This is a genomic window from Pseudonocardia kongjuensis (genome assembly GCF_039526905.1).
GTDB classification, from domain to species: Bacteria; Actinomycetota; Actinomycetes; order Mycobacteriales; family Pseudonocardiaceae; genus Pseudonocardia; species Pseudonocardia kongjuensis.
Genome location: NZ_BAAAJK010000004.1, coordinates 333,606 through 388,782 on the forward strand (window position 1 = coordinate 333,606; position 55,177 = coordinate 388,782).

At 74.1% G+C, this 55,177-nt stretch carries 60 protein-coding genes (1 of these 60 running past the window's edge); 31 read left to right on the plus strand and 29 right to left on the minus strand.

Going from position 1 to position 55,177, the window contains the following annotated elements:
• The first annotated feature begins 114 nt into the window (after window positions 1-114).
• Genes dxs through ABD160_RS05715 form a run of 3 tightly spaced genes read left to right on the plus strand, consistent with a single transcriptional unit; the run spans window position 115 to window position 3,971 of the window.
• Window positions 115-2,058 carry a 1-deoxy-D-xylulose-5-phosphate synthase gene (gene dxs, locus ABD160_RS05705; protein WP_344019024.1) on the plus strand — a complete coding sequence of 648 codons (1,944 nt, stop codon included), beginning with the start codon at window positions 115-117 and terminating at the stop codon, window positions 2,056-2,058.
• 1 nt (window position 2,059) lies between these two features.
• Window positions 2,060-2,758, plus strand: coding sequence for a response regulator transcription factor (locus ABD160_RS05710; protein ID WP_344019026.1), 699 nt, complete (start codon window positions 2,060-2,062; stop codon window positions 2,756-2,758).
• A 4-nt stretch (window positions 2,759-2,762) separates the two neighbouring features.
• Window positions 2,763-3,971 (plus strand): sensor histidine kinase, encoded by a 1,209-nt coding sequence (locus tag ABD160_RS05715; RefSeq protein ID WP_344019028.1) that lies wholly within the window; start codon window positions 2,763-2,765, stop codon window positions 3,969-3,971.
• Between the two features lie 114 nt (window positions 3,972-4,085).
• Here the strand turns inward: ABD160_RS05715 and ABD160_RS05720 are convergent, their stop codons facing one another.
• The 3 genes from ABD160_RS05720 to ABD160_RS05730 form a co-directional block, all read right to left on the minus strand.
• Entirely contained in the window at window positions 4,086-5,336 is a 1,251-nt protein-coding gene (locus ABD160_RS05720; RefSeq protein ID WP_344019031.1) for an HRDC domain-containing protein, read from the minus strand.
• An 8-nt stretch (window positions 5,337-5,344) separates the two neighbouring features.
• Entirely contained in the window at window positions 5,345-6,013 is a 669-nt protein-coding gene (locus ABD160_RS05725; RefSeq protein ID WP_010233729.1) for a LuxR C-terminal-related transcriptional regulator, read from the minus strand.
• Window positions 6,014-6,323: 310 nt separating this feature from the next.
• Entirely contained in the window at window positions 6,324-6,929 is a 606-nt protein-coding gene (locus ABD160_RS05730) for a DUF3000 domain-containing protein (protein ID WP_344019033.1), read from the minus strand.
• 96 nt (window positions 6,930-7,025) lie between these two features.
• Between ABD160_RS05730 and hemE the strand changes: the two genes are divergently transcribed.
• From hemE to hemQ, 3 genes are read left to right on the plus strand one after another with little or no spacing between them, the layout of a single operon-like run.
• Entirely contained in the window at window positions 7,026-8,111 is a 1,086-nt protein-coding gene (gene hemE, locus ABD160_RS05735) for a uroporphyrinogen decarboxylase (protein ID WP_344019035.1), read from the plus strand.
• A 4-nt stretch (window positions 8,112-8,115) separates the two neighbouring features.
• The gene (gene hemG / locus ABD160_RS05740) at window positions 8,116-9,543 is read left to right on the plus strand and encodes a protoporphyrinogen oxidase (protein ID WP_344019037.1); all 1,428 of its coding nucleotides are present in this window, start codon (window positions 8,116-8,118) and stop codon (window positions 9,541-9,543) included.
• 23 nt (window positions 9,544-9,566) lie between these two features.
• Complete coding sequence (hemQ, locus tag ABD160_RS05745; protein WP_344019039.1) at window positions 9,567-10,262, plus strand: hydrogen peroxide-dependent heme synthase; 696 nt, start codon at window positions 9,567-9,569, stop codon at window positions 10,260-10,262.
• A 7-nt stretch (window positions 10,263-10,269) separates the two neighbouring features.
• Here hemQ and msrB read toward each other — a convergent pair whose 3' ends face one another.
• On the minus strand, window positions 10,270-10,713 hold the full coding sequence (gene msrB, locus ABD160_RS05750) for a peptide-methionine (R)-S-oxide reductase MsrB (RefSeq protein ID WP_344019040.1): 444 nt from the start codon (window positions 10,711-10,713) through the stop codon (window positions 10,270-10,272).
• A 34-nt stretch (window positions 10,714-10,747) separates the two neighbouring features.
• Window positions 10,748-11,029 (minus strand): hypothetical protein, encoded by a 282-nt coding sequence (locus ABD160_RS05755; RefSeq protein ID WP_344019041.1) that lies wholly within the window; start codon window positions 11,027-11,029, stop codon window positions 10,748-10,750.
• 35 nt (window positions 11,030-11,064) lie between these two features.
• Between ABD160_RS05755 and ligD the strand changes: the two genes are divergently transcribed.
• The 10 genes from ligD (at window position 11,065) to ABD160_RS05805 (ending at window position 21,003) form a co-directional block, all read left to right on the plus strand.
• Window positions 11,065-12,096 (plus strand): non-homologous end-joining DNA ligase, encoded by a 1,032-nt coding sequence (ligD, locus tag ABD160_RS05760; RefSeq protein WP_344019042.1) that lies wholly within the window; start codon window positions 11,065-11,067, stop codon window positions 12,094-12,096.
• A 64-nt stretch (window positions 12,097-12,160) separates the two neighbouring features.
• Window positions 12,161-13,054, plus strand: coding sequence for a tyrosine-type recombinase/integrase (locus tag ABD160_RS05765; RefSeq protein WP_344019043.1), 894 nt, complete (start codon window positions 12,161-12,163; stop codon window positions 13,052-13,054).
• A 391-nt stretch (window positions 13,055-13,445) separates the two neighbouring features.
• Entirely contained in the window at window positions 13,446-13,622 is a 177-nt protein-coding gene (locus ABD160_RS05770) for a hypothetical protein (RefSeq protein WP_344019045.1), read from the plus strand.
• Window positions 13,619-13,921 carry a hypothetical protein gene (locus tag ABD160_RS05775; RefSeq protein WP_344019047.1) on the plus strand — a complete coding sequence of 101 codons (303 nt, stop codon included), beginning with the start codon at window positions 13,619-13,621 and terminating at the stop codon, window positions 13,919-13,921. Before ABD160_RS05770 ends, ABD160_RS05775 begins: the two co-directional genes overlap by 4 nt.
• A complete protein-coding gene (locus tag ABD160_RS05780) occupies window positions 13,918-14,202 on the plus strand; it encodes a hypothetical protein (RefSeq protein WP_344019049.1) in 285 nt (94 codons plus the stop codon). Before ABD160_RS05775 ends, ABD160_RS05780 begins: the two co-directional genes overlap by 4 nt.
• Before the next feature lie 112 nt (window positions 14,203-14,314).
• Entirely contained in the window at window positions 14,315-15,505 is a 1,191-nt protein-coding gene (locus ABD160_RS05785) for a hypothetical protein (RefSeq protein WP_344019051.1), read from the plus strand.
• A 454-nt stretch (window positions 15,506-15,959) separates the two neighbouring features.
• Window positions 15,960-19,109: a lytic transglycosylase domain-containing protein gene (locus ABD160_RS05790; protein WP_344019052.1), complete on the plus strand. Its 3,150-nt coding sequence runs from the start codon at window positions 15,960-15,962 to the stop codon at window positions 19,107-19,109.
• The gene (locus ABD160_RS05795) at window positions 19,106-19,384 is read left to right on the plus strand and encodes a hypothetical protein (protein ID WP_344019053.1); all 279 of its coding nucleotides are present in this window, start codon (window positions 19,106-19,108) and stop codon (window positions 19,382-19,384) included. The genes ABD160_RS05790 and ABD160_RS05795 overlap by 4 nt, the downstream gene beginning before the upstream one ends.
• A 154-nt stretch (window positions 19,385-19,538) precedes the next feature.
• On the plus strand, window positions 19,539-20,003 hold the full coding sequence (locus ABD160_RS05800; protein WP_344019055.1) for a hypothetical protein: 465 nt from the start codon (window positions 19,539-19,541) through the stop codon (window positions 20,001-20,003).
• Between the two features lie 133 nt (window positions 20,004-20,136).
• On the plus strand, window positions 20,137-21,003 hold the full coding sequence (locus ABD160_RS05805) for a phage major capsid protein (RefSeq protein ID WP_344019057.1): 867 nt from the start codon (window positions 20,137-20,139) through the stop codon (window positions 21,001-21,003).
• A gap of 101 nt (window positions 21,004-21,104) precedes the next feature.
• Here ABD160_RS05805 and ABD160_RS05810 read toward each other — a convergent pair whose 3' ends face one another.
• The 4 genes from ABD160_RS05810 to ABD160_RS05825 form a co-directional block, all read right to left on the minus strand.
• Complete coding sequence (locus tag ABD160_RS05810; RefSeq protein ID WP_344019059.1) at window positions 21,105-21,299, minus strand: hypothetical protein; 195 nt, start codon at window positions 21,297-21,299, stop codon at window positions 21,105-21,107.
• Window positions 21,300-21,731: 432 nt separating this feature from the next.
• Window positions 21,732-22,274 carry a hypothetical protein gene (locus tag ABD160_RS05815; RefSeq protein ID WP_344019061.1) on the minus strand — a complete coding sequence of 181 codons (543 nt, stop codon included), beginning with the start codon at window positions 22,272-22,274 and terminating at the stop codon, window positions 21,732-21,734.
• Between the two features lie 9 nt (window positions 22,275-22,283).
• Window positions 22,284-22,550, minus strand: a complete 267-nt coding sequence (locus tag ABD160_RS05820; RefSeq protein WP_344019063.1) for a hypothetical protein — start codon at window positions 22,548-22,550, stop codon at window positions 22,284-22,286.
• 248 nt (window positions 22,551-22,798) lie between these two features.
• A complete protein-coding gene (locus ABD160_RS05825) occupies window positions 22,799-22,981 on the minus strand; it encodes a hypothetical protein (protein ID WP_344019066.1) in 183 nt (60 codons plus the stop codon).
• A 523-nt stretch (window positions 22,982-23,504) separates the two neighbouring features.
• On the opposite strand from ABD160_RS05825, the gene ABD160_RS05830 reads away from it, so the two are divergent.
• Window positions 23,505-24,197 (plus strand): YceI family protein, encoded by a 693-nt coding sequence (locus ABD160_RS05830; RefSeq protein ID WP_344019069.1) that lies wholly within the window; start codon window positions 23,505-23,507, stop codon window positions 24,195-24,197.
• A 102-nt stretch (window positions 24,198-24,299) separates the two neighbouring features.
• Here ABD160_RS05830 and ABD160_RS05835 read toward each other — a convergent pair whose 3' ends face one another.
• A complete protein-coding gene (locus tag ABD160_RS05835) occupies window positions 24,300-24,887 on the minus strand; it encodes a hypothetical protein (RefSeq protein ID WP_344019071.1) in 588 nt (195 codons plus the stop codon).
• A gap of 224 nt (window positions 24,888-25,111) precedes the next feature.
• Here ABD160_RS05835 and ABD160_RS05840 point away from each other — a divergent pair, with 224 nt between their 5' ends.
• Window positions 25,112-25,762 (plus strand): hypothetical protein, encoded by a 651-nt coding sequence (locus ABD160_RS05840; RefSeq protein WP_344019074.1) that lies wholly within the window; start codon window positions 25,112-25,114, stop codon window positions 25,760-25,762.
• Window positions 25,763-25,825: 63 nt separating this feature from the next.
• The gene (locus ABD160_RS05845) at window positions 25,826-26,005 is read left to right on the plus strand and encodes a hypothetical protein (protein ID WP_344019076.1); all 180 of its coding nucleotides are present in this window, start codon (window positions 25,826-25,828) and stop codon (window positions 26,003-26,005) included.
• 3 nt (window positions 26,006-26,008) lie between these two features.
• Here ABD160_RS05845 and ABD160_RS05850 read toward each other — a convergent pair whose 3' ends face one another.
• From ABD160_RS05850 to ABD160_RS05925, 16 genes are all read right to left on the minus strand, one after another.
• A complete protein-coding gene (locus ABD160_RS05850) occupies window positions 26,009-26,968 on the minus strand; it encodes a DNA polymerase domain-containing protein (RefSeq protein ID WP_344019079.1) in 960 nt (319 codons plus the stop codon).
• A gap of 14 nt (window positions 26,969-26,982) precedes the next feature.
• On the minus strand, window positions 26,983-27,957 hold the full coding sequence (locus tag ABD160_RS05855; protein WP_344019353.1) for a glycine betaine ABC transporter substrate-binding protein: 975 nt from the start codon (window positions 27,955-27,957) through the stop codon (window positions 26,983-26,985).
• 188 nt (window positions 27,958-28,145) lie between these two features.
• Window positions 28,146-29,078: a glycine betaine ABC transporter substrate-binding protein gene (locus tag ABD160_RS05860; RefSeq protein WP_344019081.1), complete on the minus strand. Its 933-nt coding sequence runs from the start codon at window positions 29,076-29,078 to the stop codon at window positions 28,146-28,148.
• Between the two features lie 106 nt (window positions 29,079-29,184).
• Window positions 29,185-29,979, minus strand: a complete 795-nt coding sequence (locus ABD160_RS05865) for an ABC transporter permease (protein WP_344019083.1) — start codon at window positions 29,977-29,979, stop codon at window positions 29,185-29,187.
• The gene (locus tag ABD160_RS05870; RefSeq protein ID WP_344019085.1) at window positions 29,976-31,028 is read right to left on the minus strand and encodes an ABC transporter ATP-binding protein; all 1,053 of its coding nucleotides are present in this window, start codon (window positions 31,026-31,028) and stop codon (window positions 29,976-29,978) included. The genes ABD160_RS05865 and ABD160_RS05870 overlap by 4 nt, the downstream gene beginning before the upstream one ends.
• 13 nt (window positions 31,029-31,041) lie before the next feature.
• Entirely contained in the window at window positions 31,042-31,725 is a 684-nt protein-coding gene (locus tag ABD160_RS05875) for an ABC transporter permease (protein ID WP_344019086.1), read from the minus strand.
• 400 nt (window positions 31,726-32,125) lie between these two features.
• The gene (locus ABD160_RS05880; protein WP_344019089.1) at window positions 32,126-33,694 is read right to left on the minus strand and encodes an alpha/beta hydrolase; all 1,569 of its coding nucleotides are present in this window, start codon (window positions 33,692-33,694) and stop codon (window positions 32,126-32,128) included.
• A 118-nt stretch (window positions 33,695-33,812) separates the two neighbouring features.
• Window positions 33,813-34,565, minus strand: a complete 753-nt coding sequence (locus tag ABD160_RS05885) for an SDR family NAD(P)-dependent oxidoreductase (RefSeq protein ID WP_344019091.1) — start codon at window positions 34,563-34,565, stop codon at window positions 33,813-33,815.
• A gap of 70 nt (window positions 34,566-34,635) precedes the next feature.
• Complete coding sequence (locus tag ABD160_RS05890; protein ID WP_344019093.1) at window positions 34,636-35,385, minus strand: Asp23/Gls24 family envelope stress response protein; 750 nt, start codon at window positions 35,383-35,385, stop codon at window positions 34,636-34,638.
• Entirely contained in the window at window positions 35,385-35,939 is a 555-nt protein-coding gene (locus tag ABD160_RS05895; protein ID WP_344019095.1) for a DUF6286 domain-containing protein, read from the minus strand. The genes ABD160_RS05890 and ABD160_RS05895 overlap by 1 nt, the downstream gene beginning before the upstream one ends.
• Window positions 35,940-35,976: 37 nt before the next feature.
• The gene (locus ABD160_RS05900) at window positions 35,977-36,351 is read right to left on the minus strand and encodes an Asp23/Gls24 family envelope stress response protein (RefSeq protein WP_344019098.1); all 375 of its coding nucleotides are present in this window, start codon (window positions 36,349-36,351) and stop codon (window positions 35,977-35,979) included.
• A gap of 7 nt (window positions 36,352-36,358) precedes the next feature.
• Window positions 36,359-36,538: a hypothetical protein gene (locus ABD160_RS05905; protein ID WP_344019100.1), complete on the minus strand. Its 180-nt coding sequence runs from the start codon at window positions 36,536-36,538 to the stop codon at window positions 36,359-36,361.
• 55 nt (window positions 36,539-36,593) lie between these two features.
• Window positions 36,594-36,932: a hypothetical protein gene (locus ABD160_RS05910; protein WP_344019102.1), complete on the minus strand. Its 339-nt coding sequence runs from the start codon at window positions 36,930-36,932 to the stop codon at window positions 36,594-36,596.
• A 20-nt stretch (window positions 36,933-36,952) separates the two neighbouring features.
• On the minus strand, window positions 36,953-37,372 hold the full coding sequence (locus ABD160_RS05915; RefSeq protein ID WP_344019104.1) for a hypothetical protein: 420 nt from the start codon (window positions 37,370-37,372) through the stop codon (window positions 36,953-36,955).
• Window positions 37,373-37,377: 5 nt separating this feature from the next.
• Entirely contained in the window at window positions 37,378-37,857 is a 480-nt protein-coding gene (locus ABD160_RS05920; protein ID WP_344019106.1) for an Asp23/Gls24 family envelope stress response protein, read from the minus strand.
• A gap of 101 nt (window positions 37,858-37,958) precedes the next feature.
• Window positions 37,959-38,645 carry a dihydrofolate reductase family protein gene (locus ABD160_RS05925; protein WP_344019109.1) on the minus strand — a complete coding sequence of 229 codons (687 nt, stop codon included), beginning with the start codon at window positions 38,643-38,645 and terminating at the stop codon, window positions 37,959-37,961.
• Between the two features lie 201 nt (window positions 38,646-38,846).
• On the opposite strand from ABD160_RS05925, the gene ABD160_RS05930 reads away from it, so the two are divergent.
• The 5 genes from ABD160_RS05930 (at window position 38,847) to ABD160_RS05950 (ending at window position 44,534) form a co-directional block, all read left to right on the plus strand.
• A complete protein-coding gene (locus ABD160_RS05930) occupies window positions 38,847-39,842 on the plus strand; it encodes a FecCD family ABC transporter permease (RefSeq protein ID WP_344019111.1) in 996 nt (331 codons plus the stop codon).
• Complete coding sequence (locus tag ABD160_RS05935; protein ID WP_344019113.1) at window positions 39,839-40,936, plus strand: FecCD family ABC transporter permease; 1,098 nt, start codon at window positions 39,839-39,841, stop codon at window positions 40,934-40,936. The genes ABD160_RS05930 and ABD160_RS05935 overlap by 4 nt, the downstream gene beginning before the upstream one ends.
• On the plus strand, window positions 40,933-41,805 hold the full coding sequence (locus tag ABD160_RS05940) for an ABC transporter ATP-binding protein (protein WP_344019115.1): 873 nt from the start codon (window positions 40,933-40,935) through the stop codon (window positions 41,803-41,805). Before ABD160_RS05935 ends, ABD160_RS05940 begins: the two co-directional genes overlap by 4 nt.
• A 76-nt stretch (window positions 41,806-41,881) precedes the next feature.
• Entirely contained in the window at window positions 41,882-43,276 is a 1,395-nt protein-coding gene (locus ABD160_RS05945) for a GntP family permease (protein WP_344019118.1), read from the plus strand.
• Window positions 43,277-43,301: 25 nt separating this feature from the next.
• Complete coding sequence (locus ABD160_RS05950) at window positions 43,302-44,534, plus strand: trans-sulfuration enzyme family protein (RefSeq protein WP_344019120.1); 1,233 nt, start codon at window positions 43,302-43,304, stop codon at window positions 44,532-44,534.
• On the opposite strand, the gene ABD160_RS05955 is transcribed toward ABD160_RS05950, so the two are convergent.
• Window positions 44,524-45,669: an acyl-CoA dehydrogenase family protein gene (locus ABD160_RS05955; protein ID WP_344019355.1), complete on the minus strand. Its 1,146-nt coding sequence runs from the start codon at window positions 45,667-45,669 to the stop codon at window positions 44,524-44,526. The two genes, ABD160_RS05950 and ABD160_RS05955, sit on opposite strands and share 11 nt — an antisense overlap.
• An 83-nt stretch (window positions 45,670-45,752) precedes the next feature.
• On the opposite strand from ABD160_RS05955, the gene ABD160_RS05960 reads away from it, so the two are divergent.
• The 6 genes from ABD160_RS05960 (at window position 45,753) to ABD160_RS05985 (ending at window position 52,508) form a co-directional block, all read left to right on the plus strand.
• A complete protein-coding gene (locus tag ABD160_RS05960; RefSeq protein ID WP_344019122.1) occupies window positions 45,753-46,856 on the plus strand; it encodes an alpha/beta hydrolase in 1,104 nt (367 codons plus the stop codon).
• 71 nt (window positions 46,857-46,927) lie between these two features.
• The gene (locus ABD160_RS05965) at window positions 46,928-47,590 is read left to right on the plus strand and encodes a FadR/GntR family transcriptional regulator (RefSeq protein WP_344019124.1); all 663 of its coding nucleotides are present in this window, start codon (window positions 46,928-46,930) and stop codon (window positions 47,588-47,590) included.
• Between the two features lie 142 nt (window positions 47,591-47,732).
• Window positions 47,733-48,686 carry a CE1 family esterase gene (locus ABD160_RS05970; RefSeq protein ID WP_344019126.1) on the plus strand — a complete coding sequence of 318 codons (954 nt, stop codon included), beginning with the start codon at window positions 47,733-47,735 and terminating at the stop codon, window positions 48,684-48,686.
• A 71-nt stretch (window positions 48,687-48,757) separates the two neighbouring features.
• Entirely contained in the window at window positions 48,758-49,765 is a 1,008-nt protein-coding gene (locus ABD160_RS05975) for an aldo/keto reductase (RefSeq protein ID WP_344019128.1), read from the plus strand.
• Window positions 49,766-49,822: 57 nt separating this feature from the next.
• Window positions 49,823-51,190, plus strand: coding sequence for an FAD-binding oxidoreductase (locus ABD160_RS05980; RefSeq protein ID WP_344019131.1), 1,368 nt, complete (start codon window positions 49,823-49,825; stop codon window positions 51,188-51,190).
• A 40-nt stretch (window positions 51,191-51,230) separates the two neighbouring features.
• Complete coding sequence (locus ABD160_RS05985; RefSeq protein ID WP_344019133.1) at window positions 51,231-52,508, plus strand: class I SAM-dependent methyltransferase; 1,278 nt, start codon at window positions 51,231-51,233, stop codon at window positions 52,506-52,508.
• A 163-nt stretch (window positions 52,509-52,671) separates the two neighbouring features.
• Here the strand turns inward: ABD160_RS05985 and ABD160_RS05990 are convergent, their stop codons facing one another.
• Window positions 52,672-53,532, minus strand: coding sequence for a fructosamine kinase family protein (locus tag ABD160_RS05990; RefSeq protein ID WP_344019135.1), 861 nt, complete (start codon window positions 53,530-53,532; stop codon window positions 52,672-52,674).
• On the minus strand, window positions 53,529-53,930 hold the full coding sequence (locus tag ABD160_RS05995) for a low molecular weight protein-tyrosine-phosphatase (RefSeq protein ID WP_344019357.1): 402 nt from the start codon (window positions 53,928-53,930) through the stop codon (window positions 53,529-53,531). The genes ABD160_RS05990 and ABD160_RS05995 overlap by 4 nt, the downstream gene beginning before the upstream one ends.
• 211 nt (window positions 53,931-54,141) lie before the next feature.
• On the opposite strand from ABD160_RS05995, the gene cobC reads away from it, so the two are divergent.
• Window positions 54,142-55,177 carry the 5' portion of an Rv2231c family histidinol phosphate aminotransferase CobC gene (cobC, locus tag ABD160_RS06000; RefSeq protein WP_344019139.1) on the plus strand. 62 nt of this gene lie beyond the right edge of the window, so 1,036 of the gene's 1,098 nt are visible here — the first part of the coding sequence; it begins with the start codon at window positions 54,142-54,144; its stop codon lies beyond the right edge, outside the window.

Consider the following 55,177-nt stretch of genomic DNA (forward strand, 5'->3'; position numbering starts at 1 on the left):
GCGCCCGCGGGCCCGTTCGACGACCGCTCCGTAGAGTGTGGGCGTGAGTCGATGCCGGGGCGTCGAGGGCGGTTCCCCGCCTGCGGGAGGTCCCCGGCGGCGAGGAGGCAGCACGTGACGACGAACCGGGGGCTCACCGCGATCCGGCGCCCGGCCGACCTGCGCGGGCTCGGTGCGGACGAGCTCGCCTCGCTGGCGGCCGAGATCCGCGGGTTCCTGATCAAGGCGGTCTCACGGACCGGCGGTCACCTGGGCCCGAACCTGGGTGTGGTCGAGCTGACGATCGCCCTGCACCGGGTCTTCGACTCGCCACGCGACACGGTGATCTGGGACACCGGGCACCAGGCGTACGTGCACAAGCTGCTGACCGGCCGGCACGACGGCTGGGACCGGCTGAAGAAGACCGGCGGACTGTCCGGGTACCCGAGCCGCGCCGAGTCCGAGCACGACCACGTGGAGTCCAGCCACGCGTCGTCGTCGCTGTCCTGGGCCGACGGCATAGCCAGGGCGAACGAGCTCGCCGGGCGCGACCGGCACGTGGTCGCCGTCATCGGGGACGGCGCGCTCACCGGCGGGATGGCCTGGGAGGCGCTCAACAACATCGCGGCCGGCGACGACCGCAACGTCGTGATCGTCGTCAACGACAACGGCCGGTCCTACTCGCCGACGATCGGCGGGCTGGCCGACCGGCTCGCCTCGCTGCGGCTGCAGCCCGGCTACGAGCGGATGCTCGAGGCCGGGAAGCGGACGGTGCGCGGCACCCCCGTCGTCGGACCGGCGCTCTACGCCGGCCTGCACGCGATCAAGGCGGGCGTCAAGGACGCGGTCAGCCCGCAGGAGCTGTTCGGTGATCTCGGGCTGAAGTACTTCGGCCCGGTCGACGGGCACGACATCGCGCAGGTCGAGTCGGCCATGCGCCGGGCGAAGCGGTTCGGCGGGCCGGTCATCGTGCACGCGGTGACCCGCAAGGGCAACGGCTACCCCCCGGCCGAGAACGACGACGCCGAGCAGATGCACAGCCCGGCCGCCTTCGATCCGGCGACCGGCGAACCCACCGGCACGCCGTGCACCGGCTGGACCGACATCTTCGCCGAGGAGGTCGTCGAGCTGGGCGGCCGCCGCAGCGACGTCGTCGCGATCACCGCCGCGATGCTCGGCCCGACCGGGCTGGCCCCGTTCGCCGCGGCCTACCCGGACCGGCTGATCGACGTCGGCATCGCCGAGCAGCACGCGCTGACCACCGCCGCCGGCCTGTCCCGGGCCGGGATGCACCCGGTCGTCGCGCTGTACTCGACGTTCCTCAACCGCGGGTTCGACCAGCTGCTGATGGACGTCGGCCTGCACGCCGAGCGGCTCACCCTGGTGCTCGACCGGTCCGGCGTCACCGGCAGCGACGGACCGTCGCACAACGGCATGTGGGACCTGTCGCTGCTCGGGATCGTGCCCGGCATGCGGGTCGCCGCCCCGCGCGACGAGGACACCCTGCGCGAGGAGTTCCGGGAGGCGGTCGCCGTCACCGACGGGCCGACCGCGCTGCGCTACCCGAAGGGCGCCGTCGTGTCGTCGGTGCCCGCCGTCCGCCGGCTCGACGGCCCGGCCGGCGTCGACGTGCTGCACGAGCCGTCCGACCGGCGCGCCCAGGTGCTCATGGTCTGCGTCGGTGCGTTCGGCGCGCTGGGCGTGGCGGCCGCCGAGCGGCTCGCCGACCAGGGCGTCGACGTGACCGTGGTGGACCCGCGCTGGGTGCTCCCGGTCCCGCGCGAGGTCCTCACCCTCGCCGCGGACCATCAGCTCGTCGTCACGGTGTCCGACTGCGGGACGCACGGCGGCTTCGGCTCGGCGCTGTCCGACGCGCTGCGCGCCGCCGACATCGACGTCCGGCAGCGCGACCTGGCGCTGCCCCAGGAGTACCTGGAGCACGGCAGCCGGGACGACGTGCTGGCCCGGACCGGCCTGACCGTCCAGGACGTCGCGCGGCGGGTCACCGAGTGGGCCGCCGCCTCCGCCCCGGCGGTGCCGGAGCTGGGCGCGCCCGGCCGGGCGGTCCGGGGGGCCTGAGATGCGTGTGATCGTGGTCGAGGACGAGCCCGCCATGGCCGACGCCGTCGCCCGCGGGCTGCGCCGGGACGGGATCGCGGTCGACGTCGCCTACGACGGCGACGAGGGCTCGGAGAAGCTGTCGGTGACCCGGTACGACGTCGCCGTGCTCGACCGGGACCTGCCCGGCCGCAGCGGCGACGAGCTGTGCGACGAGCTGGTCGCCGCCGGGGGCACCACCCGGGTGCTGATGCTCACCGCATCCGGCACCCTGGCGGACAAGGTCGCGGGTCTGTCCCGCGGCGCCGACGACTACCTGGCCAAGCCGTTCGACTTCCCCGAGCTGGTCGCGCGGGTCCGCGCACTGGGCCGCCGGGCCACCCCGGCGCTGCCGCCGACCCTCGCCGCGGGCGATCTCGTGCTGGACCCGGCCCGGCGGACCGTCGTCCGGTCCGGGCGCCCGGTCGAGCTGACCCGCAAGGAGTTCGGGGTGCTGGAGGTGCTGCTCGCCGCGGGCGGCGCCGTGGTGTCGTCGGAGGAGCTGCTGGAACGGGTCTGGGACGAGAACGCCGACCCGTTCACCACCACCGTGCGGGTCACCGTGATGACGCTGCGCAAGAAGATCGGCGAGCCGGCCCTGATCGAGACGGTGGTCGGCGCCGGGTACCGGGTGCCGGACGCCGCGTACACCGGCATCCCGCCCGGGTCGGCCGCGGGCTGAGCCGGTGCACCGCCTGCGGCCGCGGCTGACCGCGCTGGCCACCGTGCTGGTGGCGGTGGTCGCAGCCCTGCTGCTGTGGCTGGGCTGGATGCTGGTCGGGGCGGCCGTCGCGGGGACCCCGGCGCTGCCGGGGACGGTCGTCGTCGACGGCGTGCCGGTGCCCGCCGAGACGGCCCGGGACGCGATCGCCGCGTCCGCCAGGGACGAGGTGCTGCGGGCCGGGCTGATCGCGTTCCCGCTGGTCGTGCTGGCCGGGGCGGTGACGGCGTGGGTGCTCGTCGGCCGGCTGCTCGATCCGCTGCGCCGGGTCGTCGACACCGCGTCGCGATTGTCGGCGAACTCGCTGGACGAGCGGGTGGCGCTCGGTCCGGCGCGCGGCGAGGTGGCGGAGCTGGCGATGGCGTTCGACGCGATGCTGGACCGGCTGCAGGCGGCCTTCGACGCGCAGCGCCGGTTCGTCGCGAACGCCGGGCACGAGCTGCGCACGCCGCTCGCGGTGCTGCGCACCGAGGTCGACGTGACCCTGCAGGACCCGGACGCCGACGCGGCCGAGCTGCGCCGGATGGCCGAGGTCGTGCGGGACGCCGGCCGCCGCTGCGACGAGCTCGTGACCGGGCTGCTGCTGCTGGCCCGCACCGAGGCGACCGGCCCGCTGACCGGCGCCGACCGGGCCCCGGTCGATCTGGCCGGGGTGCTGACCGCGGAGCTGTCGATGATCGCCCCGGACGTGACCGCGAGGGCGCTGACCGTGCGCACCGATCCGCGGCCCGCCGTCGTCGCGGGGAACGAGGCGCTGCTGCGGCGGCTGGTGGCGAACCTGCTGGAGAACGCGGTCCGGCACAACCGGGACGGCGGCTGGATCGACGCCGGTTGCGAGACCGGGGGGCCGGTGCTGCTGCGGGTCGTGTCCTCCGGCCCGGAGCTGGCGCCGGACCAGGTGTCGGAGCTGTTCGAGCCGTTCCGCCGGGGGCCGGTCGCGCGGACCGCGCACACCCGGGGATCGGGCCTGGGGCTGTCGATCGTCCGGGCGGTGGCGGAGGCGCACGACGGCACGGTGACCGCCGAGGCGGTCCCGGGCGGTGGGCTGGAGGTCCGGGTGACGCTGCCGGGCGTCGACGACCGGGACACCGCCGCGGCCGTCGACGACGACGGGCCGACGGGTACCGGTCGCCGGGCCCCGGACCGGCGGCTGCCGGCCTTCCGCGACCGCTGAACCTGGCCATGATCCCGGATCCGGCACCGGACCGTTCGCCGAGCGACCGTCCCGGTTCCGGATCCGTGATCACCGGGCAGCGAGGACGACCCGGCGGAGGGGTCGAGCCCGGGCTCAGCGGGGGGCGAGGACCGGTTCGAGCAGCGGGGCCAGCAGATCGACCTGCCACGGGCGGGCCCCGCCCGCGGCCAGCGCGCCGCGGACGTCGCCGTCGACGGGCGGAGTCCAGCACAGCCGGCGCAGCAGATCGGGTTGCAGCAGGTTCTCCACCGGCACGCCGTGCTCCTCGGAGACGGCGGCCAGCGCGGCGCGCGCGGCGGTGAGCCGGGCGGCGGCATCCGGATCGCGGTCGGCCCACCGGGACACCGGCGGCGGCCCGTCCGAGGGCGCCGATCCGCGGGGCAGCTCCGACTCGGGGAGCTCGGCGGCGCGGCGCAGCGCGTCGAACCAGTAGCGGGCCAGCCGGCGCTGCGAGCGGCCGCGGAACACCGGCAGCTCGGCGAGCGCCTGCGGCGACTCCGGGTTCCGGACGGCCGCGTCGACGATCGCGGCGTCCGGCAGCACCCGGCCGGGGGCGATGTCCCGCTCGGCGGCCAGGGAGTCCCTGGCGTGCCACAGCTCGCGGGCCGCGGCCAGCGGGCGCGGCCGGCGCACCTTGTGGATCCCGGAGGTCCGCCGCCAGGGCTCGGCGCGCGGACCCGGCGGCGGCGCGGTGCGCACCGCCTCGAACTCCTGCCGCGCCCACTCGGTCTTGCCCTGCTCCTCGAGGAGCCCGGCGAGCACGTCGCGCAGCTCGATCAGCACCTCGACGTCGAGCGCGGCGTAGACCAGCCAGTCCTCCGGGAGCGGACGGCGCGACCAGTCGGCCGCGCCGTGCCCCTTCTCCAGGGACAGCCCGAGCAGGTTCTCGACCATCGGGCCGAGACCCACCCGGGGGAGCCCGGCCAGCCGTCCGGCCAGCTCGGTGTCGAACAGGGACGCGGGGAGCAGGTCGATCTCGGCGAGACAGGGGAGGTCCTGGGACGCCGCGTGCAGCACCCATTCCGGACCGTCGAGCGCGGCGGCGAGGGGAGCGAGTGCGCCGCGCAGCGGGATGGGATCGACGAGTGCGGTCCCGGCGCCCGCCCGCCGCAGCTGCACCAGGTAGGCGCGCTGCGAGTAGCGGAAACCGGACGCGCGCTCGGCGTCCACCGCGATCGGGCCGGTGCCCCCGGCGAACCGGTCGGCCACCTCGGCGAGAGCGTCCGGGGACGCCGTCACCTCGGGCAGGCCGTCGGCCGGCCGGAGCAGGGGAACCGGATCGGGTGAACCATCCGGGGACGGACGACCGGGCGACCGGACATCCGCACCGCCTGTCGTCCGCATCCCCTGGTTCAGCGAATGACCCCCGCACGCATCGCCAGCGCCACCATCTGAGCGCGGTCACCGGTGCCGAGCTTGCGCCCGATCCGGGACAGGTGGCTCTTCACGGTGAGCGCGGAGAGGTTGAGCGCCTCGCCGATCTCCTTGTTGGACTGCCCGTCCGCGACGAGCTGGAGCACCTCCACCTCGCGGGCCGACAGCTCCCGCGGGGTGTTGTCGGTGCCCGGCACCCGGGAACCGGTCGCCAGCAGCGGGGCGACCGTCGGGTCGGCGTAGACGCCGCCGTCGAGCACCCGCTTCACGCCGTCGGTCACGACCGACGGCGATGCGGACTTCAGCAGGTACGCCTGCGCGCCGGCCTGGAACGCCGAGCGGACCGCGTACGGGTCGTCCGAGGACGCCAGCACCACGAGCCGGTTCCAGCCGAGCGACCGCAGCTCGCTCACCAGGTCCAGACCGCTGCCGTCCGGCAGGGTCAGGTCCAGGATCGCGAGATCGCACGGCCCTGCCGCGTGGGCGCGGGCCCGTGCCTCGGTGACCGAGGCGGCCTCGTGCACGGTGCCGGCCCCCATCGAGCGGAGCCTGCCGGCGATCGCCTCCCGCAGCAGCGGGTGGTCGTCCACGACGAGAACCGTGAACAGCTCCTCCCGTGGCTGCGGGACGATCCCCGGCGAGAGCACAGCTCCACCGATCGGAGCGCCACCTGCGGTGGTGCTGCCGGAGCTCTGCGCCGGCACTTGCTGGCCAAGTACAGCCACGTCGTCAACCTTCCTGGAGTCGGTCGTCAGCCCCCGACCAACACCGGAACCCGAGGGACGGAGAGTGGCGCTCGGCCGCCCGGGTGGGTGCCATGCGGGAGATGGTATCCCTCCATGCGGCCTAACGTCGCGTGTGCATTCGAACTTCTGCCCCGGAAAGTTACATGGATGTGGGTGCGCTCCCACTCCGACGGGTGACATTTCTCGTCAACACGCCGCTGACCTGCATCTATCAGCCGGGTGACCGACTCAACGGTACGGCGCCCACCGGCGGCAGTCCGGCCGCGGTGGCCACCAGGGAACCGAACGCGACGGCGTGTCGGGACAGGTCGGCGTCGCTCTCCGTAGGCGTCCAGGAGGCCCGCAGCTCGACGTCGTCCTCCCGCGGGGGGTCGTCGCCGGCCCCCTGGAGCCCCCCGAAACGGACCGACGAGGTCTGCGTGACGGTGCCGCCGAGTGCGGTGAACTCCGCGCCGGAGTGCTCGAGCGCGTCGGTCAGCCAGGACCAGCCGATGCTCGGCAGCATGTCGTCGCCGAGCTGCCCGATCTCCAGCCGGGCCTGGACGAAGCAGACCAGCCGGAAGGTGCCCTGCCAGCGGTCCTGGCCGTCCGGGTCGTGCAGCAGGATCAGCCGGCCGGAGGTGTCCGGCTCGTCGAGGTCGTCGGTGCCGTCGCCGCGGTGGCCGATGTCGGCCTCGACGCTCGTCGCCCAGCTGAACGGGGCCAGCCGGGGCGGCGCCTCGAGCGCGCGCACCACGAGCTCCGGGCGCGGCGCCACCGAGGCGAGTGAGGTGACCGCGTGGTGGAACAGCGGTGGTGGGGAGATCGCGTCCGGCACGGCGGGAGACTCTAGGGCGAACCGCCCGTCGTCGCAGGCAGGCGCGCCGGGGTGGGCGGCAGGTCGGTGCCGGGGACGTGGGAGGATGGCGGGGTCATGACAGCAGGTACCGCAGGCACCGTTCCCGCCCCCTCGACCGCCGCCGCCCGGCGGGACCTGGCCGGGTCCCCGTTCCTGGACGCCGTGCGCGGCCGCAGGCCGTCCCGGCTGCCCGTCTGGTTCATGCGCCAGGCCGGGCGCTCGCTGCCCGAGTACCGGGCGCTGCGGGCCGGCAACGGGATGCTCGAGGCCTGCCTGACCCCGGATCTGACCTGCGAGATCACCCTGCAGCCGGTGCGCAGGCACGGCGTCGACGCGGCGATCCTGTTCTCCGACATCGTGGTGCCGCTCTACCTGGCCGGGATCGGGGTCGACATCGTCCCGGGTACCGGCCCGGTGGTCGACTCCCCGGTGCGCACCGCCGCCGACGTCGAGGCCCTGCCGGAGCTGGCCCCCGAGCAGGTGGCCCGGGTGGCCGAGGCCATCGCGCTGCTGCTCCCCGAGCTGGGGGAGACGCCGCTGATCGGTTTCGCCGGCGCCCCGTTCACCCTCGCGTCCTATCTCATCGAGGGCGGTCCCAGCCGCAACCACGAGCGGACCAAGGCGCTGATGCGCTCGCAGCCGCAGGTGTGGCACGCGCTGATGGCCAAGCTGTCCCGGTCGACCGGCACCTTCCTGCAGCAGCAGGCCGCGGCCGGGGTCGACGCCCTGCAGCTGTTCGACTCGTGGGCGGGCGCGCTGTCCGAGCGGGACTACCGCGAGTTCGTCCTGCCGCACTCGGCGGCGGTGCTCGGCGCGCTCGCCGGGACCGGCCTGCCGCGGATCCACTTCGGGGTCGGCACCGCCGAGCTGTACGGCGCGATGACCGAGGCCGGCGCGGACGTGATCGGGGTCGACTGGCGCACCCCGCTGGACGTCGCCGCCCGCCGGGCCGGTGGCGCCGTGCCGGTGCAGGGCAATCTCGACCCGGCGGTGCTGTTCGCGGGGCAGGATGCGATCGACGCCGACGTCGCCCGGATCGCCGCGGAGGGTGCCCGCTGCCCGGGCCACGTGTTCAACCTCGGGCACGGCGTCCTCCCGCAGACCGATCCGGACGTCATCACCCGCACGATCGAGACCGTCCACGCCCAGCCGACCGGGTGAGCCGGTGACCCGGGTCGCCGTCGTCGGCGGCGGGATCTCCGGGCTGGCCGCGGCGCACCGGCTGCGGACGCTGCTCGGCCCGGACGCCGCGATCACCGTGCTCGAACAGCGGGACCGGCTCGGCGGGGTGCTGCGCACGGTCGACCTGGCCGGTGCACCGTTCGACGTCGGCGCCGAGGCGTTCCTGGTGCGCCGCCCGGAGATGCTCGACCTGCTCGGCGAGCTCGGCCTGTCCGGCTCGCTCACCCACCCCACACCGGCGACGGCCACGATCCGGGCCGGCGGGCGGACCGTGCGGCTGCCGCGCGGGACCCTGATGGGCGTCCCCGGCCGCGCCGCCGAGCTCTCCGGGGTGCTGTCGGCGGCCGGACTGGCCGCGGTGGCCGCCGAACCGTCGATGCCGCTGCACTGGGCGCCCGGGGACGACGTCGCGCTCGGCGGGCTGCTGCGGGAGCGGTTCGGGCCCGAGGTGGTCGAGCGGATCGCCGATCCGCTGCTCGGCGGGGTGTACGCGGGGCGGGTGGACACGCTCGGGCTGCGGGCGACCGTCCCGGCGCTGGCCGCGGCGCTGGACGCGGGCGCGTCGTCGGTGACCGACGCCGCCACCGCCGGCATGACCTCCGGCGGGCAGCAGCCGGGCGGGACGCTCGCCACCGGACCCGGCCCGGCGCCGGCCGGACCGGTCTTCGGTGCGGTGCGCGGCGGCTACCGGGAGGTGGTCGCCGCGCTGGTCGCGGCGTCCGCGGCGACCGTCCGCACGGCGACCACGGTGCGCGCCCTGGAACGCCGCCCCGCGGGCTGGCGGCTGGTGCTCGGCCCGGTCCCGGCGCCCGAGGTGCTGGACGTCGACGCGGTCGTCCTCGCCGTCCCGGCGCCCGCCCTGCGCAGGCTCCTCGAGCCGGTCCTGCCGGCCGCGGCCGCCGCGGCCGCCCGGATCGGCCTGGCGTCGTCGGCCGTGGTCGCGCTCGCCTACCGGCGGTCCGACCTGCACCCGCCCGCGACCAGCGGCTGCCTGGTCGCCGCCGACGAGCCGCTGTCGATCAAGGGGGTGACCCACGCGTCGACGAAGTGGGCGCATCTCGGCGACGACGGCCTGGTCCGGCTGCGGGCCTCGCTCGGCCGGTTCGGCGAGGAGGCCACCCTGCAGGTCGACGACGCCGAGCTGGTCGCCCGGGTCCGCGCCGACCTGCGCGAGCTCGACGGGATCGACGCCGACCCGGTGGCGGTGCACGTGCAGCGCTGGGGCGGCGGGCTGCCGCAGTACGGCGTCGGGCACGGCGGCACGGTCGCCGCGCTGGAGTCGGCGGTCGCCGCCGAGCCCGGGCTGGCCGTCGCCGGGGCGATGCTGCACGGGGTCGGCGTGCCCGCCTGCGTCGGCACCGCGCGGGCCGCCGCCGGGCGGATCGCCGACCGGGTGGTGAGGGCGCCCTGACCTCCCGGCGTAGCATGCGCTGCATGGCCCGCGTCGACGTCAAAGCGATCAACGACACCATCCGGTACACCATGTGGTCGGTGTTCCGGGTCGAGCCCGGCCGGCTCGGCGACGAGCGGTCCGAGGCGGCGCGGCAGGCGACCGAGTACCTCGACTCGCTGGCGAACAAGGACGTCGCGGTGCGCGGCGTGTACGACCTCGCGGGTGTCCGGCACGACGCCGACTACATGATCTGGTGGCACGCCGCCGAGATCGAGTCGCTGCAGGCCGCCTACGCCGACCTGCGCCGCACCACCGCGCTCGGCCGCGCCTCGGTCCCGGTCTGGAGCCAGACCGCGCTGCACCGCCCGGCGGAGTTCAACAAGAGCCACGTCCCGGCGTTCATGGCCGGCGAGGACCCGAAGCGCTACGTCTGCGTCTACCCGTTCGTCCGCTCCTACGAGTGGTACCTGCTGCCCGACGCCGAGCGCCGCACGATGCTCGCCGACCACGGCAAGGAGGCCCGCGGCTACGCCGACGTCCGGGCGAACACGGTGCCGGCGTTCGCGCTGGGCGACTACGAGTGGATCCTCGCCTTCGAGGCCGACGAGCTGTACCGGATCGTCGACCTCATGCGGCACCTGCGCGGCACCGAGGCCCGCCGGCACGTCCGGGAGGAGATCCCGTTCTACACCGGCCCGCGGGTCGAGGTCGGCGACCTGGTCGCGTCGCTGCCCTGATCCGGGGCTACTCGCCCGGCTCCAGGGTCAGCGACACCGAGTTGATGCAGTACCGCAGGTCGGTCGGGGTGCCGTAGCCCTCGCCGGCGAACACGTGCCCGAGGTGGCTGTGGCAGTTCGCGCACAGCACCTCGGTGCGCGTCATGCCCATGCTGGAGTCGGTGCGCTCGATGACGGCCTCACCGGCCAGCGGGGTGAAGAACGACGGCCACCCGCAGTGCGACTCGAACTTCGTCTCGCTGCGGAACAGCTCCGCCCCGCACGCCCGGCAGCGGTACACGCCGGTGCGCTTCTCGTCGGTGTACTCGCCGGTGAACGGCCGCTCGGTCCCGGCCTCGCGGAGCACGTGGTACTCGGCCGGGCTCAGCTGGGCCCGCCACTCCTCGTCGGACTTGACGACCTTCGGTGCGGGCTCCGTCCCGGAGCCGGTGTTGCTGCTGAACAGACCCATGCACCCACGCTAACCCTTCTCCGGGCGCGCTGCCTCAGAGCCAGGTGGAGACCACGAAGACCACCGCGTTCGCGATCACCCAGGCCGCGAACAGCAGCAGCACCGTGGTGACCGCGACGGCCGCGGTGCGGTGCGGTCCGCGTACCCGGTTCGCCGCGTCGGCGAAGTCCCCGACCCCGCGGATATAGCCCTCCACCGAGCAGGACGGCACCCGCTGCATCCGGTCCAGGTGGGCGGCGAACGCGCGCGCCTCCGGATCGTCCGGATCGAGGTCGGCGAGGTCGTCGTCGAACCGGGGGGACCGGTCGTCGTTCATGGCACCACGATAGTCGCCGCGGTAGGTTCCCCCGCGTGGCGAGCCGAGACGTGGTGATCCTGCAGGTCGACGGGCCGGACGGGACCCGGGACGTCCGGCTGACCAGCCCGGGCAAGGTCACCTTCCCCAAGCTCGGGATCACCAAGCGGGAGGTGGTCGAGTACTACCTGGCCGTCGGCGGGCCGATGACCCGTGCGCTGCGCGACCGTCCGACCAACCTCAAGCGCTTCAACGACGGCGTCGACGGCGATCCGTTCTTCGTCAAGCGGGTGCCGAAGGGCGCCCCGGACTGGGTGCGGACCTGCACCGTGACGTTCCCGAGCGGCCGGACCGCCGAGTCGGTCGCGATCACCGAACCGGCGACGATCGCGTGGGCGGCGAACCTCAACACCCTCGACTTCCATCCCTGGCCGGTCCGCTGCCGGGACACCGACCGGCCCGACGAGCTGCGGATCGACCTCGATCCGCAGCCGGGGACCGGTTTCGCCGACGCCGTCGCCGTCGCCGGGGTGCTGCGCGAGGTGCTCGACGAGGCGGGCCTCACCGGGTGGCCGAAGACGTCCGGCGGGCGCGGCCTGCACGTGTTCGCCCCGATCCGGCCGGAGTGGGACTTCATCGAGGTGCGCCGCGCGGTGATCGCGATCGCCCGCCGGGTCTGCCGGCGCATCCCGGAGCGGGCCACCGTCGACTGGTGGAAGGAGGAACGCGGCGAGCGGGTGTTCCTCGACTTCAACCAGGCCGCGCGGGACCGGACGATCGCCTCGGCCTGGTCGGTGCGCGGGCTGCCGGACGCGACCGTCTCCATGCCGCTGACCTGGGACGCGCTCGCCGACGTCGATCCGGCCGAGTTCACCCTGCGCACCGTCCCCGGGATCCTGGAACGGCACGGCGACCCGCACGCGGCGATGGACGATCATCGCGGGGACTGCGGGACCGCGCTCGGCTGGTACGCCGAGGACGAGAGCGAGCGCGGGCTGGGGGAGATGCCCTACCCGCCGGAGTACCCGAAGATGCCCGGCGAGCCGATGCGGGTGCAGCCGTCCCGCGCGAAGCGGTCTACCAGGTAAAACGCCACCGACTAGCGCGGTGACCGGCCTAGCATAGCGTGGACTCTCCGGATATCCTAGGCCGATGGCTGAGCGGTTGGATGATCTCTGCGCGTCGTTCAAGCGCGACCTGCGCGCCGAGGGCAAGGCTCCGCGGACCGGGGATCTCTACGCGATGAGCGTCCGGCTGTTCGGCGCGTGGCTGACCGAGCAGGGCCGTCCCGCCACGCTCGACGAGCTGTCCCGCTCCGCGATCCGGGAGTGGCTCGCCGCCCTGGCCGAGGACCGAGAGCAGTCGACCGTGCGGACCCGCTTCAAGGGGCTGCACCGGTTCTGCGGGTGGCTGGTCGCCGAAGGGGAACTCGACGCCCACCCGATGGCCGGCATGTCGCCCCCGGCCCCGGCTGCGAAGCCGGTCCCGGTGCTGTCCGACGCCGAGCTCACCGCGCTGATCAAGGCGTGCGGCGGCCGGGACTTCGTCTCCCGCCGCGACGCCGCGATGATCCGCGTCCTGCTCGAAACCGGCGTTCGGGTGTCCGAGCTCTGCGGGCTCACCGTGCAGAGCGTCGACCTCGACCGGGAGATGGCCCTGGTGACCGGGAAGGGATCGAAGGTCCGCCCGGTCTACTTCGGTTCGCGCACGGTGAGCGCGCTCGACCGCTACCTACGCGAGCGGCGCCGGCACCGGTGGGCGCACCTCGACGCGATGTGGCTGACGCAGCGCGGCGCGCTGTCCCCGGACGGCGCGCGGGAGCGGATCAAGATCCGCGGTCGCGAAGCCGGGATCGACGGGCTGCACCCGCACATGTTCCGCCACGTGTTCGCTCACGACTACCTGATGGCCGGGGGACAGGAGCGCGACCTCAAGAGGCTGGCCGGCTGGACCTCGGACACCATGCTCGAGCGCTACGGCGCGTCGGCGGCCGATGCTCGAGCAGCAGCGGCGGCCCGGCGGATGGCGCGCGGGGACCGCGTCTGACCTGCGCGATGTCCCGAGGTAGGACCCCGGTGAGAAGATATAGACGCGCTGAGCGGATAGCGCAGAAGTAGCCCGGCCCGGTGTTGGCGCACCGGAACCGGGCGGCGCACCGACTCGTCACCCTTCACCGAGGAGTCCGAACGATGCCGTCCAACGGTAGCACCGAAGCGAGCATGCTCGCTCACCTGTCATGGGCCAAGACGCGGGATCGTGCTGCGCGCACTGCTCCGGCCCGCCGAGGGCTGGAGGCGCGGTTCGAGCGGGAGGTAGATCCCGAGCTGACCATGTCCCCGGACGACCGCGCGAAGGCGGTGGAGTCCTACCGGAAGGCGTACTTCCGCAGGCTCGCTCTCGCCTCCGCCGAGGCTCGCCGCGCGAAGCAGGACGCGGCATGATCGCCCCGCCGAAGCGTCTCGTGGACGCCGTCGACCGCGCGGCCGAGATGACGGCCGCGATCGACCACGCCGTCAAGATCTCCGGGGTGACCGACCCGCTCGACGTCCTCGACGTCCGGCTCGCCGTCCTCCTGATCTTCCTGTCCGACCCGGCCGAGGAGTCGTCCCGATGAGCGCCACCCGCGCCGAGTACGCCGAGCAGTGGCGCGCGTACCTCCACGACCGTGCCGCACAGATGGGCCGCACCGTCGTCGACACCGAGTCCGGCATCGGTGACGACGGTCGGCTCTGGTGCCAGGTCACCGATGCCGCCACCGGCGCCGACCTCGCGGAGTTCACCGGTGACACCCCTGCGGAGATCACCAGACAGTTCGGGTTCGCCGGCCACGGCGAGTGGCTCACCGTGGCGCAGATCGAGTCGGCGCTCGACGAGATGCTCGCCGAGATCTGGCCCGAGGACGGTGCGGCATGACCGCGCCGGAGGAGGCCACGATGGTGCACGACGTCGTCGAGATGCTCGACAGGCTCCGCCGGCGTCGTGTCCACGTGCTCACTGCCGCGGAGGTCCACGTCGGCCGGGCGGTCGCCGCAGGCGCGGACCCCCGGAACCACGAAGTGCTGGTCGCCGCCTGGGCGCGAGCAGACCTCGATGTCCCGCGGCCCGTGCTGGAGCTGCCCGGCATGGATCCGCGCCTGTCCGCGCTGGTCGGCGGGGCGGTTCAGTTCTTCGTCGATCACGAGTGCGAGAGCTGATCACCACCACCTAAGCCACCGTCGCCTGGCCCGCGGCGGTCTGCCGGCCCGCCCCGTCCCCGTTCTCCGGCGGGGGCGCGGGCGGGTCGGCCATCACCTACCGGAGAAACCCATGACCGTGTACCACGGCATCCCGCTGCTGAAGGCGTGGATGCACAACGTCCTGCGCTGCCGGCGCGAGGCGCAGAAGATCAACAGGACCACCGGGACCGCACTGACCGACAGGCAGGGTCGGCCGCGGAACGACTGCATGGACCATGCGGCCGAGGCCGTCGCGCTCGCCTACCGCGAGCACGCGGACGCCCGGACGCTCACCGCCTTCATCGGGCGGGACAAGTTGGAGTGGTTCACCGGGATCGGCGACCGGAACGCGCGGGAGTACCGCGCCGTCCTGGTGCGGTTCGGGTGGCTCGCCGACACCGGCGAGCGGCGCGGCAACGGCCGGAAGCGATCGGTCGTCTACCGGTTGGAGATCCCGCAGTGCGACTGCGGTCGCCACGACTCCTGGGTGATGGCCGGGGGGTCCGCGAGCGAGCGCATACAGCGCGCGGCGGCGGTCGTGCAGGGTCACGCACCCGGGGACGGAACCCGGCCCGCACCCGACGATGACATCGTCAGCGTGGGTAACGACTACCCACGCGGGAACGTGGATGACGACCACCGCAGCGTGGGTAACCACCACGCGAGCGTGGGTAGTGACCACCGGAACGTGGGTAGTGACTACGCCGCAAACAGTCGAGTCGTACAGACGAGTCCTACAGACGAGTCTGTACAGACGAACGACGTCGATCGACGCGCGCGCGAGCGCGACTCCGCTCCGGCTGTGAGGCCGGGCTACGTCGCTCCGCTCGCCGGGCCTAGGACGAATGATGATCACAACGACGACCCGATCGGGGCGGCCGTCATCGGCTGGGGGGCCGCTGACGCCACCCAGCACGACGACACGACGGAGGCGGAGCCGATGGAGTGGTGCGGCGAGTGCGGCGCGCTGAGCGACGCACCGGTGTGCGTCGACTGCGACCTTCCACCCGAGGAGTATCCCGCCGGGATGGGACTCCCGGCGGAGCACGGCGGCACGCCGGGCGGACACGACCCGGCACTCCCCGCGCCCGCCGCGGCCCTACTGGCCGCGCTGCGCGCATACTCGCCGCTCCCGCTGACCAAGGCGCGAGACACGCTGGAACGCGCGGGTGCGAGCCTCTCCAACGGCCTGGTGCCGCTGATGGATCACCGGCTCGCACACACCCGCGGGACGATGGTGCACCTGGGCCCGGAGGTCCCGGACGACGAGATGGCTGCCTGATCTTCGCAACGCCTCGCTGTCGAACCCCTGTGAGATAATAGAAGCCATCGGGGAGCGATTCTGACGCGCTCTGCACCCCGCCTGCCTCCTCCTACGGGCCGGTGTCCGGGTGGGCGTCAGCGCCTCCGACGACGCGCGGCCCGGGGCCTGGACACCCCCGCACCCGCGTGCCCTGCCGCCCTGCTCGTGCGGCCACGCACACTCCCCGTCGGTGGTGCCTCGGGTTGAGCGGGCGTCCGCCCTGTGGGGCGGCAGGGACCTTCCTCGTGCTCCCCCCTCGGAGGCTTCTCATGCGCGGTCCCACCGGCATCCCGATCCGACACAAGGACTGTGTCGACTGTGGTCAGCTGTACCTGCCCCGTTCCGGGGCTCAGAAGCGGTGCATGGGCTGCCGGGCGCGGCTGGCCGTGAACCGCGCGCTCACCCCGCGCCGTAGCGCCCGGGGGGTGCGCTGATGGCAGACCGGGTGGTGACCGTCCGCCTGCACGCCCGAGTGCAGGGGTACGTAGATGACATCGCCAAGGCCGCTGCAGCGACGAAGTACCTGCGGCTGGAGGCGGAGCGGGTTGACGGGTCGCGCTACCGCGCCCACCTCGACCTGGACACGAAGTCCGCCGAGGCCGGCATGAAGCGCATGCAGGGGCAGATGGGCGGGCTGAAGTCCCGCCAGATCAGCATCGGGACCGGCAACCTGAATCGCCAGACTCGCGAGATCCGTGTTCTCGGCTCTGCGATCGCCGCCCTGGGGCCGGCCGGCGTCGCCGCCGGTGCCGTCGCCGGTGCCGGGCTGCTCGGGCTGGCCGGCACGGTCGGTGTGGTCGCTGCCGCCGCGGGTACAGGCATCGCGGCGTTCCAGGGCGTTGGTGACGCCCTGGAGGCGTTGCGCGCGTACGAGCTGGACCCGACCGCCGCGAACCTGGAGAAGCTGCGCGAGGCACAGCGGAACCTGACCGTCGAGGGTCAGCGGTTCACCCGGTACTTGCACAGCCTCCGCGGCCCGCTGCGGGAGCTGCGGAACACCGCACAGGCCGGCCTGCTGCCGGGAGCCGAGTCCGGACTGAAGTCGATCATGACGCTGCTCCCGCAGGTGGAACAGCTTGTCGGGACGACGGCCCGCACGATGGGCGACCTCGCGGCCGAGCAGGGGCGGACCTTCGACTCCGCGGGTGCCCGCGAGTACGTCCAGTACCTCGACGGCCGCGCCCGGCCGGTCCTGGATGCGCTGGTCCGGTCCACGATGGACGTCGGCCGCGGCGTTCTCGGGATGGCGCGCGGGTTCGACGTCGCGTTCGGTGACGACGTCCTCGCGGGTGCGCGGGGGCTGTCCCGCGAGTTCGCGCAGTGGGGCCAGGGCCTGCGATTCTCGTCTGACGTGCAGTCGTTCGGCGACTACGTCCGCGAGGTCGGCCCGCAGGTGGGCGCCACCCTGGGCGCGATCTCCCGCGCCATCCTCGCCGTCGCTGAGGCCGCGGCACCGATGTCCGGCCCGGTCCTCGGTGCCATCCGCGGCATCGCGACCGCTGTCGAGATGGTTGCCGACTCCGGTGCTGGCCCCGTGATCTTCGGCGTGGCAGCCGCGCTGGGCGCGCTGAACCTCAGCCTCAAGGCGATGTCCGCGATGAAGCCGACCGCCGTCATCGGCCTGCTCGACGGGCTCGCCAGCAAGGGCGGGGCCGCCTCCGGCGCCGCCGGCAGGCTCGCCGGGATGCTCCGCGGCCTCGGCCCGGCCGTCGTGGTCGGCGCTGCAGCACTCGCCGGGATCATGTGGTCGTACGACCAGGTCAGATCCAAGGCCATGGAGTCGGCCGAGGCCGTCGTCCGCGGCACGATGACGACGACGGCGGCGTTCGACAGCGAGCTCCGCCGGCTGCGCGACCGCAAGGCAGTCATGCAGGGGATGACCGAGGGCGCCGCGATGGGGCAGGCCATCGGGGAGCTGACCGGCAAGATCGACGCCAACGCGCAGGCGCTCGCCGAGGAGACCGAGGCGTGGCGGCTGGTAGAGGAGGGCCGTCGCGAGTACCTCGCCGGGCTGTCCGCCGCCGAAGCGGCCGTCGCACGTCAGGTGTTCGCGCAGGACGACCTGAACCGCGCTGTCCGCGAGTTCGGCGCGAACAGCCCGCAGGCCATCGCCGCGCAGCGCGACCTGAACACCGCGGCACGCGACGCCGACGTACAGCAGCGCGCCGCTGCGCTGGGAGTGGACACCCACACCGCCAGCGTGTCCCGCCAGCGGGACCTGTTCCTCGGCGCGATCGACACGCAGTTGAGCTGGCACCGGGCGCTGCAGACTGCCACGCAGTCGATCAAGGACAACGGCGCCAACGTCGACATCAACACCGCGGCCGGTCTCCGGAACCGGGAGGCGCTGCAGGGCATGGCCCGTGCCGCGCTCGACGACGTGCGGGCGAAGGGCGAGCACGGCGCGAGCACCCGAGAGATCACCGACCTCACGAACCGCCACCGCGACCAGCTCTACCGCACGGCGCTGCAGATGGGCATGTCCAAGGATGAGGCGAACAAGTACATCCGCGAGTTGGGCCTCACCCCAGAGCAGGTGACGACCGAGTTCAAGACCCCGGGGCTCGCCGACGCGGTGTCCAAGTCGGCGGAGCTGAAGCGCAACATCGAGCAGCTGGTCAACGTCCGGACGCCGTCGGCGAACATGGCCGAGAATTGGGCCGGCCGCGCCTCGGGCGGCCCGATCGTCGGGCCCGGGACCGGGACGTCGGACTCCGTGCCGATCATGGGCTCGAACGGCGAGTGGGTGATCCGCGAGCGGGTCAGCCGCGAGCAGGGCTCCGGCGCGATGGCCGCGCTCAACGCCGGGTACGCCGACATCGTGCCGCGCTACGCGACCGGCGGCCAGATCGGCGGGACGCGCCATCACGTGATCGAGAAGGACTTCCAGCCGACCGCGAAGGGCCTTCAGTCGGCGCTCGACCGGCTGTTCCCGCCGATGCCGGCCGGCATGGTCGGTGCCGCCGCCGGCGGCTGGGGCGGCGGTGTGCAGCGCTGGGCCCCGCTGGCGCTGCAGGCGCTCGCCATGATGGGTCAGCCCGCGAGCTACCTCGGGATCACGCTGCGCCGTATGAACCAGGAATCGGGTGGCAACCCGACGATCGTCAACACCTGGGACTCGAACGCTCGTCGCGGCACGCCGTCCGTCGGACTGATGCAGACCATCGGCCCGACCTACCGCGCGTACGCCGACCCGCGGCGCAACCTGGGGATGACCGACCCGCTGTCCAACATCCTCGCCAGCATGCGCTACGCGCTGGCCCGGTACGGCAGCCTGCCGGCCGCGTACAACAAGGCCGGCGGCTACGACCGGGGCGGCATCGCATCCGGGATCGGGTACATGCCGAAGTACACCATCGCACCGGAGCGTGTGCTCAGCCCGCGCCAGACCGAGTCGTTCGACCGGCTGGTGTCGGTGCTGGACCGGCCGACGCCGATCACCAGCATCGCCGGAGCGGTGCGCGGCGGGGACGGCGCCTCGTCGAGCGTGACGATCAACAACGAGAACCACTTCCGCGAGACCGTCGACATCGACCTGTTCGAGCAGCGCATGGACTTCGCCGTGCGCAGGGCACGGCTGTGACCGCCGACGAGATCGGCACCGCGTACGGCCTCCCGGCCGGCGACGTGCGCCGGTGGATCCGGGAGGCGGTGATCCCGTCGGGGCTCACCGGGGACCGGCTCGAACACGCCGTCGTCTCCGCGTACCTCACGCGGCCCTCGACGATCGCACGGCTCGACGGAGACCCCGCCGAGCTGCACGACACCTGGTCCGCGGCGGTCCGGGAGTCACTCGACCGAGCGGAGTCCGTGTGCCCGACGACGACCGACGACCGCTCTGCCGCGAGTGCCGCATGAAGCGGACCGTCCGGGGCCGCTGCTTCGCATGCTCGCTGGGCCGCCCGGCCCCGCCGCGCCGTCCACGGCGCACCTGATCAACGACCGGTCGGCGTCGGGCGTCGCCGGCCGGTCGTTCCCACGCCCACCACGCCCACCGCAGGAGATGATCACCATGTCCGACGAGTCCACCGAGACCGCGGTCGTCGAGCAGGACCCGGCCGCCACCGAGACCGAGGCCACCGAGACCGAGCAGCACGACGACACCGGCGGCGACGACGCCGCCCGTGCACGCCGTGAGGCCAAGAGCCTGCGCGACCGCCTCCGCGCCACCGAGGCCGAGCGGGACGGCCTCACGGGCCGGCTGGAGGCGATGCAGCGCGCCGAGATCGGCCGTCTCGCCGGCGAGAAGCTCGCCCGGGGCGCCGACCTCTTGGAGATCGGCCAGACCCCGCTCGCCGACCTGATCGGCGAGGACGGCACGGTCAACGCCGACGCCGTCACCGCCGCGGCGACGACGCTCACGGCCGACCGCGGCTACCTGCGCCGCCGCCGGTTCGAGGGCGGCGCCGATGGTGGCGCCGGACTCGGCACGACCGCCACGGACGGCCCGTCCTGGGCCGACGTACTGAAGCGCTGACCGCTTCCCCCTCGCACGATCCCCCGCTCGACCGCCTGGTGCGTGTCGGGCGGGGGCCCTGCCCCTGGTGGGCATCACCGCCACGACCCGGTGTCGCGGCATCCCCGATCCAGCACCTCCACCAGGAGTAACCATGACCCTGTACCGCAACGCCGGCCCCGGGATGGGCGGCGGCATCCTGCCCGACGAGTTCGGCGCGCTCGTGGAGCGCCCGGTCGCCGAGCAGTCGCTCGCCTACCTCACCAGCACGGTCGTCCAGACCAGCCGGTCGCGCTACCACATCCCGATCGTCACCGAGGACGCGCAGGCCGCGTGGACCGCGGAGGGCGCGGACATCGCACAGGACGAGCCGTCGCTCGCCGAGATCATCGTGACCCCGATGAAGCTGGCCGCGCTGACCGCCGTCACCAACGAGATGCGCGACGACTCCGACCCGGCGTCGCTCGACCTGGTCGGCCGGGGCCTCGCCCGCGACCTGGTCAAGAAGGTCGACGCGGCGTTCTTCGGCAACACCGTGACCAACGGCCCGTCGGGCCTGCAGTCCGTCGCCGGCGTCGGCGTCGTCAACGACGGCGAGAGCAGCCCCGGCCCGGTCACCGTGGCCAACTCCGACCCGTTCGCGCAGGCCATCGCGCAGGCCGAGCAGGTCGGCGCCGTGGTCTCCGCGTGGGCGGCGCACCCGGACGACGCGCTCGCACTGGCGCAGCTGAAGGAGGCCACCGGCTCGAACCGGGGCCTCTTGCAGCCCGACCCGACGCAGTCCGGCCGCCGGCTGATCGAGGGCGTCGGGCTGTACGTGTCCCCGGCCGTGGCCAAGGGGACGATCTGGGGCATCCCGCAGGCGTTCGTGCACGTCGTCCAGCGGGACGGCGCGACGCTGGAGACCGACACGTCGTTCTACTTCGGGTCGGACCGGACCGCGCTGCGCGCGATCATGCGCATCGGGTTCGGCTTCCCGCACCCGGCCGCGATCCAGAAGCTCTCCGTCGAGTTCGCCTGATCCACCCCGCACGTCGAGCCCCCGTCCCGCACACCGCGGGGCGGGGGCGTTCGTGTGTCTGCACCCGTTCCCGCGGTCACAGCAGGCCGTAGGCGGGAGTTCTACCCGTCCGAAGGTGAGGAGCCGAGCGCGGCATGCACGGCGTTCGTAGCCCGCGTCAGCGTGGGCACGTCGTCGTCGGTGAACGCGTGCCCGATCCCGATGTGCACGCTCCGGTCCTCCTGGACGTAGAAGCTGAACAGCGTGCCGCACGCCTCGGTGCACTGGTGCTCGTCGTTCGTGGTGGTGCCGGCCATGCCTGCTCCCTCGGTGGTGGTGTGCCTGCGCCACCGTGTCGCATCCAGTGGATGCAGCGTTACTCCGTACGCACGCCTGCGTGCACCACGCACAGCATGCGTGCACTACCACGCACCATCACGGTACGTAGCCGCCACCAGGCGTGGGCTGGTGTGGACGGACCCGCCGCAGTGATCACCACCGCGTCGCGGGCGGCTCGCACGTGCCCTGACCTGCGACGATGCATGTCGAAGCATGATCATCCAGTGATCGACACCGCGCCCCGTCGCGAGCACGCGCCAGCGTGCGAGTCCCTGACCTGCGGAAACGCAAGGGTGGGGTCTGCGAAGGGGGTGGGGGAGGGGCTCTCCGAGGCCCTTCCCGGAGACCGGTGGAGAGGCCTCTTCGATGTGCGCCAGGTTCAAAAACTTTGCTTAGCACAAGAAACTAACTCAGAGTGATGAATGCGCGCGCTGGAAGAGGGCTCTGACGCGGAGTCTCGCCCTCTCGATGCGTGTTGCGTCCCGGGTCAGCCAGACGGTCCGCGGTGCACCCGAGTCGTTCCATCTGATCCACGTCCGCCCGGCCGCATCGGTGAAGACGACGCCGAGGAGCTGCTTCTCGGCGCCGTCCGGTGGGTGGTAGGCCATATCCTCGCCGGGTAGTAGAGCGTCGGCCCAGGGCCCGACACCCCGCGCGACCCCTATCCCGTGCGGTCCCGCGGCGCCGAGAGAGTCAGGATCGTCGAGGTTCACACGTCGAGCGAACGCGACCGTGTAGATCGACTGGTCGCTCCCGTTCATCACCCTGATGCCGAGGCCGCGCTCGCCCTCGTTCGCGACGCCGCGGGTGAGAACACGTGCGGCCTGAGCCTGCCGTCTGTCGCGAACCTGCCCCCGGTAGGTGAAGGCGGCGATCAGGAGGGCGCCCATCGTGCCGAGGGCGCCGACGGACTGCGCGATGGCGTTGACGATGTCCCACCACTCCGCGTCCACGCGGCGAGGCTAGTCCTGCGGCGGTGTCGCGAGGCGCGGCATCGGCCGCGGCCGGACGTTCGGGATCATCCGCTGTTCGGTCCGCGACCACCGGTGCGTGCGCCACGGCGCGAACACGTGCCGGTCCGGCTCGCCGTCCCGCATCTGACTGTTCATCCGGGCCTCGGACTCCGCGAGCGCCTGCGTCGCCGCCGTGCCGCGGCGCGACTTCCCGGCGCGGTCGACGACCGACCACCGCCACGTGCGGGCCTCGGAGTCCCACCACGTCATCCGCATCGCTCTACGATCGCACGAGACAGCCCCGGCAGGTAGATGCTGCCGGGGCTGTTCTGCGCTGTCCTGGGGCTACTCAGACGGCCGGTTACGGCTCTGTGGCGCGTCCCGCAGGTCGAGTGCGTGCACGCGGGCGTGCTGCTCGACTGCCTCGGCGGCGACCAACGCCCCGCACAACGGGCAGGCGACCACGGGCACCACCCCGTGACTCCACGTCGCGAGCCGGATCTCCGTGCCGGGTTCCGGCCCGTTCACGCCGCGGCTCCGGCCGGCAGGACGGCCGCGTGCTCCGCCACGACGGCCTCGACGGCGCGGGCGACCGCGACGAGCAGGTCGCAGTGCCGACCGTCGAACGCGTGCCCGGGAGTGAGGTGGAGATCACCGTCGGCGCGGACGGTGAGATCGAGCAGGGTTCCGGTGCTGTACTCGTGCATGTGGTGCTCCCTCGGTGTCGGACGGAGCACGGGTGATCCACATCTCGCCGGATAACCCGCGCGACACCGCTCCATGTCGATGAGCGTTCGACCTGGTCAGGTGCTTGACACGAACAGCGCACTCGTGGTGGGCACCCCGAAGATGCCCGGCGAGCCGATGCGGGTGCAGCCGTCCCGGGCGAGGCGTCCGGCCGGCGACGACACCCCGGCGTGAGGTCCCCGGAGGCGTGAGCTCCTGACCGGTCCGGCACCGGCCGCCGGATGACCGGTGCGGGGCCGTGCCGCCGGATGTCCGGTGCGCGGCCGGGCCTCGCCGCGCTGCGAGCCGGGCGGTGTCCCGCCGCGCCGGGCGGGCGCTCGTTTCCGGTGCCCGGAAGAAGCGCCGCCCCGTCCGGTCCGGCCGGAAACAGCGGCCCGCGGACGTCCGTTCCCCCGCCGGATCGTCCCGGGACGGCCGGGGCCGTGCGCCCCCGCCCGGCCGCGGGTCGATCCGTCCGACCGGACCGACGGAAAGGAACGACACATGCTGAGCCACATCCGGCGGCACTGGATCCGGTGGAGCATCGGCGGGGTCCTGCTCGCCGTCCTCGCGGTGACCGCCGTCCCATACGTCTACACCACCTACGTCGCCGAGGCCGCCCCGGCCGGGCTGGCCACCGAGCGCCTGCAGCCGGCCACCGACGGGCCCGAGGCCCCGCTCGACGGCAGCTGGCGCGCCGCGGACGGATCCGAGGCCGAGTACCGGATCGACGAGATCCTGTTCGGCCAGGAGGTCACCGCGGTCGGCCGGACCGGCGAGGTCGACGGGGAGATCGAGATCTCCGGCACCGCGGTGCGGACCGGCCGGGTCGAGGTGGACATGGCCTCGGTCGCCACCGACAACCCGCGCCGGGACCGCCAGTTCCGGGACAACCTGATGGACGTGGCGGACAACCCGACGGCCACGTTCGCGCTGACCGGGCCGGTGGAGCTGCCCGGCAGCCCCGCCGTCGGGTCCGAGATCACCGTCCCGGCGCGCGGCGAGCTGACCCTGCGCGGGGTGACCAGGCCGGTCACCGTCGATCTGACCGTCGGCCGGGGGGCCTCCGAGCTCACCGTCTCCGGGGAGGTCCCGGTCGCGCTGGCCGACCACGGGATCCCCCGCCCGTCGGTCGGCGGGATCTCGGTCGCCGACCGGGCCACCGTGGGGTTCGCGCTGCGGTTCGAACCCGCCTGAACGGCACAGGACCGTCGAGATGCGGCTCAGCGCGCGGTGGAGATCGACAATGCGCGCTGAGACGCATCTCGACGAGTGGCTGTCCGGGCCGTCCGTGCCGGGTCAGCGGAGTGTCAGGAGGTCGGCGTCGACCGCTGAGTCGGATCCGCCGAGCGTCGTGTCGTAGGCGAGCAGCCCGTTGATCTCGATCTCGGCGTGCACCGTGTCCCCCTCCGACAGGGCGAGGACGTCCCCGCGCAGCGCGAGCGTGGTCGGATGGTCGAACGACGCGGCAGGCACCGGTCCGGCGGAGAGCAGTACGAGTTCGGTGCCGGTGTTCGCATCGGCCTGACGCACGGTCCCGTGGACGACGATCCGTTCCCCGGCGTGTGAGTCGGGATCGCGGACGATCGCGTTCCACTCCGCGACGGTGACCTCTCGTGGCGCCTCCGGTGCGACGACGAGTGCGCCCTTCCCGCCGGGAGCGACCGACCAGTCGGACGAGCCGACGATCATCGCCAGGAAGGCGACGCCGCTCAGCACCAGCGCCACGACGGCGGTGCCCCGTCCGGCGCTCCGACCGGACTGCGCCCGGCGCAGCGCCACCGCGGCGAGGACGGTCGCGATCAACCACACCGACACCGTGAACGGCCCGAACCCCAGCACCGGGCCGATCAGGACCGCGCAGCCGGAGAGCCCCAGCGCCCACATCGCGAGCCTCGTCCTGCGTCGCGGTACCGCAGGTTCGTACGGCGACCGTCCACGGGGTAACGGCGGCGGGTACGACGGCGACGGTGGACTCTGACGGCGGGGCACGTCCGGTTGTCGGAGATGTCCGCGGGCATGTTGCGCCAGGTGGCCGATCGTCATCAGTTCTGACTATCCGCAGGTCGGAGCCCGGCGAGCAGGTAACGACTCCGGGTCGCCCACCGGACATGCCCGGCGTGAACATCACCCCGCCCCCGCCGGAAGGCGACGAGTACGTACCGCAGGCGAACCGGCCGGCCGGAGCACGGCGGGAGCGCCCGCTGTGGCAGTGGATGGCGGCGAGCAGCGCCGTCACCGCTGTCCTCGTCGCCGCGCTCGTGGTCGCCGTGATGTCGTCGGTCGGGAGCGGTGGGACGGCAACCGCATCGGCCGACACCCGGACGTCTCCCACGTCGGCGCCGGTACGGACGACGACCCGCACGACACCCCCGCCGACCACGACCGTCGCTCCGCCGCCGCCCGCGCCGGCCCGCGAGATCTCGTCCCGGGACTGGCAGAAGATCGCCCGGGACCCGGGCTCCCATTTTGGCGAGAGCATCGTCGTGCACGGACACATCACCCAGTTCGACTCCGGCACGGGGCTGGACACCTTCCGCGCCAACGTCGACGGGGTCCGGCAGGGTCAGTGGTACGACTATCAGACCAACACGCTGCTCACCGGAGAACGGGGCGCGGTCGCGGATCTGGTCCAGGGCGACCTGTTCCGTGCCGAGGTGGTCGTCGGGCAGGCGTACACCTACACCAACACGATGGGCGGCTCGACGACCGTGCCGACCCTCGTGATCACCAGCGTGACCCGGACGGGCTCCGCGGACTGACACCCGACGGGTACCGCGGCGGCGAGCCGGACGTGTGCGCGCGCGGTGGCAGAATCACCGCTCGTGTACGCGTTCCTGGACGACGGCCCCTACGCCGGTGAGCTCGTGCGCATCGACCCGGAGCCCTCGGGCCGCCCGCCCCGGACGATCGAGCTGACCGACCCGGGCGGCGAGCCGGCCGACTACGACCTGATCGGCCCGCACCACGACCCGGACCGGTGGATCTACCGGCGGGCGCGCTGAGCGTCAGCCCTGTTCCCTGGCCCGCTTGCGGCGCTTCCCCTCGTGCATGGCCTGCACCCGGGGCACCGGGATGGCCCGGCCCTCGTCGAGCAGGACCTCGGGCAGCGGCGCGGGCGCCGGGCGCAGTGTCCGCCAGGGATCGGTGTCGCCGAGCAGCCCGGCGGCGGTGCGCACGGTGACGTCGGCGGGGGAGAGGTCGTCCAGGGCGTCCCAGGGCACCGGGAAGGAGACCGGGAGCCCGGGCCGGGCGCGCGGGCTGTGGACGGCGACCAGGGTCGCCCAGCCGGCCCGGGTCGGGTCCAGGAACACCCGGCCGCCGCGGTCGTCCCGGATGAACGCGGTCGTCGCGACGTCCGGCCCGCGGGCCTCCGCCCGGGCGCACAGCGCGCGGGTCGCGGCGAACGCGTCGTCGACGCCGAGCGGAGCCGACAGCGGCACGACCAGGTGCAGCCCCTTCGCCCCGCTGGTCTTGACGACGGCGTCGAGCCCGAGCTCGTGCAGTGCCGCCCGGACCAGCCGGGCGGCGGCGACGACCGCGGCGAACGCGCCGTCCGGCGGCGGATCGAGGTCGATCACGAGCTCGTCGGCGCCGGTCGCGCCGGTGCGCAGCAGGGTCGGGTGGAACTCGATCGCCCGCTGGTTGCCGAACCACAGCAGGGTCCGGCGGTCGGCGCACACCGGGTAGTGCACGGTGCGCTGCGAGCTCTCCGCCCACACCGGCAGCGTCGGGATCCAGTCCGGCGCCCCGCGCGGGAGGTTCTTCTGCATGAACGGCCGCTGCCCGGGCCGGGCCCGGACCACCGACAGCGGGCGGTCGGCGAGCGCGGGCAGCATCCGTTCCGCGACCGCGTCGAGATGGTCGAGCAGCTCCCGCTTGGTGACGCCGGCGCCGTCGAACACCGGATCGTCCAGGCTGGTCAGCTCGACCCCGTCGCGGACCTCCTGCACCTGCCGGCGGGCCATCGCGGGATCCTCCCTCAGCCGATGAAGCCGCGCTCGGCGAGCCAGTCCCTGGCGACCTCGCGGGCGTCCCGCCCGTCGGCCGAGACCTGGCCGTTGAGCTCCTGGACGGTGCGCTGGTCCAGCGCCGCGGCGATCGGCGCGAACACCTCGGCCACCTGGGGCGCGCGGTCGAACACGTCCTGGCGGATCGTGGGGACCGCGCTGTAGGTGATGTGGTAGCCGCGGTCGTCCTCCAGCACGGTGAGACCGAGGCCGGGGATGCGGCCGTCGGTGGCGGCGACCTCGCCGAACAGGCACACCCCGTCGGCGGTCGACTGGAAGATCAGGCCCTGCTCCAGGACGGAGATCCGCTCCCGGGGGACCTCGACGTCGTAAGCCTGCTGCAGGCCGCGCAGCCCGTCGGCCCGGGAGTGGTACTCGGTCTCCACGCAGACCGTGCCGGGCTGGCCGGACCGGACGTAGGCCGCCATGTCGCTGATCGTGCGCAGGCCGAGCCGGGTGGCCTCGGCGCCGTCGACGACGAACGCGTAGGTGTTGTCGAAACCGGCCCGGTCCAGCCAGACCACGCCGTTCTCCGCCAGGTCGCGGGTGCGCAGCTCGCGCAGCACCTCGTCGTCGGGCAGCTTGCGGGTCTCCTGCAGGAACGACGCCCACGCGGTGCCGGTGTACTCCCAGTACAGCGAGATGTCGCCGGAGAGCAGCGCCTGCCGGGTCACGTCGGAACCGCCGACGTTGCAGCGGTCGGTCACGGTCGCGCCGACCGACTCCAGCGCGGCGACGGAGATCTGGCAGAGCACGATCTGCTCGTCGAAGTTCTTCGAGCCGACGACGTAGGTCTGCCCGGTCAGGTCGACGGCCTCGGCGAGCGAGCCGGACGCCGCCCGCGGACCGCTGCCGGCCAGTCCCGCGCATCCGCCCGCCACGAGGGCGACGACGGACAGCATCGCGCCGAGCATCGCGGCCCGCCGGGGGGATCGGTCCGGATGCATCCTCACGCGGCGTCGTCCCAGGTCGCAGGTATGTTGCGGGTCAGCCGATCACGGAACGCCCCGCCGTGCAACACCGCCGCGCCACCGGTTCCGGCACCGGCCGGACGCAAACCCGGCGAACAGGACGCGGCCCCGCACACCACCCGCGGACGGGGTTGTGCGGGGCCGCGTTCGGGCCGGTGGACCGGTCAGCCGGTGAAGCCCTCCTCGGTCAGCCAGGTGCGTGCCACCTCGCGGGCGTCACGACCCTCGGACGAGACCTCGCCGTTGAGCCGCAGCATGGTCTCGTAGTCCAGCGCGGTCGAGATCGGCGCCATCACCTGACGGATCGCCTCGTTCTGGGTGTAGGTCTCCTCGCGGACGATCGGCGCCGCGTTGTAGGTGACGTGGTACCGCTCGTTGTCCTCGAGCACGGTCAGGCCGAGGCCCGGGATCCGGCCGTCGGTGGTGAACACCAGGCCGAAGGTGCAGTCGCCGTTCTGGGTGGCCTGGTAGATGGCACCGGTGGCGAGCACCTGCAGCCGGTCGGCGGGCACCTGGAAGTCGTAGGCCTGCTGCAGCCCGCGCAGACCGTCGTCACGCGAGTTGTACTCGGTCTCGACGCACACCGTGCCGGGCTTGCCCTCCCGGATGTAGGCGGCCATGTCGGAGAGCGTGACCAGGTTCTCCTCGCGGGCCCGGTCGCCGTTGACGGCGAAGGCGTAGGTGTTGTTGAAGTCCGCCTTGTCCAGCCAGACGAGCTGGTTCTCCTGCAGGTCGCGCTCGGCGACCAGGCGGTAGAGCTCGTTGTCGTCCGGGATGCGCTCGGTCTCCTGGAAGAACGACGCCCACGCGGTGCCGGTGTAGTCCCAGTAGATGTTGATGTCACCGGAGAGCAGCGCCTGCCGCGCGACGTCGGTGCCGCCGAGGTTGCAGCGCGGGGTGACGTTGCCGCCGACCGACTCCAGGGCGGCGACCGTGATCTCGCAGAGCACCAGCTGCTCGTCGAAGTTCTTGCCGCCGACGATGTAGTCGACGCCCTCGAGGTTGCCGGCGTCGGCGAGCGAGCCGCCGGAGGCCGAGGGGCCGCTGGCGTCGAGGCCGCCACAGCCGGCGAGCGCCACCGCGGTGACGGCCGCCATGGCCGTCCACGCGATGCGCCGGGATCGTCGTCCGAATCTCAAGGTGTCCTCCAGGAAGTGCGGTACTGCGAACGGCACGGAACGTCGGGGGAGATCAGGGGGGGGCTCAGCCGGCGGAGCGGCCGACCAGGTACTCGGCCAGTCCGGCCAGCCAGTCGACGATCAGGGCGAGCGCGGCCACGATCGCGGCCGCGATCAGGGTCCCGGTGGGCCGGCCGAGCTCGAGCATGCCCTTGATCGGCTCGCCGAGGCCGCCGGCGCCGATGAAGGTGGCCAGCGCCGCGGTGCCGACGTTGAGCACCAGCGCGACCCGGACACCGGCCACCATCACCGGCGTGGCCAGCGGCAGCTCGACCCGGAGCAGGGTCTGCCGGGCGGACATCCCGATCCCGCGGGCCGCCTCGATCAGCGCCCGGTCGACCTGCTGCAGCCCGACGACGGTGTTGGTCAGCACCGGCAGCAGCGCCGCCAGTGCGAGCGCGACGACGGCGGTGGTCAGCCCGAGCCCGAGCGGGGAGAACGCGAGCAGCACGATCACACCGAAGGCGGGCAGCGCCTGCATGAAGCCGGTGAAGGCGAGCACCGGCCGCTGGATCCGGCGGGCGGCCGGGCGGCTGATCGCGATCCCGGCCGGGATCGCGATCACGATCACGACCAGGGTGGACAGCCCGGTGAGGACCAGGTGCTCCCAGAGCCGGGTGCCCAGCGCCTGCGGGTTGATCACCGAGCGCTCGACCTCGTCGAGGCCGGTCGCCGCCGCGTAGCCGAAGACCAGGGCCAGGCCGAACACCGCGATCAGCGGGTTGACGATCAGCGTCTTGTCGAGCCTGCGGCGTTCCCGGCGGGGGACGTCCTCCGCCTCGACGGAGCCGGTGGCGACCTCGGGGGCCGGGGCGCTCACGACGCCGCCTTCGTCTTGAGGCCCTCGACGAGGTCGCGCCACCAGAGCGCGCCCTGCAGCTTCTGCTGGTCGTCGACGACGGCGACCAGCTCGGTCTGCGAGTCCAGCATCACGTCGACGGCGTCGTAGACGGTGCCCGAGTGCGGCACCGTGACCAGCTGCGGGAGCACCTCGGTGCCGGGGAGGTAGGCCCAGCGGACCGGGCGGCCCTCGGCGTCGGCCTCGTAGGTGGGCGAGCCGTTGCGCTCGGCGGTCCCGTCGAGCCCGACGGTCTGCAGCTCCAGCCGGGACAGCTCGAGCAGCGACAGCCGGCGCACGGCGGCGCCCGATCCGACGAACTCGGCGACGAACTCGTTGGCCGGGTGGGTGAGGATCATGTCCGGGGTGTCGTACTGCTGGAGCGTCCCGCCGGGGCCGAAGACGGCGATCCGGTCGCCCAGCTTGACCGCCTCGGTGAGGTCGTGGGTGACGAAGCAGATCGTCTTGGCGATCTGCTGCTGCAGCTCGAGGAACTCGTCCTGGATGCGCTCGCGGGTGATCGGGTCGATCGCGCCGAAGGGCTCGTCCATCAGCATCACCGACGGATCGGCGGCGAGGCCGCGGGCGACCCCGACCCGCTGCTGCTGGCCGCCGGAGAGCTGGCGCGGGTACCGATCCCGGTAGTCCTTGGGCTCCATGCCGACCAGGTGCAGCAGCTCGTCCACCCGGGCCGAGATCCGGTTCTTGTCCCAGCCGAGGATCCGCGGCACGACGGCGATGTTGTCGCCGATGGTGAAGTGCGGGAACAGGCCGACCTGCTGGATGACGTAGCCGATCCGGCGGCGCAGCTCGTCGGCGTTGACCTTGGTGACGTCGTCGCCGTCGAGCATGATCCGGCCGGTGGAGGGCTCGATCAGCCGGTTCATCATCTTGAGCGTGGTCGTCTTGCCGCAGCCGGACGGGCCGATGAACATCGAGATGGTGCCCTCGGGCACCTCCAGGTTGAGCTCCTGGACCGCGGGTGCGGTGGCCTTCGGGTAGGTCTTGCTGATGCCTTCGAGGGCGATCATGGTTTTGCCGGAATCAGACACGGATCCCCCTCGGGGTGGTGAAGCGCTGCACGAACCAGAACACGAGCTCGTAGACGGCAGCCACGACGAGGCAGCCGAGCGTGGCCGCCAGAACCTGGTTGAACGAGTTGACCGATCCGAGCCGCTGCAGGCCCAGCAGGAGCGACGAGCCGAAGCCCGGGCCGTTGATGGCCCCCGCGACGACGGCGATGCCGATGATGATGAGCACGGCCACCCGGATCCCGGACAGGATCACCGGCCAGGCCAGCGGGAGCTGGATGGTCAGCATCCGGCGGGCCGGGCCCATCCCCATCCCGCGGGCGGACTCGAGCACCGCGTCGTCGACCGAGGAGAGGCCGGCGACCACGTTGCGCAGGATCGGGTAGGTCGCGTAGATCGTCAGCGCGACCAGCGACGGCGTCGCGCCCAGGCCCAGGATCGGCTGCAGCATGCCGAACAGGGCCAGCGACGGAATGGTGAGTGCCGCCGAGCTGGCGATCAGCAATCCCTCCCGGGTGCCCATCCGCACCGGCTTGCTCCACGAGTCCGGGGTGAGCCGGTTCGTGTGCAGCAGGGTCCCGGCCGCGAGCGAGATGAGGGCGGCGATTCCGACTGCAATGCCGACCAGCAGAAAGTGCTGCTGGCCGTAGAACACCAACTGGTTCAGCTGTGTCGCGACATAGGTGAAGAAATCCACCGTGCTCCTTCCGCCCGGATCCCGTGCCCGCCGAGCGGCTCAGGCTGATCGGTCCTTCTGCGCCACTCGGCGACTGGTGCCACCGGCGTTACACCCTCCCGAACGACGTGCCGGCCTTCGGCCGCGCGCCCCCCGGCGATCCGGTACGACCTGCGGTGACCCTGTCGCCGAACGGAGCCTAGCGGGACGGGCACGGCCGGGGTAAGTCGAACGGTCCGTTCCGTGACGGCGTGGTGGCGGTTTGGAAAAACGATTCCCCGAACGGTTTCTGCAGGTCGCGCCGCGCGCGGAGGCGGCTCGCGCAACCGGCGCGGAAACAGCCGGATACGGAATCGTGACCTTCGGTGTCGGTTCGGTCGCACCCGGTGGTGACTCCGTGTACACCGTCGGCCGCAAGCGGTTACGGCGGACAGACGACGGGCTCGGCCGGTGCCCGCCCGTCGACGAGCGCCCGATCGACCACGGCGGTCACGCACGGGGTGCGCCCGTAGGCGCCGGTCCCGGCACCCTGCCAACGGACCACCCGGCCGTCGCCGAGCTGCTCGGCGGTGCGTTCGGCGCCGCTCTGCGCGGTCCGCGGATCGTGCGCGGTCCCGAGCACCAGCACCGGCGGCGGCGCGCCGCCCTGCGGCGCGGACGGCGGCACCGGGCCGCCGGAGGGCCACGGCCCGCAGGACACCAGCTGCTGCGCCGCGGCGCTGCCGAACAGCGGGAAGCGCTCCGACCAGTCCCCGGCCAGGTCGGCCGCCTCGCCGGGGGTGATCCGGACCCGGCTGTCGTTGCACCGGGTCGCCAGCGCCGCGTCGAACCGGCCCTGCGGCCCGCCCAGCGGCGCCAGCAGCCGGACCAGCCCGGCCGCGTCGCCGCCGTCCGCGGCGGCCAGTGCGGCCTGCAGCTCCGGCCAGCGCGCCGGCTGGGCCAGCACCGACCGGACGGCCCGGACGGTGGCCCCGGCGGTGACCGCGTCGCCGTCGCCGACCGGGAGCGCGGTGCGCCCCAGCCGGTCCAGCAGCCCGGTCACGGTGGCCCGCGGGTCCGGCCCGAGCGGGCAGTCCGGGCCCGCCGCGCAGGCGGTGGCGAAGGCGTCGAACGCGGCCTCGGCGGCGGCGGTGGCCGCCTCGGTGCGCGCCGGGTCGTCGAGGGTGGGATCGCCGGGGCCGTCCAGCACGACCCGGCCGACCGCGCCGGGATGCCGGGCGACCCAGCCGGCGGCCGCGTCCGCGCCGTCGCCGATGCCGAGCAGGTTCAGCCGGGCCGGGCCGAGCGCGCTGCGCAGCGACTCCAGGTCGTCGGCGGTGGAGGTGGCCCGGTAGCTGGTCAGCGTGCCGGACAGCAGCAGGTAGCAGTCCTGCACGATCGACCGGGACCGGTCGAGCAACGCCGACATCGCCGGCTCGTCCCAGCGGTCCGGTGCGGCGTCGAGCAGCGCGGCACGGGCGTCGATCGGCGCGCAGTCCAGCAGGTCCTCGCCCGCGCCGCGGCGGTCCATGCCGACCACCTGGTATGCCGCCAGCACCTCGGCGGGCATCCGGGCGGCGACCGCCGCGGCGGCCCGCGCCGAGCCGTCGGTCCCGGTGTCGCCGAGCACCACGAGTGCGGGCAGGTCGGCCGGCGCGTCCGGCGTGGTGACCCTGGTCAGGCCGAGCCGGGCCGGGCCCAGATCGGGCCGGCTCCGGTCGGCGGGCACGGTGAGCCGGCCGCAGCCGACCGCCAGCTCCCGGTCCGGCGGCACCGGCGTCCCGGCGGCGGCGAGGCCGGCCAGCACGTCGGCGGTGCAGTCGGTGAACGCCGGTCCGCCGCGGACCTCCTCGATCTCGGGCAGCGCGTCCGGATCGGCCGCGGGCCCGGCGGCGGTGGGCGGGGGAGCGGCGGGCAGCAGCTCGCCGCGCACCGCGACCGGCGGCCGCTGCGACGGCCCGACCGCGCAGCCGGCGAGCAGCGCCCCGCACAGCGTCAGGACCAGCAGCACCACCGGCACCCCGACGGGGGTGCCTCCGCACCGCTGCCGCACCGTGATCCCCCGCTCGTCGTCCCGCCGGTGCACCAGTGTGCCCGCGGCCCGGTGAGGACCGGGTGAGACCGGCGGATCAGCGCGCGGTCCAGCCGCCGTCCTGGGTGAGCGAGCCACCGGTGATCGACGCCGAGGCCGGGCCCCACAGCACGGCGGCCAGCTCGGCGGTCTCGGCGGGCTCGATCAGCCGCTTCACCGCGACCGGGGTGAGCATGATCTTCTCGATCACCTCGTCCTCGGAGATGCCGTGGGTGCGGGCCTGGTCGGTGATCTGCGCCTCGACCAGCGGGGTCCGCACGTAGGCCGGGTTGATGCAGTTGCTGGTGACGCCGTGCTCGGCGCCCTCCAGCGCGGTCACCTTGGACAGCCCCTCCAGGCCGTGCTTGGCCGACACGTAGGCCGACTTGTACGGCGAGGCGCGCAGCCCGTGCGCGCTGGAGATGTTCACGACCCGGCCCCAGCCCCGGGCATACATGTGCGGCAGCGACCGGCGGATCAGCCGGAACGGCGACTCGAGCATCAGCCGCAGGATCGCCGAGAAGATCTCCGGATCGAACTCCTCGAGCCGGGAGACGTGCTGGCGGCCGGCGTTGTTGACCAGCACGTCGACGTCGGCCGGGAGCTCCTCGACCGCGTCGAGATCGGACAGGTCGCAGGTCAGCGGCGTGATCAGGGGGGTGTCGGCGGCCAGCGCGGCGATCCGGTCCGGATCGCGGTCCACCGCGTACACCGACGCGCCGTCGGCCACCAGCCTGCGGGCCACGGCGGCCCCGATCCCGCTCCCGGCGCCGGTGACGAGAGCCTTCTTGCCGTCCAGCAGAGCACCCATGCCGCCGACCGTACGGCGCCCGGCGCACCGGTCCGCCATGAGGCGGATCACACCGGCGCGACGGGGTGTCTCAAGCGACCCGCGGGCCCCGGTCCCGGGGGCCGGAGTCGAGCTCCAGGCGGACCGCCACCGGCAGGTCCGGGAAGCCGAGCGAGTCGCGCACCTGCGGGAGCACCTCGCTGTCGAGCCGGCGGCAGATCTCGGCGACGCCGGTGTCGGCGACGTCCTCCTCCACCCACACGGTGGCCCGCACCGCGGGCGCCGACGCCCGGCCGACCATCCGGGCGCGGGCCCGGGTGACGCCGGGCAGCGCGGCGGCGCCCTCGGCGAGCGCGTCCGCGGCGGCGGCCGAGTCGATCCGGATCTCGGAGCCGGATCCGGCGTCCAGCACCAGGTCGGGCCGCGGCTCCGGGCGCAGCCCGCGGGCCGCCCAGAGCAGGCCGAGCACGAACAGCACGATCCCGGCGACGATCGCGGTCACCCGGGCCGCCGTGCCGTGCGCGACGAGGAACTCGCTGATCAGCGGGTCGAGCAGCGGGCGCTGCGGGCGGTTCTGCCCGAACACGCCGGTCACCAGCAGCACGGTGAGCACGCCGGCGGCCAGCAGCACGACGCCGAGCAGGGTCAGCCCCCAGCGGGCGCCGCCGGCCGAGCGGTACTGCGCCCGCCGGGCCGCCCTGGCCGCCCGGCGCGGGTCGGCGGGGGCGACGGTGCGGCCGCCGTCCGAGGGCTGCGGGCCACCGGAGTCGGGGCGACCGGCGTCGGTGCGGCCGTCGTCGGTGCCGCCGGCCGGGGCGGCCGGGGTGGTGTCGGTCGTCATCAGTGCACTCCCGAGCGGGTCGAGCCCGGCGTCTCGGCGGTGGCGCGCACCGTGAGCCGGGGACGGCGGGTGAGCGGCAGCGCGTCGAGCACGCCGGAGGCGGCGGTGCGGGCCTCGTCGCGCAGCGCACCGGTCTCGCCGCGCCCGCGGGCCCGGACGACGACCGAGCGGGCCGACGCGGTGACCGAGGCGGCGGTGACCGGGTCCAGTGCGCGGACCCGGCTGCCGACCAGGCGGGCCAGCACCCGCGGCGCGGTCGCGACGGTCAGGCCCGGCGACGGCGAGTCGAGCGCGACGTCGTGCCGGCGGGCCAGCAATCCGATGACCAGCAGCAGCACGCCGGCGACGATCGCGGCGACCGCGATCCACAGCACCGGCTGCGCGGTCCAGAGGGTGTTCTCGGCGGTGCCGCGCCAGTCCCGCCACGGGACGAGCAGGCCGGAGCCGGTCCCGGGGCTCACCCAGGCCGCCACGACCTCGGTGACGACCAGCGCGCCGAGCCCGGCGAGCGCCAGGCTGACCAGGGGCGCGAGCACGCGGAGCAGGACACGCACGGTGTGCCACCTGCCTTTCTGGGTCGGGGAGGGCGGGTCAGCGGACCCGGGTGGTCTCGGGCCCGGTGGCCCGGTCGGCCTGCAGCGCGTCCACCTCGACGGTGAACCCGCGCAGCCGGCGTCCGGTCATCCGGCGCAGGTCGGCGGCGACCCGCTCGCGCACCTCGGCGACGGCCGCCCGGACCGGGCCGGGGTAGACCAGCGTCAGCCGCAGCCGGACGTCGATCTCCTCGGCGGAGCGGGTGGTGATCCGGGCGCTCGGCCCGGACTCGCCCATCCCCAGCCCGGCCACGGTGCGGGCGCGGTGCCGGGTCGCCGGTGCGGTGTCGGCGGCGTACTCGACGATCTTCTTCAGGACCGCCGGGTCGATGTCGAGTGAGCCGCGGTCGTCCGGCTCGGGCAGCTCGGTCACGGTGCGGTCACCGGTCGCGGCCGCGGCCGAACACGCCGCTGATGTCGAGCTCGCCGTCGAGCACGCGCCCGGCCAGCAGGCCGATGACGCCGAGCACGAGGGTGATGACGAAGGCCAGGAATCCGGCGGTGGAGCCGGCGACGCCGAGCAGGAGACCTGCCAGCAGGCCGGTCTGGGTGGCGTTCATGTCGTTTCCTCCGAGACGGGCACCCGTGCCGTGTGACCGGCGCCGGTGCCGGGGTTCAGGGCTCGCTTCGGTCGGTCCGGCCGGGCCGGTCGACCCGGGGATGTGTGCGGCGGCGCACGGTGCGGATCAGCGCGACCAGCACCCGGGTCGGCAGCGGCAGGTCGGGGACGATCTCGATCGGCGCGTCGTAGCGCCGGTCGTCGTACCGGTCGTGGGACCGGCTCCCGGCGCCCGCGTCCGGATCGTGCCCGGCGGCCAGCGCCCGGTACCGGGCCAGGCCGGCCCGGAACACCTCGGGATCGCCGCCGCGGTCGGGATGGTGGGTGCGGACGAACGACCGGTACGCCGCGCGCTGCTCGGGCGTGAGCCCGGCCCGGCCGTCCCGAGCGTCCATCCGTACCTCCGTGCCGCGGGTCATCGGGCGCCTGCCGGGTCCCCGGCACCGCCGGCACCGGGGCCGACCGGGCCCAGCGGGACGACGTCGGACACCGTGACGTCGACCGGCGTCGCACCGACCAGCGGCGTGACGGTCCGGCGCAGTGCTGCGACGGTATCCGGGATCGGCCGGTCGAGGTGCAGCACCACGCCGATCTCCACCGGCTCGCCCGGTCCGCCGACGTGCACCCCGACCAGTCGCCGGCCCGGCAGCCAGGTCGCGACGGCGCCGAAGATCCCGCCGTCCAGCCGGACGACCGAGGGATGCGCGGCGACCGCCTCGGCGACCAGCTCGGCCAGCGCGGCCGGTTCCGGGTCGGCAGCGAGCCCGGCCGCACCGGCGGCCGGGGCCGGACGGCCGGTGACCACGGCCGCGGGGGAGGCGGGGGACTCGGGCACCGTCGTCACTCCACGACGCGGCCGGTCGGCGCGGGCGCGCGGTCGGCGGGGGCGTCGGCGTCGTCGTCACCGGCCAGGTGGATGTCGTTCACCGAGATGTTGACCTCGATGACCTCCAGCCCGGTCATCCGCTCGACGGCGCCGATCACGTTGCGGCGCACCGCCTTCGACAGCTCGGAGATGGCGACGCCGTACTCCACGACGAGATCGAGGTCGACCGCCGCCTGCTTCTCGCCGACCTCGACGGCGACCCCGGCGACGTTCGACGCGCCGGTGGCGCTGCCGCCCGGGATGCGCTCGCGCAGCGCGCCGAACGCGCGGGACGCGCCGCTGCCCATCGAGTGCACGCCGGCGACCTCGCGGGCGGCGATCCCGGCGATCTTCTGCACGACCGACGCGGCGATCGAGGTCTTGCCCTGGGTGGTGTCGTCGCCGATCTTCGCCGGGCTCGCGCCGGAGGTGGTGGCGGGGCTGCTGGAGGTCATCGTGGTGCTCCTCTCGCGGCGGCCCCGGGCGTGGCCCGGGCCGCCGGCTCGTCCTGCGGTCCCTCGTGTGATGCCCAACGCGCGGCGGGCCTCACGGGACTTCACTCGTTCGGCGGACGTGTGGCCCTCCGGTAGTGCAGCAGCAGGGTCCCGTCGGGCGCGGCGAGCTGCCCGACCAGCTCCATCCGGCGCAGCGGGACGGCGTCCGGGCCGCCGGCGATCCGGCCGGCCGGGCCGCCGGCGAGCACCGGCACCAGGGTGAGCCGCAGCTCGTCGATCGCGTCCGCGGCGACCAGCGCGCCGAGCAGCGTGGGGCCGCCCTCGCACAGCACCTCGCGCAGGCCGCGCCTGCCCAGCTCGGCCAGCAGCGTGCCGGGCGCGAGATCGGCCAGCGCGACCACCTCGGCTCCGGCCGCGGCCAGGGCGGCCCGCCGGGCCGCGGGCGCGGCGGCGGTGGTGAGCACGATCGGCGCCGTGGTGGTGTCGGTGAACAGCGGCGCCGCCGGATCGAGCGCGGCCGACCCGGTGACCACCGCGACCGGCGGGGGCGGCCCGGGATCGGCACCGTCCGGGCCGGGCCGGCGCGGACGCACGCCCCGGTAGTTCTCGTCCCGCGCGGTGCCCGCGCCGACCAGCACGACGTCGGCGGCCCGGCGCACCGAGCGGAACAGCTCGCGATCGGCCGGGGTGCTCAGCCCCTGCGAACCGCGCCCGCCCGCGGCGACCGCGCCGTCCAGCGAGGTGACCATGATCGCGGTGACCCGTCGGCCGTTCCGGTGTCGCTGCACGTCGTGAGCATGCCGGGTGCCCGTGGCGTGATCAGGACGTGGCCCACGGGGTGTTCTGTCGTAGGTCAGGCTCACTTATGGTGAGCGGAGCCGCGCCAGACGGGTGCGCACCGCAACCACGCGCAGGGAGACCGCAGCCAGGTGAACGCGATCCGCGTCCGATCCCGTCCGACGGGGCCTCCGGCGCCACCGAAGCGCTCGTTGCGGCGCAGACGGCTGATCGGCCTCGCCGGCCTGACGGCGGCGGTGCTGGCCGCCGTGCTGGCCAGCATCGCGATCGGCACCAAGGTCATCCCGCTGAACGAGGTGGTCTCGGCGCTGGTCGCCCCCACCGGCAGCGAGAACGACGTGGTGGTGCGCGCGCTGCGGATCCCGCGGACCGCGCTCGGGGTGCTGGTCGGGATGGCACTCGGCCTGGCCGGTGCGCTGGTGCAGGGCTTCACCCGCAACCCGCTCGGCGATCCCGGCCTGCTCGGGGTGAACGCCGGTGCCGCGTTCTTCGTGGTGGTCGGCATCTACGTCTTCGGCGTCACCTCGCTGTTCGGTTACGTCTGGTTCGCCTTCGCCGGGGCGCTGGTCGCCAGCGTGGTGGTGTTCGTGATCGGCACCCGGGCGCCCGGCGGGGCCACCCCGGTCACCCTCGCCCTCTCCGGGGCCGCGGTGACCTTCCTGCTCAGCGCGCTGACGTCGTCGATCGTGCTGCTCGACGAGACCAGCCTGGACGCCTACCGGTTCTGGAGCGTCGGTTCGCTGGCCGGGCGGGACGCGGCCGTCGGCGGCCAGGTGGTGTGGTTCATCGTCGCCGGCGCGATCCTGGCGCTGGCCAGCGCGCCCGCGCTGAACGCGCTCTCGCTGGGCGACGACGTGGCCACCTCGCTGGGGCACTCGGTGCGCCGGACCCGGATCGTCGGCGTCGTCGCGATCACCCTGCTCGCCGGCGCCGCCACCGCGGCCTGCGGGCCGATCGTGTTCCTCGGCCTGATCGTGCCGCACGTGGTGCGCGCCTTCACCGGCCCCGACCACCGCTGGCTGCTGCCCGCGTCCGCGCTGGCCGGTGCGGTGCTGCTGCTGCTCGCCGACGTCGTCGGCCGGGTCGTCGCCCGGCCCGGTGAGCTGCAGGTCGGCATCGTGGTCGCGCTGATCGGCGGGCCGTTCTTCATCGCGCTGGTGCGCCGCCGGAAGCTGGGGGCGGTGTGAGCGCGACGACCGGGTCCCGCCCGGCCCCGCCCGCGGTGCCCGGCCGGCGCCCGATCCGCTACGGCCGGTTCTCCGGCGTGCTGCGGGTCCGCCCGCTCGTCGTGCTGCTGGTGTGCGCGGTGGTGCTGCTGCTCGCGGCCGCGGCGAACATGGGCCGCGGCGACTACCCGATCGCGATCACCGACGTGCTGGCCACCCTGTTCGGCGGCGGCGACGCCGGCCAGCAGCTGGTGGTGCTGGAGCTGCGGCTGCCGCGCACCCTGGTCGGTGCGCTGGTCGGCGGCGCGCTCGCGGTGTCCGGCGCGATCCTGCAGTCGATCGCCCGCAACCCGCTGGCCAGCCCGGACATCATCGGCGTGCAGTGGGGGGCCAGCGCGGCCGCGGTGTTCGTGATCGTGCTGGGCGGTGGCGCGGTCGGCGTCGGCGGGATGTTCGCCTCGCTCGGCATCCCGCTGGCCGCGCTGGCCGGCGGGCTGACCAGCTCGCTGGTCGTCTACGTGCTGGCCTGGCGGCGCGGCATCCAGGGCTTCCGGCTGGTGCTGATCGGGATCGGCATCCAGGCCGTGCTGGTCGCCGCGGTGCAGTGGCTGCTCACCGTCGCCCAGATCTACCAGGCCGCGCAGGCCCAGGTCTGGCTCAACGGCAGCCTGAACGCCCGCAGCTGGAACGAGGTGGTGCCGCTCTCGATCGCGATGGCGGTGCTCGTCCCGGCCGCGCTGATCCTGGCGCACCTGCTCGGCGGCCTGCGGTTCGACGACGACACCGCCCGCGGCCTGGGCATCCGGGTCAACGGCGCGCGCACCGGGCTGCTGCTCGTCTCGGTCGGGCTCGCGTCGGTGGCGACCGCGGCCGCCGGGCCGATCGCCTTCGTCGCGCTGGTCTGCCCGCAGATCGCCCGGCGGATCTGCCGGGTCGGGAGCCCGCCGATCGCGGTGTCGATGATGCTCGGCGCGGCGCTCACCGTGCTCGCCGACCTGATCGCGCGCACCGCGCTCGGCTCGATCGAGCTCCCGGTCGGCATCGTGACCGCGGTGCTCGGCGCGCCCTACCTGCTGTACCTGCTCGCCCGCTCCCGTCAGGAGGCCCGCGCATGACCGCGCATCTCGAGGCTCGGACCACCACCGGGGGCGACCCGGTCGATCCCGACGTCGTGCGGCTGCGGGCCGAGGGCGTGGAGCTCGGCTACGGCGACCGCACGATCGTCGAGAACCTCGATCTCGACGTGCTGCCCGGCCGGGTCACGACCGTGATCGGCCCGAACGGCTGCGGCAAGTCCACCGTGCTGCGCGCGCTGGGCCGGCTGCTGCCGACCCGGTCCGGCCAGGTGCTGCTGGACGGCAGGCGGATCGACCGGACGCCCACCAAGGAGGTCGCCCGGGTGCTCGGCGTGCTGCCGCAGTCGCCGCTGGCACCGGAGGGGCTGACCGTCGGCGACCTGGTGGCGCGCGGGCGGCACCCGCACCAGGCGTGGTACCGCCAGTGGTCCGGCGACGACGAGCGCGCCGTCGCGGACTCGCTGGCCTGGACCGGACTGTCCGATCTCGCCGACCGGCCGGTGGACGAGCTCTCCGGCGGGCAGCGGCAGCGGGCCTGGATCTCGATGGCGCTGGCCCAGGAGACCGACCTGCTGCTGCTCGACGAGCCGACCACCTTCCTCGACCTGGCGCACCAGGTCGACGTGCTGGAGCTGGTCCGCAGGCTGCAGTCGGAGGCCGGCCGCACGGTCGTCATGGTGCTGCACGACCTGAACCTGGCCGCCCGCTACGCCGACCGGCTGATCGCGATGAAGGACGGCCGGATCGTCGCCACCGGGACCCCCGCCGAGGTGGTCACCGAGGAGCTGCTCGCCGAGGTCTTCGGCCTGCGCGCCCGGGTGCTGCCGGACCCGGTCACCGGGACGCCGCTGGTGGTGCCGGACGCCGGTCCGTCGCTGCACGCACCGGGCCCGGTGGCGCAGGGCTGAGGACCACCCCTGCCGTCAGCACGATGATCAAGCAGGTGGACACTGCTCCCGGCTGGAACGGGCGAAGGGGGCACACGTGGACGAATGGGAACAGACACTGGGCGCGGGGCCGCTGCTCGGCATAGCCGCGGCGGCGATCGCACTGATCCTGGTGCTGATCATCCGGTTCCGGGTGCACGCCTTCCTCACCCTGATCCTGGTCTCGCTGCTGACCGCGCTGGCCACCGGCGTCCCGCTGGGCGCGGTCGTCGACGTCCTGACCGACGGCCTGGGCGGCACGCTCGGCGCGGTCGCCCTGCTCATCGCGCTCGGCGCGATGCTCGGCAAGCTGATCGAGCACTCCGGCGGGGCGAAGGTGCTCGCCGAGTCGCTGGTCGACCGGTTCGGTGAGCAGCGCGCCGTCCTCGGGCTGAGCCTGGCCTCGCTGCTGATCGGCTTCCCGATCTTCTTCGACGCCGGCCTCGTGCTGATGCTGCCCATCATCTTCGCGGTCGCCCGCCGGGTCGACGGCGGCCGCAACGTGCTGCTCTACGGCATCCCGGCGGCGGCCGCGTTCTCGGTCATGCACGTGTTCCTGCCGCCGCATCCCGGCCCGGTCGCCGCGACCGACCAGTTCGACGCGAACCTGGGCCTGGTGCTGCTGATCGGCCTGATCATCGTGCTGCCCGTCTGGTGGCTGGCCGGCTACCTGTGGGGCACCTGGATCGGCCGCCGGATCGTGCACCCGGTCCCGGCGCTGTTCGGCACCGTCGACGACGACCAGCCCACCGACCCGCCGCGGCTGGGCACCGTGGTGCTGCTGCTCGCGCTGCCCATCCTGCTGATCCTCGGCAACACCGGGCTGGACGCGCTCGCCCAGGTCGGCGTGGTCGACGCGGACGCGGGCTGGGTGCAGTTCCTGAGCATCCTCGGCTCGTCCGGCATCGCGCTGCTGATCGGCGTGTTCGTCGCGATGATCGTGCTCGGCAGCCGCCGGGGCACCGACAAGAACGCGATGGAGAAGCTGCTCGAGTCCTCGCTGGGCCCGATCTCGTCGGTCGTGCTGATCACCGGCGCCGGCGGGATGTTCGGCGGCGTGCTGCGCGCGTCCGGGATCGGCGACGCGCTGGCCGACGCGCTGGACGCGGTCGGCCTGCCGGTGATCGTGGCGGCCTACGTGATCGCGGTGGTGCTGCGGGTCGCGCAGGGCTCGGCGACGGTGGCGCTGGTCACCTCGGCCGGCCTGGTCGCGCCCGCGGTGCTGGCCGGCGGGTTCAACTCGGTCGAGGTGGCCTGCATCGTGCTGGCCACCGCGGCCGGCTCGGTGTTCGCCGGGCACGTCAACGACTCCGGATTCTGGCTGGTCGGACGCCTGATGGGGCTCGACGTGGCGACCACGCTCAAGACCTGGACGGTGCAGCAGACCATCCAGTCGGTGGTCGGGTTCGCCGCGGTGCTGCCGATCTTCCTGCTGGCGGGTGCCGTCGGCTGATCCGCGGTCGGGCAGGATCGGGCGGGTGAGCCCGCACGACCCTGCCGACCGTCCCGCCGACCGTCCGCCGTACCTCGCGACCCGCGCCGTGCACGCCGGGAACGACGTCGATCCCGGCACCGGGGCGATCCGCCGCCCGATCGTCGCCGCGAACTCCTACGCGCTGCCCGACGACCCGTCCGAGCTGGACTGGTCGGGCACCGGCACCCGGCTCTACACCCGCAACGGCGGGGCGAACCAGGCGTGGCTGGAGGAGAAGCTGGCCGCGCTGGAGGACCCGTCCGGGGTGTCGCCGGGCGGCTGCGCGGCGGTCGCGCTGGCCTCCGGCGTGGCGGCGCTGCACGCGGTGCTGTTCACCTTCCTGCGCACCGGCGACCACGTGGTGAGCTCCGACGTCACCTACGTCGCCACCCACCGGCTGCTCACCGAGCTGCTGCCGGACCGCTACGGCATCACCGCCACGCTGGTCGACTCCGCGGACCCGGAGGCGGTGCGGGCGGCGATCCGGCCGGAGACCCGGCTGGTGCACGTCGAGACCCCGGCCAACCCGACGACCCGGATCACCGACGTCGACGCGGTCGCCGCCGTCGCGCACGAGCACGGCGCGCTGCTCAGCGTGGACGCCACGTTCGCCACCCCGGTGCTGCAGCGGCCGCTGGAACGCGGCGCCGATCTCGTCGTGCACTCGCTCACCAAGTACGTCAACGGCCACGGCGACGCGATGGGCGGGGCGGTGCTCGGCAGGCGCGAGCTGGTCGACCGGATCCGGGCCGACGCGATGGTCGACGCCGGCGGCGTGATCAGCCCGTTCAACGCCTGGCTGATCATGCGCGGCTCGGTGACGCTGCCGATGCGGATGCGCGCGCACTGCGACGCCGCGCTGCAGGTCGCCCGGTTCCTGGACGGCCGCCCGGAGGTCGCCTGGGTGGCCTATCCCGGGCTGCCCTCGCACCCGCAGCACGAACTCGCCGCCCGCACCCTGGACGGCGGCTTCGGCGGGATGCTCGCCTTCGCCCTGGACGGGCCGCCGGAGCTGCAGAACCGGTTCGTCGCGAACCTGCGGATCATCACCTCGGCGGTGTCGCTCGGCCACGACGAGTCGCTGATCGTGCACGTCGGCGCCGGGTCCGAGGGCCGCGCCGCGCACTTCCCGCCCGAGTTCCGCCGCTACGGCCACCTGCGCTTCTCGGTCGGCCTGGAGGACCCGCGCGACCTGGTCGCCGACCTGGAGCAGGCGCTGGCCGCGCTCAGCCGATGAGCGACCGGCCCACGATCTCCTTCATGATCTCGTTCGTGCCGCCGTAGATCGCCTGCACCCGGGAGTCGACGAACGCGCGGGCGATCGGGTACTCCAGCATGTAGCCGTAGCCGCCGTGCAGCTGCACGCAGCGGTCGACCACCCGGTTCTGCAGGTCCGAGCACCACCACTTGGCCTTCGCCGCGTCCGGCACGGACAGCTCGGTGGTGACGTGCTCGCGCAGGCACCGGTCCACGAACACCCGCGCGATCGACACCTCGGTGTCCATCTCCGCCAGCTCGAAGCGGGTGTTCTGGAAGTTCGCCACCGGACGCCCGAACGCCTTGCGCTCCTTGGTGTACTCCAGCGTGAGCCGCAGCGCGGCCTCGGCGCCGGCCACCGAGGCGACGGCGATCGACAGCCGCTCCTGGGCGAGGTTCTGCATCAGGTACACGAAGCCCTGGCCGGCCTCGCCGAGCCGGTTCGCGTCCGGCACCCGGACGTCGGTGAAGCTCAGCTCCGCGGTGTCCTGGGCCTTCATGCCGACCTTCTTGAGCCGCCGTCCGCGCTCGAAGCCGGGCATCCCGCGCTCCACGACGAACAGCGTGAAGCCCAGGTGCTTCGCGTCCGGGTCGGTCTTCGCGACGACGATCACCAGGTCGGCGAGGATGCCGTTGGTGATGAAGGTCTTGGAGCCGTTGAGGATCCAGTCCCCGTCGGCGTCCTGCTTCGCGGAGGTGGCGATGCCCTGCAGGTCGGAACCGGTGCCCGGCTCGGTCATCGCGATCGCGGTGATCAGCTCGCCGGAGCAGAACCCGGGCAGCCAGCGCTGCTTCTGCTCGTCGGTGCACAGCCGCAGCAGGTAGGGCGCGACGACGTCGTTGTGCAGCGGGTAGCCGACCCCGCTGGTGCCGGCGGCGACGATCTCCTCGTCCAGCACGGCGTTGTAGCGGAAGTCGTCGACCCCGCCGCCGCCGTACTCCTCGGGGACGGCCATGCCGAGCAGCCCGGCGGCACCGGCCGCGGTCCAGATCGACCGGTCGACCTGGCCCTCGTCCTCCCACCGCTCGTGGTGCGGGGTGATCTCCTTCGCGATGAAGGTGCGACACAGGTCGCGGAACGCGTCGTGTTCGTCGTCGAAGATCTCGCGCTGCATGGCGGTGAGTGTCACATACCCGTCGGTAACAACGGGAGTCTCCACGGGCCGTCGGTGACCCCCGAGTGCCGTAGGGTGCGCGCGTGCACCTCGTCGACGCTGTCGCCAACGTCTGGGACCGGACCGTCGTCGGGCATCTCGCCGATCTCGAACGGATGCCGCGCGAGGCCGTCGTCGGCTCCCCGGCCGGGATCCTGTACCGCTACCGGCCGCTGTCCGGGGTGGACGCCCACGACGGCGCCCCGGTGCTGCTCGTGCCGCCGCTGGGCGCCCCGGACTTCGCCTACGACCTGCGGCGCGGCTGCTCGCTGGTGGAGCACCTGCTGCAGCAGGGGCGCACCGTCTACCTGATCGACTACGGCCCGAAGTCGTTCTCCGACCGGAGCCTGGGCATCGAGCACTGGGTGGACGACCTGCTGCCGTCCGCGGTCCGCGAGGTCGCCGACGCCGAGGGCTCCGACGTGCACCTGGTCGCCTGGTCGCTGGGCGGGATCTTTGCGCTGCTCACGGTCGCCGCCGCCGTGCAGTCCCGGGCGCCGCTGCCGGTGCGCAGCGTGGCCGCGATCGGCACCCCGGTCGACATCTCGCGGGTCCCGCTGGTGGCGCCGCTGCGCCCGCTCGCCGAGGTCGCGGGCGGCCGGATGGTCTCCTCGATCTACCGCGGCATCGGCAGCTTCCCGGCGCCGGTGGTGAGCTGGGCCTTCCACCTGACGGCGGTGGACCGGCTGGTCACCCGTCCGCTCGCGGTGCTGTCCCGGATCGACGACCGGGACTGCCTCGCCCAGATCGAGGCCGTCGACCACCTGATGGCCAACATGCACGGCTACCCGGGCCGGGTGTTCGGCCAGATCTTCCACCTGCTGCTGCGCAACAACGACCTGGCCTCCGGCGGGCTGCGGCTGGCCGGGCGCGACGTCGAGCTGTCCGACGTGGACGTGCCGGTGCTGGTCGTCGCCGGCCGGGACGACGTGATCGCCCCGCTGAAGGCGGTCCGCAGCGCGGTGCCGCTGCTCTCCGGCAGCCCGGAGGTGCGGTTCACCACCGCGCCGGGCGGGCACCTCGGCGTGCTGACCGGGCGGCGGGCCCGGACCACCACCTGGCCGGAGCTGGACCGGGCGCTCGCCGACTGGGACGACGACGCGACCGGCAGCAGCACCGGCTCCGGCGACGCGGTCGCCGGCGGCTGACCCTTCCCGCCCGGCCCGGCCTTGACCGCGTCGGTGCGAAGTGATTTAGTCACTTTATGAATTCGGGGCAGATGGCGGGGCAGCTGTCGCTGTCGGAGCGGCTCGCCGACGACATCATGCGGATCATCCGGGTCGAGGGGCTCGGCCCGGGCGACCAGCTGGCGTCCTCCCGCGATCTCGCCCGCCGGTTCGAGGTCACCACCCCGACCGTGCGCGAGGCGCTGCGCCGGCTGGAGGCCACCGGTGCCGTCGAGTTCCGGCACGGCTCGGGCACCTACGTCGGCCCCGGCGCCGACCGGCGCCTGCTGGCCAACCCGCACGGTCCCGCCGCCACCCGGGAGAGCGTGCTGGAGCTCGTCGAGGCCCGGCTGGTCCTCGAACCACCGATCGCCGCCGCGGCCGCCCGCACCCGGGACGCCGAGGGGCTGCGGCTGATGGAGCTCAGCGTCACCAACGCGCTGCACCCGCCGCAGGGCGATCTCCGTCCCGCCGTGCACTTCCACGTCGCGCTCGCCGCCACCAGCGGCAACGCCGTGCTGCGGGAGACCGTGCAGGCGCTGCTCGACGTCCGCGCCCGGGACCAGATCGAGATCCGGCACCGCTACGACGACCGCGAGCGCGACCACGCCGAACACGTCCGGCTGCTCGACGCCGTCCGCGCCGGCGATCCGGAGCTGGCCGCGTCGCTGACCGCCGAGCACCTGGCCGCGATCCGCTCGGCGGTCGGCGGCTGAGCCGCACCGGCCGACGGCCGGAGCACCCGCACCCCGTCCCGCACCAGCGACGGCGCCGACCGGTGCCGCCGCCCCCCGCCCTGCCCGGACCACCCGGGCGGGCCGAACCGGGCGTCGACGACGCCGTCCGAAGGGAGCCGGTATGCCCGGAACGAGGAGAGCACGGTTGCTCGCGCTCGCCGCCTGCCTGTCCGTCGCGGTGGCGGGGGTGATCGGCACCGCCGCGACGGCGTCCGCGGGGGAGCGGCCGCCGCCGCGCAGCCCCGGCTGCGGCACACCCGCGCCGCAGCAGCCCGGCACCAGCGTGGACCGGACCGTCCGCTCCGGCGGGCTGGACCGCGCCGTCCGGCTGCACCTGCCGCCGGGCTACACCGCGGACCGCGCGTGGCCGGTGGTGCTGGTCTTCCACGGCCGCGGCAACAGCGGCCCGACCACCGAGGAGTTCAGCGAGCTGTCCGCGCTGCCCGCGATCCTCGCCTACCCGGACGGCGTGCCCGGCGGCGAGGACCGCCGGGCCTGGCAGGGCGCCCCGTACTCGGCGCCGGGGGTGGACGACGTCGCCTTCACCGGCGACCTGCTCGACGAGCTCGAGTCCACGCTGTGCGTCGACACGAAGCGGGTCTACGCGACCGGGAAGTCCAACGGCGGCGGGTTCACCGAGATCCTGGCCTGCCGGCTCGCCGACCGGATCGCCGCGTTCGCCCCGGTCGCCGGCGCGTACTACCGGGCGGGGGAGCCGCCCTGCGAGCCCGGCCGGGCGGTGCCGGTGCTGTCGTTCCACGGCACCGGCGACGTCACGATCCCCTACGCCGGCGACGCCGCCCGCGGGCTCCCCGCGATCCCGGACTGGGTGGCCGGCTGGGCGGACCGGAACTCCTGCGCGCCGCAGCCGGCGACCCGCCGGATCGAGCCGGACGTCACCGTCTCGACCTGGTCGGGCTGCGACGACCGGGCGCGCGTCGAGCACGTCGCGATCGACGACGCCGGGCACACCTGGCCGGGCGCGACGCTCTACAGCGGCGGCGGCAGCACCACCTACACGGTGCGGGCCACCGACCTGATCTGGGACTTCTTCAGCAGGCACCGCCTGCGCTGAGGCCCACCGCGCGGTGCTGAGGGGTCACCGCGCGGATGTGCGCCCGGGGACGTCGGGGAACAATCGCGACCATGCGGTATCTCGACGTCCCCGGGCCCACCCGTACGCCGTGGTCGGTGATCGGCCTGGGCACCTGGCAGTTCGGCTCCACCGAGTGGGGCTACGGCGCCGGGTTCGACGGCGAGGCGGCGCGGATCGTCGCCCGCGCCCGGGAGCTCGGCGTCACCGTGTTCGACACCGCGGAGGTCTACGGTTTCGGGCGCAGCGAGCGGATCCTCGGCGAGGCGCTGCGCGCCTGCGGCGGCACCGACGACGTCGTGCTCGCCACCAAGTTCCTCCCGCTGCTGCCGCTGGGGCCGGTCCTCGAACAGCGCGCGGTCGCCTCGGCCGCCCGGCTCGGCGTGTCCTCGATCGACCTCTACCAGATCCACAAGCCGCATCCGCTGCTCGGCGACAGCTCCGCGATGCGCGGGATGGCCGCGCTGCAGCGGATCGGGCTGGTCGGCGCGGCCGGCGTCTCGGCCTACCCGATGGCCCGCTGGCGCACCGCCGACGCCGCGCTCGGCGCCCCGGTGCACGCGAACCAGGTGGAGTTCAGCCTGCTGCGCCGCGAGCCGGCCGCCGAGCTGGTGCCGTTCGCGGTCGAGCAGCGCCGGGTCGTGATCGCCTACAGCCCGCTCGCCCAGGGCCTGCTGACCGCCCGCTACGACGAGACGAACCGGCCGTCGAACGCGGTGCGGCGCAACACCGCCTGGCTCCCGGAGAACCTGCGGGCGCTGCGCCCGCTGCACGACGCGCTGCGCGACGTGGCGTCCGGGCACGACGCGACGCCGGCGCAGGTCGCGCTGGCCTGGGTGGTGCACCACCCGAACACGGTCGCGATCCCGGGTGCGTCGAGCCTGGCGCAGCTGGAGTCCAACGTGGCGGCCGCCGCGATCACCCTCACCGCCGACGAGCACGACGGCCTCACCGCGGCGGCCGCGGCCGTGCGGCGGACCCTCGGGCCGCGCGCGCTGCCCGCCCTCGCCCGCGACCTGACCAGCAGCGGAAGGGGACCGTTCGGTCGCATGACGGTGTGACGTAGACCGGGTGAAAACCGTGCGCGTCGCAAACGAGAGAGGTCTATCGTCGCCGTCATGGTGACGCTCGTCCCCTCCGTATCCCGTGCGGCGCACGACACGGCAGTGGCGGAGCTGCGCCGGCGGCGGTCCGGCGCCGGGCGGGTGCAGCTGGGCAAGCCGTCGTCGAACCTGTTCCGGTTCGGCGACCGGGACACCGGCCGCGGCGCCACCCGGCTGGACACCTCCGCGCTGGACGGCGTGCTCGCCGTCGACCCGGTCGCGCGGACCGCCGAGGTCCAGGGCATGGCCACCTACGAGACCATCGTGGACGCCACGCTCGCGCACGGACTGATGCCGCTGGTCGTCCCGCAGCTGAAGACGATCACGCTCGGCGGCGCGGTGACCGGGCTCGGCGTGGAGTCGACGTCGTTCCGCAACGGGCTGCCGCACGAGTCGGTGCTGGAGATGGACGTGCTCACCCCGGCCGGGGAGCTGCTGCACGTCACCCCGGACGGCGAGCACGCCGACCTGTTCGCGGCCTTCCCGAACTCCTACGGCACGCTCGGCTACGCGCTGCGGCTGGTCGTCGAGCTGGCGCCGGTGCGCCCGTTCGTGAAGCTCACCCATCACCGGTACCCGACCGCGGACGCCGTCGCGGCCGGGATCGAGGAGCTGGCGGGCTCCGGGGCGGACTTCCTCGACGGCGTGGTCTTCGGCCCCGGCGAGCACTACCTGAGCGTCGGCGAGTTCGTCGACGCCCCGATGCCCGGCGCCCGGATCTCCGACTACACCGGCCAGGAGGTCTTCTACCGGTCGCTGCAGCGCCGCCCGGTCGATCACCTGACCACGCACGACTATCTCTGGCGCTGGGACCCGGACTGGTTCTGGTGCTCGCGCGCGTTCGGCGTGCAGCACCCGCTGGTGCGCCGGTTCTGGCCGCGCCGGTACCGCCGGTCCGACGTCTACCGCAGGCTGGTCGCGCTCGACCAGCGCTACGGCGCGTCGAACCGGGTCCGTAGCGCGATCGGCGTCCCGACCGAGGAAATGGTCGTGCAGGACGTCGAGATCCCGGTCGAGCGGCTCGCCGAGTTCCTCGCGTTCTTCCACGCCGAGGTGGGGATCGCCCCGGTGTGGCTGTGCCCGCTGCGGCTGCGCGGCGAGCGGTCCTGGCCGCTCTACCCGATGGAGCCGGGCCGGCTCTACGTCAACGTCGGCTTCTGGTCGTCGGTGCCGGAACGCCCCGGTGACCCGTGGGCGCACAACCGGCTCGTCGAGGAGTGCGTCGCGCGGCTGGGCGGGCACAAGTCGCTGTACTCGACCGTGCACTACGGCGAGGACGAGTTCTGGGCGCACTACAACGGCGAGGCGTACCGGGCGGTGAAGCAGCGGTACGACCCGGCCGGGCAGGCGCCCGACCTGTACCGCAAGGTGACCGGCCGCTGAGGGGATGCCGCGGTCGGCGGAGCTGGAAGGTGGATCGGCGATGACGGGAGTTCTGGAGCGGCGAGACACGACGACCGAACCGGTCGCCGGGATCCTGTCCCGGGTGATCGGCAGGGCGCCGGAACTGCGCATCGAGGCGTTCGACGGGTCCCGCAGCGGCCCCGACGACGCGCCGGTGGCGCTGCAGGTCCGCTCGCCACGGGCGCTGGCCCGGCTGGTGAGCGCCCCCGGGTCGCTCGGGCTGGCCAGGGCCTACGTGACCGAGGAGATCGACGTCCGGGGTGATCTCTACACCGCGCTGCGCGCGATGGCCGAGGTGACGCTGCACTCGATCCCGCGCCGGGACCAGCTCTGGCTCGCCCGGCGGCTGCTGCCCTACTGGCGGGAGCACCGGATGCCGCCGCCGGACCTGGAGGCCCGGCCGCGCGGGCTGCTGCACTCCAAGCGGCGTGACTCGCAGGCCATCTCGCACCACTACGACGTCTCGAACCGGTTCTACGAGTTCGTGCTCGGCGAGTCGATGACCTACACCTGCGCCGCGTACCCGCACGCCGACGCCACCCTGGAGGAGGCCCAGGCGAACAAGTACGCCCTGGTCGCGGCCAAGCTCGATCTCGAGCCGGGGATGCGGTTGCTCGACGTCGGCTGCGGCTGGGGCGGCATGGTCCGGCACGCCGCCGCCGAGCACGGGGTGAAGGCGCTCGGCGTGACGCTGTCCCGGGAGCAGGCGGCGTGGGCGCAGGCCGAGATCGAGCGCCAGGGGCTCGGCGGGCTGGCCGAGGTCCGGCACCTCGACTACCGCGACCTGCCGGACGGCGCGTTCGACGCGGTGTCCTCCATCGGGCTGACCGAGCACATCGGCAAGGCGAACATCGACGCCTACTTCCGGGCGATGCAGGCCAAGCTGCGGCCCGGCGGCCGGATGCTCAACCACTGCATCACCCAGCCGCACAAGCCCGACCACCGCAACACCGACCCGTTCATCCACCGCTACGTGTTCCCGGACGGCGAGCTCGAGCCGGTCGGCACCCTCGTCACCGCGATGAACGAGGCCGGCTTCGAGATCCGGCACGCCGAGAACCTGCGCGAGCACTACGCGCTGACGCTGCGCGACTGGGGCGCGAACCTGGAGCGGAACTGGACCGACGCGGTCGCCGAGGTCGGCATCGGGCGGGCCAGGGTGTGGCGGCTGTACATGGCCGCCTGCCGCCTCGGGTTCGAGCTGAACAACATCCAGCTGCACCAGGTGCTGGGGGTGAAGCTGCACGCCGACGGCACCGCCGGGTTCCCGCTGCGCGGGGAGCACGGGGCGTACTGAGCTGGCCCGGGCTCCGGAGCCCCCCGGGGCGCGGGGCTCCCGGCGCGCGGGGCCCGGCTTCCGTGTCGCACCCCCGGCGTGGTCTCGCACCGGCTCCGGGCGGTGCGGCGCCGGACCAGGGGTGCGGCATCGCGTGGATCGGGCGGGCCGCGGCGCCCGACCGTCAGGCCAGCCGGCGGGCCGCGGCGACGGCCCGGCCGGCGTACCCGCCCCCGAACAGCACGGTGTGCACCAGCAGCGGGAACAGCTGGTGCAGCGGGATCCGGTCGCGCCATCCCTCGGCGAGCGGCGTCCCGGCGTCGGCGGCCGCCCCGGCGTAGCCGGCCAGCACCCGGTCGAGACGGGGCAGCCCGAACAGGTCCAGCATCGCCAGGTCGGACTCGCGGTGGCCGCCGTGCGCGGCCGGATCGATCAGCCAGGCGGTGTCCGCGGACCACAGGACGTTGCCGGACCACAGATCGCCGTGCAGCCGGGCGGGCGGCTCGTCCGGCCCGGCGAGCCGGTCGATCCGCGCACAGACCCGGTCGATCGCGGCCGCACCGGCCGGGTCGAGCTCGCCGCGGTCGCGGGCGGCGCGCAGGTAGGGGAGCACCCGGTCCTGCACGAACCACTCGTGCCACGGCCCGTCGTGCCCGACGTTGCGCATCCGGGCGTGCCCGATCCACGCCTGCGCCGGTCCGCCCGGCGGCGGCGCGCCGAACGCGTCGGCACCGGCGGCGTGCAGGACGGCGAGCCGCCTGCCCAGCTCCCCGGCGGCGTCCTCGGTGGGCCGCCCGGCCGGGACCCAGCTGCTGACCAGCCACTCGTCGTCGTGGCCGAGGACGTCGGGCAGCGGCGGGCCGCCGGGGACGGCCAGCCAGCGCAGCCCGGCGGCCTCGGCGGGGATCGAACCGGGATCCGCGGCGCCGTTCTTGACGACGACGGTGACCGCCGCCGCCCCCTCGCCGAGCCGGAACCGCGGCGGGTGCCCGCCGAGGTCCGCGGTCACCGTCCGCCCGGTCAACCGGTGGACGGGAGCGCTCACGCCTGCCGCTTCACGTACTCGACCAGACCCGGCAGCGCCGCCGCGATCATCTCGTAGACCTCGGTGAACCCGTCCGGGCCGCCGTAGTAGGGGTCCGGGACCTCGGCGCCCTCGGCCGCGTCCGGATCGAACGAGCGCAGCAGCCGGACCCGCTTCGGGTCCGGCACCGAGCGCTGCAGCGACCGCAGGTGCCCGGCGTCCAGCGCGACGAGCAGGTCCGCGGCGAGCATCTCCGAGTCGACCTGGCGGGCCTGGTGGGCGGCGTCGAAACCGTGCTCGGTCAGCACCTCGGCCGCGCGCTCGTCCATCGGCTGGCCGATGTGCCAGTGACCGGTCCCGGCACTGGTCACCCGCACCCGGTCGGCCAGGCCGACGGCCTCGACCTCGGCGGCCAGCATCTTCTCGGCGATCGGTGAGCGGCAGATGTTGCCGGTACAGACGAAGACGACGTTCACGGTGAACCCTCCCGGGGAGCACGGGCTCGGACGTCGGCGTTGACGGCGGACAGCGAGAACAGCAGGAACAGGGCGGGCGCGACGGACATGGTCCGCCCATTCTCACCCACCCCGCCGTGCCGGTCCGTGCGGGAGCCCGCCGTAGGGTGTCCGGATGCCGTTCGATCACCCTCGGGCCGGTCACGGACCCGGTGACCCGGGCGCCCACGACCTGCGCCACCACGGCGACGCCGAGGTGGCCGACGGCCTGCTCGACTTCGCCGTCAACGTGGTCGGGGACGGGCCGCCCGCCTGGCTGCGCGACCGCCTGGCCGCGACGCTCGACGGCCTCGGCCGCTACCCGCGGGCCGGCCACGACGCCCGGGCCCGCGAGGTCGCCGCCGCCCGGCACGGCCGCACCCCGGACGAGGTGCTCCCGCTGGCCGGGAGCGCGGAGGGGTTCGCGCTGCTCCCGGCGCTGCGGCCGCGGCTGGCCGCCGTCGTCCACCCGGGGTTCACCGAGCCGGAGGCCGCACTGCGGGCCGCCGAGGTGGACGTCGTCCGGGTGCACACCGACGCCGCGGACGGGCACGCGCTGCACCCGGCCGCGGTCCCGGACCGGGCCGATCTGGTCGTCGTCGGTAACCCGACGAACCCGACCGGGGTGCTGCACCCCGCCGGCACCGTGCGCGCGCTGGCCCGGCCGGGGCGGGTGCTCGTGGTCGACGAGGCGTTCGCCGACGCCGTCCCCGGGGAACCGGAGTCGCTCGCCGGCGCCGCCGACGTGCCCGGCCTGCTCGTCCTCCGCTCGCTGACCAAGACCTGGGCGCTGGCCGGCCTGCGCGCCGGCTACGCGCTCGCCGAGCCGGCGCTGCTGGCCCGGCTGGCCCGTCCACGCCCGCCGTGGCCGGTGTCGACGCCCGCCCTGGAGGCGATCATCGCCTGCTGCGAGCCGGACGCGCTGTCGGCCGCCGACCAGCGGGCCCGCGAGCTGGCCGCGCACCGGGTCTCGATGACGACCGCGCTGGAGGCGATCGAGGGCGTCGCGGTGTCCCACGGTGTGGCGCCGTACCTGCTGCTGCACCTGCCGGACGGCACCGGGGACGAGGTCCGGCGGCTGCTGCGCGCGGCCGGGATCAGCGTCCGGCGCGGCGACACCTTCCCCGGGCTGGGCCCGGACCACGTCCGGGTCGCGGTGCGCCCGCCGGAGC

What these genes read in the sequence shown, in the direction of transcription:
- ABD160_RS05975 (WP_344019128.1), top strand. Translation starts at nt 48,758, where the DNA reads ATGCGGTATCTCGACGTCCCCGGGCCCACCCGTACGCCGTGGTCGGTG.
- ABD160_RS05970 (WP_344019126.1), top strand. Translation starts at nt 47,733, where the DNA reads ATGCCCGGAACGAGGAGAGCACGGTTGCTCGCGCTCGCCGCCTGCCTG.
- ABD160_RS05800 (WP_344019055.1), top strand. Translation starts at nt 19,539, where the DNA reads ATGTCCGACGAGTCCACCGAGACCGCGGTCGTCGAGCAGGACCCGGCC.
- ABD160_RS05780 (WP_344019049.1), top strand. Translation starts at nt 13,918, where the DNA reads ATGACCGCGCCGGAGGAGGCCACGATGGTGCACGACGTCGTCGAGATG.
- ABD160_RS05965 (WP_344019124.1), top strand. Translation starts at nt 46,928, where the DNA reads ATGGCGGGGCAGCTGTCGCTGTCGGAGCGGCTCGCCGACGACATCATG.
- hemE (WP_344019035.1), top strand. Translation starts at nt 7,026, where the DNA reads ATGACAGCAGGTACCGCAGGCACCGTTCCCGCCCCCTCGACCGCCGCC.
- ABD160_RS05755 (WP_344019041.1), bottom strand. Translation starts at nt 11,029, where the DNA reads ATGAACGACGACCGGTCCCCCCGGTTCGACGACGACCTCGCCGACCTC.
- ABD160_RS05995 (WP_344019357.1), bottom strand. Translation starts at nt 53,930, where the DNA reads ATGCTGGCCGCCGAGGTCGAGGCCGTCGGCCTGGCCGACCGGGTGCGG.
- ABD160_RS05890 (WP_344019093.1), bottom strand. Translation starts at nt 35,385, where the DNA reads ATGACGACCGACACCACCCCGGCCGCCCCGGCCGGCGGCACCGACGAC.
- ABD160_RS05870 (WP_344019085.1), bottom strand. Translation starts at nt 31,028, where the DNA reads ATGATCGCCCTCGAAGGCATCAGCAAGACCTACCCGAAGGCCACCGCA.
- ABD160_RS05850 (WP_344019079.1), bottom strand. Translation starts at nt 26,968, where the DNA reads ATGGCCCGCCGGCAGGTGCAGGAGGTCCGCGACGGGGTCGAGCTGACC.
- ABD160_RS05885 (WP_344019091.1), bottom strand. Translation starts at nt 34,565, where the DNA reads ATGGGTGCTCTGCTGGACGGCAAGAAGGCTCTCGTCACCGGCGCCGGG.
- ABD160_RS05820 (WP_344019063.1), bottom strand. Translation starts at nt 22,550, where the DNA reads ATGCGGATGACGTGGTGGGACTCCGAGGCCCGCACGTGGCGGTGGTCG.
- ABD160_RS05905 (WP_344019100.1), bottom strand. Translation starts at nt 36,538, where the DNA reads ATGAACGCCACCCAGACCGGCCTGCTGGCAGGTCTCCTGCTCGGCGTC.
- ABD160_RS05855 (WP_344019353.1), bottom strand. Translation starts at nt 27,957, where the DNA reads ATGCATCCGGACCGATCCCCCCGGCGGGCCGCGATGCTCGGCGCGATG.
- ABD160_RS05810 (WP_344019059.1), bottom strand. Translation starts at nt 21,299, where the DNA reads ATGGCCGGCACCACCACGAACGACGAGCACCAGTGCACCGAGGCGTGC.
- ABD160_RS05860 (WP_344019081.1), bottom strand. Translation starts at nt 29,078, where the DNA reads ATGGCGGCCGTCACCGCGGTGGCGCTCGCCGGCTGTGGCGGCCTCGAC.
- ABD160_RS05790 (WP_344019052.1), top strand. Translation starts at nt 15,960, where the DNA reads ATGGCAGACCGGGTGGTGACCGTCCGCCTGCACGCCCGAGTGCAGGGG.
- ABD160_RS05980 (WP_344019131.1), top strand. Translation starts at nt 49,823, where the DNA reads ATGGTGACGCTCGTCCCCTCCGTATCCCGTGCGGCGCACGACACGGCA.
- ABD160_RS05835 (WP_344019071.1), bottom strand. Translation starts at nt 24,887, where the DNA reads ATGTGGGCGCTGGGGCTCTCCGGCTGCGCGGTCCTGATCGGCCCGGTG.
- ABD160_RS05785 (WP_344019051.1), top strand. Translation starts at nt 14,315, where the DNA reads ATGACCGTGTACCACGGCATCCCGCTGCTGAAGGCGTGGATGCACAAC.
- ABD160_RS05840 (WP_344019074.1), top strand. Translation starts at nt 25,112, where the DNA reads ATGCCCGGCGTGAACATCACCCCGCCCCCGCCGGAAGGCGACGAGTAC.
- ABD160_RS05825 (WP_344019066.1), bottom strand. Translation starts at nt 22,981, where the DNA reads ATGCACGAGTACAGCACCGGAACCCTGCTCGATCTCACCGTCCGCGCC.
- ABD160_RS05720 (WP_344019031.1), bottom strand. Translation starts at nt 5,336, where the DNA reads ATGCGGACGACAGGCGGTGCGGATGTCCGGTCGCCCGGTCGTCCGTCC.
- ABD160_RS05920 (WP_344019106.1), bottom strand. Translation starts at nt 37,857, where the DNA reads ATGACCTCCAGCAGCCCCGCCACCACCTCCGGCGCGAGCCCGGCGAAG.
- msrB (WP_344019040.1), bottom strand. Translation starts at nt 10,713, where the DNA reads ATGGGTCTGTTCAGCAGCAACACCGGCTCCGGGACGGAGCCCGCACCG.
- ABD160_RS05955 (WP_344019355.1), bottom strand. Translation starts at nt 45,669, where the DNA reads ATGCAGCGCGAGATCTTCGACGACGAACACGACGCGTTCCGCGACCTG.
- ABD160_RS05830 (WP_344019069.1), top strand. Translation starts at nt 23,505, where the DNA reads ATGCTGAGCCACATCCGGCGGCACTGGATCCGGTGGAGCATCGGCGGG.
- ABD160_RS05775 (WP_344019047.1), top strand. Translation starts at nt 13,619, where the DNA reads ATGAGCGCCACCCGCGCCGAGTACGCCGAGCAGTGGCGCGCGTACCTC.
- ABD160_RS05765 (WP_344019043.1), top strand. Translation starts at nt 12,161, where the DNA reads ATGGCTGAGCGGTTGGATGATCTCTGCGCGTCGTTCAAGCGCGACCTG.
- ABD160_RS05710 (WP_344019026.1), top strand. Translation starts at nt 2,060, where the DNA reads ATGCGTGTGATCGTGGTCGAGGACGAGCCCGCCATGGCCGACGCCGTC.
- ABD160_RS05940 (WP_344019115.1), top strand. Translation starts at nt 40,933, where the DNA reads ATGACCGCGCATCTCGAGGCTCGGACCACCACCGGGGGCGACCCGGTC.
- hemQ (WP_344019039.1), top strand. Translation starts at nt 9,567, where the DNA reads ATGGCCCGCGTCGACGTCAAAGCGATCAACGACACCATCCGGTACACC.
- ABD160_RS05985 (WP_344019133.1), top strand. Translation starts at nt 51,231, where the DNA reads ATGACGGGAGTTCTGGAGCGGCGAGACACGACGACCGAACCGGTCGCC.
- ABD160_RS05805 (WP_344019057.1), top strand. Translation starts at nt 20,137, where the DNA reads ATGACCCTGTACCGCAACGCCGGCCCCGGGATGGGCGGCGGCATCCTG.
- ABD160_RS05770 (WP_344019045.1), top strand. Translation starts at nt 13,446, where the DNA reads ATGATCGCCCCGCCGAAGCGTCTCGTGGACGCCGTCGACCGCGCGGCC.
- ABD160_RS05910 (WP_344019102.1), bottom strand. Translation starts at nt 36,932, where the DNA reads ATGGACGCTCGGGACGGCCGGGCCGGGCTCACGCCCGAGCAGCGCGCG.